The 56,958-nt window shown below is 70.7% G+C and carries 54 protein-coding genes and 1 pseudogene (1 of these 55 only partly in view); 27 read left to right on the top strand and 28 right to left on the bottom strand.

The window, feature by feature from the left end; translation table 11 throughout:
• Positions 1 to 2,464 carry the 3' portion of a DEAD/DEAH box helicase gene (locus D0D28_RS07770; RefSeq protein ID WP_430732354.1) on the top strand. The gene continues 284 nt to the left of window position 1, outside the view, so only the last 2,464 of its 2,748 coding nucleotides appear in the window; its start codon lies off the left edge, out of view; it ends in the stop codon at positions 2,462 to 2,464.
• Here D0D28_RS07770 and D0D28_RS07765 read toward each other — a convergent pair.
• The 8 genes from D0D28_RS07765 to ssd all read right to left on the bottom strand — a co-directional run bounded on the left by D0D28_RS07765 (position 2,446) and on the right by ssd (position 8,428).
• Positions 2,446 to 3,072 carry a bifunctional DNA primase/polymerase gene (locus D0D28_RS07765; RefSeq protein ID WP_094005598.1) on the bottom strand — a complete coding sequence of 209 codons (627 nt, stop codon included), beginning with the start codon at positions 3,070 to 3,072 and terminating at the stop codon, positions 2,446 to 2,448. The two genes, D0D28_RS07770 and D0D28_RS07765, sit on opposite strands and share 19 nt — an antisense overlap.
• Before the next feature lie 579 nt (positions 3,073 to 3,651).
• Positions 3,652 to 4,014 carry an Rv3654c family TadE-like protein gene (locus tag D0D28_RS07760; protein WP_240323122.1) on the bottom strand — a complete coding sequence of 121 codons (363 nt, stop codon included), beginning with the start codon at positions 4,012 to 4,014 and terminating at the stop codon, positions 3,652 to 3,654.
• 109 nt (positions 4,015 to 4,123) lie between these two features.
• Positions 4,124 to 4,495, bottom strand: a complete 372-nt coding sequence (locus tag D0D28_RS07755; RefSeq protein ID WP_116110198.1) for a TadE family type IV pilus minor pilin — start codon at positions 4,493 to 4,495, stop codon at positions 4,124 to 4,126.
• Positions 4,495 to 4,650: a DUF4244 domain-containing protein gene (locus D0D28_RS36615; RefSeq protein ID WP_255407901.1), complete on the bottom strand. Its 156-nt coding sequence runs from the start codon at positions 4,648 to 4,650 to the stop codon at positions 4,495 to 4,497. Before D0D28_RS36615 ends, D0D28_RS07755 begins: the two co-directional genes overlap by 1 nt.
• A 110-nt stretch (positions 4,651 to 4,760) precedes the next feature.
• Positions 4,761 to 5,342 carry a type II secretion system F family protein gene (locus tag D0D28_RS07745; RefSeq protein ID WP_116110197.1) on the bottom strand — a complete coding sequence of 194 codons (582 nt, stop codon included), beginning with the start codon at positions 5,340 to 5,342 and terminating at the stop codon, positions 4,761 to 4,763.
• A 61-nt stretch (positions 5,343 to 5,403) separates the two neighbouring features.
• On the bottom strand, positions 5,404 to 6,201 hold the full coding sequence (locus D0D28_RS07740; RefSeq protein ID WP_240323121.1) for a type II secretion system F family protein: 798 nt from the start codon (positions 6,199 to 6,201) through the stop codon (positions 5,404 to 5,406).
• Positions 6,195 to 7,358 carry a TadA family conjugal transfer-associated ATPase gene (locus tag D0D28_RS07735; protein ID WP_116110196.1) on the bottom strand — a complete coding sequence of 388 codons (1,164 nt, stop codon included), beginning with the start codon at positions 7,356 to 7,358 and terminating at the stop codon, positions 6,195 to 6,197. The genes D0D28_RS07740 and D0D28_RS07735 overlap by 7 nt, the downstream gene beginning before the upstream one ends.
• Complete coding sequence (ssd, locus tag D0D28_RS07730) at positions 7,355 to 8,428, bottom strand: septum site-determining protein Ssd (protein ID WP_116110195.1); 1,074 nt, start codon at positions 8,426 to 8,428, stop codon at positions 7,355 to 7,357. The genes D0D28_RS07735 and ssd overlap by 4 nt, the downstream gene beginning before the upstream one ends.
• A gap of 442 nt (positions 8,429 to 8,870) precedes the next feature.
• Here ssd and D0D28_RS07725 point away from each other — a divergent pair, with 442 nt between their 5' ends.
• From D0D28_RS07725 to D0D28_RS07700, 6 genes and pseudogenes are all read left to right on the top strand, one after another.
• Positions 8,871 to 9,713, top strand: a complete 843-nt coding sequence (locus D0D28_RS07725) for an HAD family hydrolase (RefSeq protein WP_116110194.1) — start codon at positions 8,871 to 8,873, stop codon at positions 9,711 to 9,713.
• Positions 9,714 to 10,217: 504 nt separating this feature from the next.
• Complete coding sequence (locus tag D0D28_RS07720; protein ID WP_167481533.1) at positions 10,218 to 12,002, top strand: glycoside hydrolase family 3 protein; 1,785 nt, start codon at positions 10,218 to 10,220, stop codon at positions 12,000 to 12,002.
• The gene (locus D0D28_RS07715) at positions 11,999 to 13,267 is read left to right on the top strand and encodes an exo-beta-N-acetylmuramidase NamZ family protein (RefSeq protein ID WP_116110239.1); all 1,269 of its coding nucleotides are present in this window, start codon (positions 11,999 to 12,001) and stop codon (positions 13,265 to 13,267) included. Before D0D28_RS07720 ends, D0D28_RS07715 begins: the two co-directional genes overlap by 4 nt.
• Positions 13,268 to 13,274: 7 nt before the next feature.
• Positions 13,275 to 14,561, top strand: a pseudogene (locus tag D0D28_RS07710) (serine hydrolase domain-containing protein); the annotation flags it as partial.
• 407 nt (positions 14,562 to 14,968) lie between these two features.
• Positions 14,969 to 15,961: a MurR/RpiR family transcriptional regulator gene (locus D0D28_RS07705; RefSeq protein ID WP_205413206.1), complete on the top strand. Its 993-nt coding sequence runs from the start codon at positions 14,969 to 14,971 to the stop codon at positions 15,959 to 15,961.
• Positions 15,962 to 15,984: 23 nt separating this feature from the next.
• Positions 15,985 to 16,908 carry an N-acetylmuramic acid 6-phosphate etherase gene (locus D0D28_RS07700; protein ID WP_094005589.1) on the top strand — a complete coding sequence of 308 codons (924 nt, stop codon included), beginning with the start codon at positions 15,985 to 15,987 and terminating at the stop codon, positions 16,906 to 16,908.
• Between the two features lie 493 nt (positions 16,909 to 17,401).
• On the opposite strand, the gene D0D28_RS07695 is transcribed toward D0D28_RS07700, so the two are convergent.
• Complete coding sequence (locus tag D0D28_RS07695; RefSeq protein WP_116110192.1) at positions 17,402 to 18,127, bottom strand: oxidoreductase; 726 nt, start codon at positions 18,125 to 18,127, stop codon at positions 17,402 to 17,404.
• A 97-nt stretch (positions 18,128 to 18,224) separates the two neighbouring features.
• Positions 18,225 to 18,719 (bottom strand): phosphoribosyltransferase, encoded by a 495-nt coding sequence (locus tag D0D28_RS07690; protein ID WP_116110191.1) that lies wholly within the window; start codon positions 18,717 to 18,719, stop codon positions 18,225 to 18,227.
• A 112-nt stretch (positions 18,720 to 18,831) separates the two neighbouring features.
• Here D0D28_RS07690 and D0D28_RS07685 point away from each other — a divergent pair, with 112 nt between their 5' ends.
• Positions 18,832 to 19,410 carry a GNAT family N-acetyltransferase gene (locus tag D0D28_RS07685; protein ID WP_116110190.1) on the top strand — a complete coding sequence of 193 codons (579 nt, stop codon included), beginning with the start codon at positions 18,832 to 18,834 and terminating at the stop codon, positions 19,408 to 19,410.
• Between the two features lie 110 nt (positions 19,411 to 19,520).
• On the top strand, positions 19,521 to 21,488 hold the full coding sequence (acs, locus tag D0D28_RS07680) for an acetate--CoA ligase (RefSeq protein WP_116110189.1): 1,968 nt from the start codon (positions 19,521 to 19,523) through the stop codon (positions 21,486 to 21,488).
• A 72-nt stretch (positions 21,489 to 21,560) separates the two neighbouring features.
• On the opposite strand, the gene D0D28_RS07675 is transcribed toward acs, so the two are convergent.
• Together D0D28_RS07675 and D0D28_RS07670 are read right to left on the bottom strand one after the other, a co-directional pair.
• Positions 21,561 to 22,340, bottom strand: coding sequence for a choice-of-anchor P family protein (locus D0D28_RS07675; RefSeq protein WP_233157273.1), 780 nt, complete (start codon positions 22,338 to 22,340; stop codon positions 21,561 to 21,563).
• Between the two features lie 99 nt (positions 22,341 to 22,439).
• The gene (locus D0D28_RS07670) at positions 22,440 to 23,270 is read right to left on the bottom strand and encodes a L,D-transpeptidase (RefSeq protein WP_094005583.1); all 831 of its coding nucleotides are present in this window, start codon (positions 23,268 to 23,270) and stop codon (positions 22,440 to 22,442) included.
• 446 nt (positions 23,271 to 23,716) lie between these two features.
• Here D0D28_RS07670 and D0D28_RS07665 point away from each other — a divergent pair, with 446 nt between their 5' ends.
• Positions 23,717 to 24,151, top strand: coding sequence for a DUF6319 family protein (locus D0D28_RS07665; RefSeq protein ID WP_094005582.1), 435 nt, complete (start codon positions 23,717 to 23,719; stop codon positions 24,149 to 24,151).
• 142 nt (positions 24,152 to 24,293) lie between these two features.
• Complete coding sequence (locus tag D0D28_RS07660) at positions 24,294 to 24,944, top strand: GntR family transcriptional regulator (protein ID WP_116110188.1); 651 nt, start codon at positions 24,294 to 24,296, stop codon at positions 24,942 to 24,944.
• Here the strand turns inward: D0D28_RS07660 and D0D28_RS07655 are convergent.
• Positions 24,926 to 26,227, bottom strand: coding sequence for an MFS transporter (locus tag D0D28_RS07655; RefSeq protein WP_094005580.1), 1,302 nt, complete (start codon positions 26,225 to 26,227; stop codon positions 24,926 to 24,928). The two genes, D0D28_RS07660 and D0D28_RS07655, sit on opposite strands and share 19 nt — an antisense overlap.
• 114 nt (positions 26,228 to 26,341) lie before the next feature.
• Between D0D28_RS07655 and D0D28_RS07650 the strand changes: the two genes are divergently transcribed.
• Positions 26,342 to 27,013, top strand: coding sequence for a DUF2848 domain-containing protein (locus D0D28_RS07650; protein WP_094005579.1), 672 nt, complete (start codon positions 26,342 to 26,344; stop codon positions 27,011 to 27,013).
• 899 nt (positions 27,014 to 27,912) lie between these two features.
• On the opposite strand, the gene D0D28_RS07645 is transcribed toward D0D28_RS07650, so the two are convergent.
• Positions 27,913 to 29,058 (bottom strand): RNA polymerase sigma factor, encoded by a 1,146-nt coding sequence (locus D0D28_RS07645; protein ID WP_116110187.1) that lies wholly within the window; start codon positions 29,056 to 29,058, stop codon positions 27,913 to 27,915.
• A gap of 8 nt (positions 29,059 to 29,066) precedes the next feature.
• Positions 29,067 to 29,474, bottom strand: coding sequence for a YciI family protein (locus D0D28_RS07640; RefSeq protein WP_116110186.1), 408 nt, complete (start codon positions 29,472 to 29,474; stop codon positions 29,067 to 29,069).
• A gap of 125 nt (positions 29,475 to 29,599) precedes the next feature.
• Here D0D28_RS07640 and D0D28_RS07635 point away from each other — a divergent pair, with 125 nt between their 5' ends.
• Together D0D28_RS07635 and D0D28_RS07630 are read left to right on the top strand one after the other, a co-directional pair.
• Positions 29,600 to 29,950, top strand: coding sequence for a nuclear transport factor 2 family protein (locus D0D28_RS07635; protein ID WP_116110185.1), 351 nt, complete (start codon positions 29,600 to 29,602; stop codon positions 29,948 to 29,950).
• A gap of 51 nt (positions 29,951 to 30,001) precedes the next feature.
• On the top strand, positions 30,002 to 30,730 hold the full coding sequence (locus D0D28_RS07630; RefSeq protein ID WP_094005575.1) for a VIT1/CCC1 transporter family protein: 729 nt from the start codon (positions 30,002 to 30,004) through the stop codon (positions 30,728 to 30,730).
• Here the strand turns inward: D0D28_RS07630 and D0D28_RS07625 are convergent.
• Positions 30,727 to 32,184 carry a peptide MFS transporter gene (locus tag D0D28_RS07625; RefSeq protein ID WP_094005574.1) on the bottom strand — a complete coding sequence of 486 codons (1,458 nt, stop codon included), beginning with the start codon at positions 32,182 to 32,184 and terminating at the stop codon, positions 30,727 to 30,729. The two genes, D0D28_RS07630 and D0D28_RS07625, sit on opposite strands and share 4 nt — an antisense overlap.
• A gap of 87 nt (positions 32,185 to 32,271) precedes the next feature.
• Between D0D28_RS07625 and nhaA the strand changes: the two genes are divergently transcribed.
• The 3 genes from nhaA to D0D28_RS07610 are packed head-to-tail and all read left to right on the top strand — an operon-like array spanning position 32,272 to position 35,002.
• Positions 32,272 to 33,525, top strand: coding sequence for a Na+/H+ antiporter NhaA (gene nhaA, locus D0D28_RS07620; RefSeq protein ID WP_430732349.1), 1,254 nt, complete (start codon positions 32,272 to 32,274; stop codon positions 33,523 to 33,525).
• Between the two features lie 38 nt (positions 33,526 to 33,563).
• Positions 33,564 to 34,046: a phage holin family protein gene (locus D0D28_RS07615; protein ID WP_094005572.1), complete on the top strand. Its 483-nt coding sequence runs from the start codon at positions 33,564 to 33,566 to the stop codon at positions 34,044 to 34,046.
• 17 nt (positions 34,047 to 34,063) lie between these two features.
• Complete coding sequence (locus D0D28_RS07610) at positions 34,064 to 35,002, top strand: alpha/beta fold hydrolase (RefSeq protein ID WP_116110183.1); 939 nt, start codon at positions 34,064 to 34,066, stop codon at positions 35,000 to 35,002.
• A 201-nt stretch (positions 35,003 to 35,203) separates the two neighbouring features.
• On the opposite strand, the gene D0D28_RS07605 is transcribed toward D0D28_RS07610, so the two are convergent.
• The 4 genes from D0D28_RS07605 to nth are packed head-to-tail and all read right to left on the bottom strand — an operon-like array spanning position 35,204 to position 38,372.
• Positions 35,204 to 36,400, bottom strand: coding sequence for a MarP family serine protease (locus D0D28_RS07605; RefSeq protein WP_094005570.1), 1,197 nt, complete (start codon positions 36,398 to 36,400; stop codon positions 35,204 to 35,206).
• Positions 36,401 to 36,409: 9 nt separating this feature from the next.
• Complete coding sequence (locus D0D28_RS07600) at positions 36,410 to 37,093, bottom strand: NUDIX hydrolase (protein ID WP_094005569.1); 684 nt, start codon at positions 37,091 to 37,093, stop codon at positions 36,410 to 36,412.
• Positions 37,090 to 37,692 carry a TlpA family protein disulfide reductase gene (locus tag D0D28_RS07595; RefSeq protein WP_116110182.1) on the bottom strand — a complete coding sequence of 201 codons (603 nt, stop codon included), beginning with the start codon at positions 37,690 to 37,692 and terminating at the stop codon, positions 37,090 to 37,092. Before D0D28_RS07595 ends, D0D28_RS07600 begins: the two co-directional genes overlap by 4 nt.
• On the bottom strand, positions 37,689 to 38,372 hold the full coding sequence (gene nth / locus D0D28_RS07590; RefSeq protein WP_094005567.1) for an endonuclease III: 684 nt from the start codon (positions 38,370 to 38,372) through the stop codon (positions 37,689 to 37,691). The genes D0D28_RS07595 and nth overlap by 4 nt, the downstream gene beginning before the upstream one ends.
• A gap of 152 nt (positions 38,373 to 38,524) precedes the next feature.
• On the opposite strand from nth, the gene D0D28_RS07585 reads away from it, so the two are divergent.
• The 4 genes from D0D28_RS07585 (at position 38,525) to D0D28_RS36610 (ending at position 41,619) form a co-directional block, all read left to right on the top strand.
• Positions 38,525 to 38,773, top strand: coding sequence for a hypothetical protein (locus D0D28_RS07585; RefSeq protein ID WP_094005566.1), 249 nt, complete (start codon positions 38,525 to 38,527; stop codon positions 38,771 to 38,773).
• Between the two features lie 298 nt (positions 38,774 to 39,071).
• Positions 39,072 to 39,746, top strand: coding sequence for a Crp/Fnr family transcriptional regulator (locus D0D28_RS07580; protein WP_017985500.1), 675 nt, complete (start codon positions 39,072 to 39,074; stop codon positions 39,744 to 39,746).
• A 328-nt stretch (positions 39,747 to 40,074) separates the two neighbouring features.
• The gene (locus D0D28_RS07575; RefSeq protein WP_116110181.1) at positions 40,075 to 41,292 is read left to right on the top strand and encodes an MFS transporter; all 1,218 of its coding nucleotides are present in this window, start codon (positions 40,075 to 40,077) and stop codon (positions 41,290 to 41,292) included.
• 174 nt (positions 41,293 to 41,466) lie between these two features.
• The gene (locus D0D28_RS36610; RefSeq protein WP_233157271.1) at positions 41,467 to 41,619 is read left to right on the top strand and encodes a LysR substrate-binding domain-containing protein; all 153 of its coding nucleotides are present in this window, start codon (positions 41,467 to 41,469) and stop codon (positions 41,617 to 41,619) included.
• Positions 41,620 to 41,835: 216 nt separating this feature from the next.
• Here D0D28_RS36610 and D0D28_RS07565 read toward each other — a convergent pair whose 3' ends face one another.
• From D0D28_RS07565 to D0D28_RS07540, 6 genes are read right to left on the bottom strand one after another with little or no spacing between them, the layout of a single operon-like run.
• Positions 41,836 to 42,606: an MBL fold metallo-hydrolase gene (locus D0D28_RS07565; RefSeq protein ID WP_116110180.1), complete on the bottom strand. Its 771-nt coding sequence runs from the start codon at positions 42,604 to 42,606 to the stop codon at positions 41,836 to 41,838.
• On the bottom strand, positions 42,603 to 43,367 hold the full coding sequence (locus D0D28_RS07560) for an NUDIX hydrolase (protein WP_116110179.1): 765 nt from the start codon (positions 43,365 to 43,367) through the stop codon (positions 42,603 to 42,605). Before D0D28_RS07560 ends, D0D28_RS07565 begins: the two co-directional genes overlap by 4 nt.
• Before the next feature lie 54 nt (positions 43,368 to 43,421).
• A complete protein-coding gene (locus D0D28_RS07555) occupies positions 43,422 to 44,591 on the bottom strand; it encodes a hypothetical protein (protein ID WP_094005562.1) in 1,170 nt (389 codons plus the stop codon).
• 33 nt (positions 44,592 to 44,624) lie between these two features.
• A complete protein-coding gene (locus D0D28_RS07550; RefSeq protein ID WP_094005561.1) occupies positions 44,625 to 45,245 on the bottom strand; it encodes a hypothetical protein in 621 nt (206 codons plus the stop codon).
• Complete coding sequence (locus tag D0D28_RS07545) at positions 45,245 to 45,700, bottom strand: RidA family protein (RefSeq protein ID WP_094005560.1); 456 nt, start codon at positions 45,698 to 45,700, stop codon at positions 45,245 to 45,247. Before D0D28_RS07545 ends, D0D28_RS07550 begins: the two co-directional genes overlap by 1 nt.
• Complete coding sequence (locus D0D28_RS07540; protein WP_017985509.1) at positions 45,697 to 45,858, bottom strand: DUF4177 domain-containing protein; 162 nt, start codon at positions 45,856 to 45,858, stop codon at positions 45,697 to 45,699. The genes D0D28_RS07545 and D0D28_RS07540 overlap by 4 nt, the downstream gene beginning before the upstream one ends.
• Positions 45,859 to 45,929: 71 nt before the next feature.
• On the opposite strand from D0D28_RS07540, the gene D0D28_RS07535 reads away from it, so the two are divergent.
• Positions 45,930 to 46,934, top strand: coding sequence for an ArsA-related P-loop ATPase (locus D0D28_RS07535; protein WP_116110178.1), 1,005 nt, complete (start codon positions 45,930 to 45,932; stop codon positions 46,932 to 46,934).
• On the top strand, positions 46,934 to 48,049 hold the full coding sequence (locus D0D28_RS07530) for an ArsA family ATPase (RefSeq protein WP_116110177.1): 1,116 nt from the start codon (positions 46,934 to 46,936) through the stop codon (positions 48,047 to 48,049). Before D0D28_RS07535 ends, D0D28_RS07530 begins: the two co-directional genes overlap by 1 nt.
• On the opposite strand, the gene D0D28_RS07525 is transcribed toward D0D28_RS07530, so the two are convergent.
• On the bottom strand, positions 48,046 to 48,336 hold the full coding sequence (locus D0D28_RS07525; RefSeq protein ID WP_094005557.1) for a WhiB family transcriptional regulator: 291 nt from the start codon (positions 48,334 to 48,336) through the stop codon (positions 48,046 to 48,048). The genes D0D28_RS07530 and D0D28_RS07525 overlap by 4 nt on opposite strands.
• Before the next feature lie 212 nt (positions 48,337 to 48,548).
• On the opposite strand from D0D28_RS07525, the gene D0D28_RS07520 reads away from it, so the two are divergent.
• The gene (locus D0D28_RS07520) at positions 48,549 to 50,714 is read left to right on the top strand and encodes a transglycosylase domain-containing protein (RefSeq protein WP_116110176.1); all 2,166 of its coding nucleotides are present in this window, start codon (positions 48,549 to 48,551) and stop codon (positions 50,712 to 50,714) included.
• Between the two features lie 41 nt (positions 50,715 to 50,755).
• Here D0D28_RS07520 and D0D28_RS35550 read toward each other — a convergent pair whose 3' ends face one another.
• A complete protein-coding gene (locus D0D28_RS35550) occupies positions 50,756 to 51,223 on the bottom strand; it encodes a hypothetical protein (protein WP_162831007.1) in 468 nt (155 codons plus the stop codon).
• A 311-nt stretch (positions 51,224 to 51,534) separates the two neighbouring features.
• Here D0D28_RS35550 and D0D28_RS07515 point away from each other — a divergent pair, with 311 nt between their 5' ends.
• The 3 genes from D0D28_RS07515 to D0D28_RS07505 form a co-directional block, all read left to right on the top strand.
• Positions 51,535 to 55,722: a hypothetical protein gene (locus D0D28_RS07515; protein ID WP_116110175.1), complete on the top strand. Its 4,188-nt coding sequence runs from the start codon at positions 51,535 to 51,537 to the stop codon at positions 55,720 to 55,722.
• A gap of 71 nt (positions 55,723 to 55,793) precedes the next feature.
• Entirely contained in the window at positions 55,794 to 56,102 is a 309-nt protein-coding gene (locus D0D28_RS07510) for a hypothetical protein (protein WP_116110174.1), read from the top strand.
• Positions 56,086 to 56,958, top strand: an 873-nt coding sequence (locus D0D28_RS07505; protein ID WP_162831006.1) for a metallophosphoesterase, incomplete at its 3' end; no start/stop codon positions are given. The genes D0D28_RS07510 and D0D28_RS07505, both read left to right, overlap by 17 nt.

Below are 56,958 nucleotides of genomic sequence, written 5' to 3'. Positions count from 1 at the left end.
GCTGTCGACGCTGGCGTCCGACGACAAGGCGTGCGCGCTGTACCTGTCGCCGACGAAGGCGCTGGGCGCCGACCAGCTGCGGTCGGTGTCCGCTTTGGACATCCCGGGGGTGCGGGCGGCGTCCTACGACGGGGACACGCCGATGGCCGAGCGCGACTGGGTGCGGGCGCACGCGCGGTGGGTGTTCACGAATCCGGACATGCTGCACCGCGGAATCCTGGCCGCGCACTCGCGGTGGGCACGGCTGTTCCGGAAGCTGTCCTACGTCGTGATCGACGAGTGCCACAGCTACCGGGGCGTGTTCGGGTCGCACGTCGCGTTGTTGCTGCGGCGGCTGCAGCGGGTGGCGCGGCACTACGGGTCGTCGCCGGTGTTCATCCTCGCGTCGGCGACGACGGCGGAGCCGGGCGAGTTCGCATGCCGTCTGGTGGGCGCGGACTGCGTGCCGGTGGTCGAGGACGCGTCGCCGCGCGGGGCGCGGACAGTGGCGCTGTGGGAGCCGCCGCTGATGGAGGACCACCGGGGTGAGAACGGGGCGCCGGTGCGCCGGTCGGCCGGGGCGGAGGCGAGCCGGATCCTGGCGGAGCTGGTCATCGAGGGCGCGCGGACGCTGGCGTTCGTGCGGTCGCGGCGGGGTGCGGAGCTGACGGCGCTGGGCGCCCGGCGGTTGTTGTCCGAAGTGGACGGTGAGTTGCCTCGTCAGGTGGCGGCGTACCGGGCCGGGTTCCTGCCGGAGGAGCGGCGGGCGCTGGAGCGGGCGTTGTTGTCGGGCGAGCTCAAGGGCGTGGCGACGACGAACGCGCTCGAGCTGGGTGTGGACATCGCGGGGCTGGACGCGGTGGTGCTGGCGGGGTATCCGGGCACGCTGGCGTCGTTCTGGCAGCAGGCGGGCCGGGCCGGCCGGTCGGGTGACGACGCGCTGGTGGTGTTCGTGGCCCGGGACGATCCGCTGGACACGTACCTGGTGCACCACCCGGAGGCGGTGCTGGAGCGGCCGGTGGAGACGGCGGTGCTGGACCCGTCGAACCCGTACGTGCTGGCGCCGCAGCTGGCGTGCGCGGCGGCGGAGTTGCCGTTGACCACTGGCGAGCTGGAGACGTTCGGCGGCGCGGCGACGCGGGAGGTGCTGGACCGCCTGGTGGCGGACAGGTTGCTGCGGCGCCGGCCCAGCGGCTGGTACTGGACGTCGCGGGACCGCCCCCACTACGAGGTGGACATTCGCGGTTCGGGCGGCGAGCAGATCGCGGTGGTCGAGGCGGACACGTCGAGGCTGCTGGGAACGGTCGACCCGGGCTCGGCCTGCACGACGGTGCACCCGGGGGCCGTGTACCTGCACCAGGGTTCGTCGTACGTGGTGGACGAGCTGGACCTGGAGGCGGGCATCGCGCTGGTGCACGCGGAGGACCCGGAGTGGACGACGTCCGCCCGGGAGGTCGCGGACATCGCCGTGCTGAACACCCAGGAGCGCCTGGACTACGGCGGCGTGACGGTGTGCCTGGGCGAGGTCGCGGTGACTTCCCAGGTGGTGGGCTACCTACGACGCCGCCCGTCGGGGGAGGTGCTGGACCAGGTGGCGCTGGACCTACCGGCACAAACGCTGGAGACGCGGGCCGTCTGGTACACGATCAGCCCAGAGCTACTGGAAGCCGCCGCGCCCTCGGAAATCGCCGAAGCGCAGGAGGACACCAGCGCCCCGGAAGCCAACGGGACGCGGGAAGGCCCCAACTCTCAAGAAGCCGCCTCCGAAATTGCCGACGCGCGGGAGGTCACCAGCGCCAGCGCGGCGCGGAAATTCTCCAACGCCCGCCTCGTCGCCGGTGCGCGGGAAGCCGCCGCGCCGCCCGTGGCTGCCGGAGCGCAGGAGGTCGCCGTGCCGGAGGAGGCCGCCGTGCCGGAGGAGGCCGCCGGGGTGAGAGAAGTCGCCATCACCCGCGTAGTCACCGGAGCGCAGGAGGCTGTGCCATCGAAGTTCACCGTGCCGCCGGAGCCCGCCGGGGCGCGGGAGGTCGGCGGGGCGCGGGAGGTCGGCGGGGCGCCGGGGGGCGCCGGTCTGGATCCGGCGCGCATCCCCGGCGCCCTGCACGCCGCCGAGCACGCGGCGATCGGCCTGCTACCGCTGTTCGCTACGTGCGACCGGTGGGACATCGGCGGCGTCTCAACCGCGTTGCACGCTGACACCGGGGAGGCGACGGTGTTCGTGCACGACGGCCATCCCGGAGGCGCGGGATTCGCCGATCGCGGTTTCGCTGCTGTTGTCCCCTGGCTGGCCGCTACGCGGGAGGCCATCATCTCCTGCGAGTGCCCGGCGGGATGCCCGTCCTGTGTGCAGTCACCGAAGTGCGGGAACGGTAACGACCCACTGGACAAGGCGGGGGCGGTGGCCGTGCTGGAAACCGTGCTCGGGGCGGTGAGTCGTCACAGTGCCCGGCACGACCACGGGGTGGCTCAGGCTGCGGCGAACTGACCGGCGCCGACGAGGGCGGTCCGGTCGGAACCCCGCTGGTCGAGAGCGCGGGCGAGCACGGAGTGCACGGCCTTGGCGGACGGCAGCCGCCAGCCCCACACGTCCGGCTTGACCCGCCAGTGCACGACACCGTGCTGGAACGGCGTGGGCGGGAGCGGAATCCAGCTGCCCTGGCCGTGCCAGCGGACCTCGCCGTCGGTGGCGAGCTCCTCCGGAATGCGGTCGGCGACCGTGGTCAGGAACAGCCAGCGACCGTCGGGCGTCGCGACGATCGGCGCGGGGTGGCCGGTGGCACGGAGCAGCCGGGCGGCGCGCTTGCCCAGTTCATCCGGGACCTCGACGGCGTCCAGCACGGTGCCGGTCGCGACGAGCAGGCTGTACGGCTGACCGGTCCACCAGCCGGCCACCTCGTTGGGGTGGGCGCCGAGCCGGTCGGCCCAGTCCTCGTGGACGGGCACCGGGCCGGTCCAGGAGCCCTCGGCGTCCGCCTGCGCCGGAAAGGTGCCGGGCAGCACCGGCCACCCGTGCCAGGCGAGACCGATGGCCTCCGCACGTAGCTCGATGCGGAAGGCGCCCCGCCAGCTGTCCGACCAATCCGTGTCCAACATTTCCGTCCACAACTCCTTGCTCGTTCCACCGCTCCGGGTGGCTGTCTGATGTCCAATAAACGGCAAGTTGCAAAGTGCCGGAACCCGCCGCGCGACAACCGGCCGCTCCGAGGCGACGAGCGTCGAGCACCTGCTCGGCCCGGCCGAACGCCGCTCGGCCGGTGCGGCCGGACGACGAGCGGCCGGCCGCACTGATCGTCAATCGTGATCTCCAGCACACGTTTCTCCTGCGTACCAACGGTTTCCGGCCCGGGGTCACCGCTCGCCCCGACCACGCCCCGTGACCGCTCGGCGCGCGAGGGCGACCGCCCAACCTCCGACGGTGCACCTACCGTTCGGCGCGGAACCGACCGTTCGTCGCAGCGACGCCCACCAAGCCCCCTGCGACGTCCGGCACGAACCGGCCCTTCCGGACCGGGCATGAAGTCACCACGCGGCCCCGCTGGGCCAGCCGGCGGAGGTGATCACGGGTCCGCCCGTCAATGCCGGCCCATGAGCCGCCGCCGTCCAGGCTTGCGCCGCCTGCCCGCCAGGGGCCGAGCACCGGCCCGGCCAGCCGTGTTCCGCAGGAGCCCGACCTCAGGGACCGGCACGGGCCCGCCCCACGGCCGAGCCGAGCCCGGTGTCGACAACCACCTCGACGAGGGCGTCCCACCCCTCGAAGCGGCAACTCACCACCCGAGCCCCCATCCGCTCGGCGACCCAGCGGGCCCGCCCACAGGCGAGGTCGGTCCCGTGCCCGACCTGCCCGGCGGCCGCGAGGGCAGCGAGGTCCGCCGCCCCACCAGCCCGATGCCGGGCAATCGCAGCCGAACCGAGCCCCCACAGCAACCCCGCGACGACCACCAGCGCGGCGATGGCGCAGGCGGCCCAGACGGTCGCCGCGCCCCGGTCGTTCCGTAGCCGGGGTGCGTGGGCCGCGTGTGCCTGCCCAGGCGGCACCCGTACCTCCCTCGGGCAGGGCCATCCGGAAGGCCGGTCCGGGGCAGCACCTCCGCCCCGACTGGTCGTTCTCGTTCGAGGGGTGACCATGCTCGCCGGGTGGATCAGGTCAGGGAGGCGCATCGGCGGCTCCCGGTTCGAGGACGGCGAACGCATTGGCTGTCAGGTGGAGGCCGGGGAGGGGCCCGCCCGCCGGTGCGGCCCGGACTTCCACCGTGATGCTGTCGCCCTCCGTCTTCACCGAGAGCGATGCGCCGGGTGGGGCGATCTGCTCGACCGCCTGCGCGGCCAGCTGCGGTTCGCCCCGGGCGAGGAGGCGTGCGGCCTCCCGGGCGGCATCGGTGCAGCGGAGCTGGTTTGCGATGGCCGTGAAGCCTGCGAGCACCAGTCCGACCACCACGGCCAGGGCGCACAGTGCGATCGCCGCTTCGACGGTCACCGCACCTCGGTCCCCCGGACCGGCTCGGGGACGGGTGGTCATCAGAACTCCGCCGTCAGCGCTTGCTCGACCAATCCCGTCAACGCCGCGACCACCGAGTCGCCGGTGACCACGGAATACAACAACGCACCGAAAGCCGCGGCCGCGATCGTGCCGATCGCGTACTCAGCGGTGCTCATACCGCCGTCATCGGTCACGATCGGGCGGAACCAGCGGCGCCACCACCGAGGGCGAGCCGGGGCGGCGTGGCGGCCGGTGGGCTTGGAGCGGAACAACACGAGAATTCTCCTTTGTCTGTCGTGGACGGTCAGAACACGTTGAGGCGTCCGGCCAGGCCGAGAACCACGGGGACGACCCCGAGGCACACGAAGGCCGGGAGAAAGCAGAGCCCCAGCGGGCCGGCGATCAGCACGCCCGCACGCTGCGCCCGCGCCTCGGCCCGGCCGCCGAGGGAGGCACGGATTCCCCGGGCGAGGCCGGTGGCTGCGTCGGCGAGGGTGGTTCCGCTGCGCGCGGTCCGCTTGGCCGCGCGAGCGAACTCAGCGGTGCCCGGGCAGTCGAGTGCGGGCGCCCACGCCTCGGTCGCGTCGGCGCCGAGTTCGAGCAGACCGGCTGTGGCACGGAGGGCATCTGCTTCCGGACCTGTCACGTCGTCGGTAACGGCGCGCAGTGCGGCAGGCACGGGTTGCCCGGACCGCAGGCACGCGGCGAGCAGGTCCCACGTCGCGGCGAGGTCGAGAGGATCACTCCTCGGCCGGCGCGTGCGGATCCGGGCAGGCGCGCGCGGCGACGGGAAGAGGTGGGCCAGCCGCAGACCGGGGACTGGCCTCCCCGGCAGGGTCAGCAAGGCCGCGCCGAGCAATGCGACCACGACGGCGGCCGTGCTCATCGCCGTGCTCCTCGGCTCGTGAACGGAGGCGGCAGTGCTGCGCCCACAGTGGTAGATGCGCTCATCGCGGTGCTCCTCGTTTTGTGAGGTGGGCGCTCCAGGCGCTGCCCGCGACGATCAGCGCGGCGCCGAGCAGGAGGAGTGCGTTGCCGCTGCTGGTGGCGAACAGGACGTGGACCGGGTGAGTGCCCATTCCCTCGCCGAGCAGCAGGCCGAAACCGGGTAGGGTGGCGAGGACCATCGCGCTCGCGCGGGGGCCGGACATCGCCGCCTCTGCCTGGCTGGTGAACCTCAGCTCCGCGGTGATGTCCTGGCGGGCCGCATCGAGCAGGTCGGCCAGTGGGAGTCCGTGCCGTTGGCTCAGCGACCACGCCCGCACCAGTCGCGCCCGGGCCGCGGACAACGGCTCGACCGTCGGGATCGTGGCCAGCGTTTCCGCGAGGTTCCCGCCGAAGCGCGCGGCACCGGCCACCGCTTCGAGGATCTCCGCGACCGGACGGGGTGCGTCGGCCGCGGCGGACTCGGCGGCCAGTGCGGGCGGGGCGCCGGCCCGGAGGTCCACCACCATCGCGTGCAGCGCCTCGGCCATCGCGCGCCGCATCGCCAGGCCGGACTTCGATCGCCGGCGCGCGTGCCAGTGGCGCCAGCCGGCCCAGCCGAGCAGAGCACCCGTCGCCCACACCATCGGCGGCATGACGAACAGCAGTGGCATCAGCCCGAGCGCGAAAGCTTTCCGCGGCTTCGGCAATCCGCGGCGTCTCACCGACGGTGCGAGCGCGCGCAGCCGGGCGACCGTGCCCCGCACCGGGGGCCAGCACAAGGCGGCCGCCGCCGCGCAGGCCAGAGAGTGCGTCAGCACGGCCCACCTCCGTGCGGCAGCAACGCGGAGAACAGCACCCGCCGCTTGGTCCACCCGCCGTCCTGCCACACCGGAAGCACGCGGACATCTCCGTTGTCGCTCCGGCTCAGCACACCGACCTCGCCCAGCTCCCGTTGTCCCGACGAGGACCGGCGCATGTGCAGCACGACCTGGACCGCGGCGGCGAGCTGGCTGTGCAGAGCCGAGCGGGACAGGCCACCGAGGGCGGCAAGCGCTTCCAGGCGGGCGGGCACCTCCGCCGTCGAGTTGGCGTGCAGCGTTCCGGCACTCCCGTCGTGACCGGTGTTCAACGCGCTGAGAAGTTCGCAGACCTCCTGGCCGCGCACCTCGCCGACCACGAGCCGGTCGGGCCGCATCCGCAGCGCCTGGCGCACCAGGTCCCGCAGGCTGACCTCGCCGGCGCCCTCGACGTTCGGCGGCCGCGCGGTCAACCGCACGAACTGCGGGTGCGCGGGCTGGAGTTCGGCCGCGTCCTCGACGCACACGATCCGTTCGGCCGGGGACACCGCCCCGAGCATCGCCGCGAGCAGGGTGCTCTTGCCCGCGCCGGTGCCACCGGTGACGAGGAAGGCGAGCCGGGCGGCGACCACCGACTCGACCAGTTCCGCGCCCTCGGCCCCGAACGTGCCCAGCTCGCGCAACGCGGCCAGGTCGTGCACAGCGGGACGAAGGATCCGCAGCGACACACACGTCCCGTCCGCCGCGATCGGTGGCAGCACGGCGTGCAGCCGCACCCGGCCGTGCGGTCCGAGGCCCGGGAGCCAGCCGTCGACGTAGGGCTGGGCGTCGTCGAGCCTTCGCCCGGCGGCCAGCGCCAGCCGCTGCGCAAGACGGCGCACTTGCTCCTCGCCGGAGAAGTGGACGTCAACGCTGCGCAAGCCGTCCGAGCCGTCCACCCACACCTCGTGCGGGCCGGTGACCAGCACATCGGTGACGCCGGGCAGGGCGAGCAGCGGTTCCAGTGGACCGGCACCGGCCAGCTCCTGCCGGATCAGCCGCAGGGCGTCGAGCAATTCCGTGTGCCCGACCGGACGTCCGGCCTCGGCGCGGACCGCCTCCGCCACCATCACCGGGTCCGTGCCGGCACCGGCGCCGGCCAGCCGGTGCCGCACCCGTTCGACCAGCTCGGTGTTCATGCCGCCAGCACCTGCTTCGTCTGGGCCTGCGCCAGGATCAGCCGCGCGGTCTCCAGCAGCGCACCACGTGGTCGCGGAGCGAAGTTGCCCCGCTCGATCTCCCGGTCCAGCTGGCGCTCGGCCGCCATGGACGTCAGCAGGGGTAGCCCGACAGCCCCGGCCGCGACGCCCGGCTCGAGGTCGCCCGGCGCCGGTCCGCGCACGACCAGCCGCACACGGCCGGCCGGATCACCCAGCTGCTTCACCACCCGCCGGGCCGCCAGGCAGGCTCGCATCTCCGCCGGGATCACCACGACCACCAGGTCGGCTCGTGCGATGACCGCCAGGCCCGGCCCGTCCAGGTGGCGCGGCAGATCGCACACCACCGTCCGCCCGGCCCGGCGCCCGGCCTCGACCACCGCCGCCGCGCCTTGCCCGGTCGGCCCGTCACCGTTGCGGTGGCAGGACAGGAACGGCAACCGCACACCGCGGTACCGGAACTCGGGCAGTGACTTCAGCAGCGCGGGCATCGACAGCCGCCCGGCTCCGGGCCGCAGCTCGGGCCAGCGGAGCCCCTCGGTGTTCTCGGCGCCGAGCAACGCGTCGATGCCGCCGGCCAGCGGATCGCAGTCCACCAGCAGCGCGCCGGGATCGGTGCGGCACGCGGCCAGCGCGGTGGCCGCCGCCAGGACGGACGCCCCGGCACCACCGCGACCGCCGAGCACGCCGATGATCCGCCCGCCCGGTAGCCCCGGCCCGTCGACGACATCGGCGAGCGCCGCGGCCAGCGTCGTCTCGTCCTCCGGCAGCGACACGACATCCTCGACACCGGCGCGGAAAGCGCGTTGCCAGGTGCGGGAATCCGGGGCGCCCTTGGTGACGAGCAGGACGCCCGGACGCCGAGGCAGCTCGACGTCACCGTCGACGGCTTGCTCGTCGACCAGCACCAGCGGCGCGTCCGGCCAGCGCGGCCGGGCGGCGAGCAGGTCGGGTGCGTGCTCGGTGTCGCAGCCCACGGCCGCGGCGACGCGCAGGATTTCGTCGAGCATGACCTCGTCGTGGGCGACGACGAGCGGTCGAGCGTGGTCCATGACGGCCCCCAGGAGTGATCGGTGATTGACCTGACTCCACGGTCGTGCTCGCGCCATGCCGCGACAAGAAGCTCCGGCGCCGCCTGTGGACAACTGGGGTCATGTGGACAACTCGCGCCCGGAACGGCTCGGGCGAGCGGGATCGTCGGTGCGCGGTGGCAGAATCCGCGCGCGCGCGAAGAAAAGGGGCGACCCCCGCCAGGGGGGAGGGGCGGGGGTCGCCGAGGGTTCAGCCCCGGGGGGTTGGACTGAACCGCCGGTGGGAACACCGGATGCGCTCCACTGTAACTCCGCGAACCGGCCCGGAACTCCTCCCGCAGCGCCCACAATTCGGTAACGGCACCGGCAATCGATTTCCCGGGGGGCAACGAATTTCCGACCGGGCGACACCATTGGTGGTCACCTCACCGCCTGCCGGCCGGTCTCCTCCTATCCTGAAGCCGTGGCAGAACCTCCCACCTCGCCGCCGAGCGAACAGCGCGCCGCGACCGGAACCGGTGTCGCGGCCTTCTTCGACCTGGACAAGACGATCATCGCCTCCTCCAGCGCGCTGGCCTTCAGCAAGCCGCTGCTGCGCGAGGGGCTGATCAGCAAACGAGCGGCGCTGAAGAGCGCGTACGCGCAGTTCGTCTTCTCGCTCTCCGGCGCGGACGAGGACCGGACCGAGCGGATGCGCGCCGAGATCTCCGCGTTGTGCGCGGGCTGGGACGTCGCCCAGGTGCGGGCGATCGTCAACGAGACGCTGCACGACATCGTCGACCCGCTCGTCTACGCCGAGGCCGCCGAGCTGATCGCGTGGCACCAGTCGGAGGGCCACGACGTGATCGTGCTGTCCGCCGCCGGCGACGAGGTGGTGACCCCGATCGCGACGATGCTCGGCGCGACCGGCAGCGTCGCGACGAGAATGGCCGTGGTGGACGGCCGCTATTCCGGCGAAATCGCGTTCTACTGCTACGGCGAACAAAAAGCGGTGGCCGCGAAACAATTGGCCGCGGAAAACGGGTACGACCTCGCCGCGTGTTACGCCTATTCCGATTCCAGCACGGACGTCCCGCTGCTGGAGACGGTCGGGAAGCCGCACGCGGTGAACCCGGACCGCCTGCTCCGCCGGACCGCGCTCGAGCGGGGCTGGGCGGTTCTGGAGTTCACCAAGCCGGTGTCGCTGCGGAGCCGCTTCCCCGCGCCGTCACCAGCGACTTTGGCGGTCGGCCTCGGCCTCGGTGCGGTCGCCGCCGCGGGCGTGACCTGGTACGGCCTGACGCGCAAACGCCGTGGGGGAGCATAGAAGTCTAGTCGCTCAGGGTGCCCGCATCACCGGATCGAGCGTCTGTACCGGTGCACCCGTCCAACCCCTTGAAGTGACGGCGGTCACTGGGTAGAAAGTGAAGTGCGGACGTCGTTCGGCCAAGGATGAGACGAAGAGAAGTCTCGTTCCTCCCCGAAGACCTCCGTGCGCGGACTCCGGGCACCCACGCGCAGCGCGCCGCGGGAGGCTTGTCGTCGAGGGACTGCGTACCGGGACGCCGGACGCCGAGTCCACGTAGGTACGACATGAGTTGCAGCTTGGTCACCCGAGCAGTCCGCGCGGGCGGGCGCCGCTAGCGATGTCGCTGCGGCGCCCGCGCATTTTTATGTCCAGGGGATTAGCCCGCCAGAGTGATAGCGGCTGAAAGACACTTTCGGGCTCCTCCGAAAGTAAGGCAGTCGTTGACCAGCTCCGGAGTGACTGAGTAGCTTCCCCCAATGCCGGCTCCATCCGCCGGTGATCATCTTCAGGGGAGGTTTCGCGATGCGCCGGAGGGTTCATGTGCTTGCCGCGATCGTCGTGGGTGTTCTCGGCGTGAGCGCGGTCAGCGCTGCCTCCGCCGCACCCGGCGGGCGGCAGGAGGGCTGGGCCGAGCAGACGCTGCGGCGGATGTCGCTCGAGGAGAAGGTGGGGCAGCTCTTCGTAGCCGACGTCTGGGGCAAGTCCGCGGACCAGGCCGCCGAGGGCAACCGCACGAAGTACGGCGTCGACACGGCCGCGGAGGTCGTCCAGCGCTTCCACCCGGGCGGCGTCATCTACTTCAACAACTCCGGCACCGACAACGTGGATGACCCGGCGCAGGTCGCGCGCTTCTCGAACGGGCTGCAGCGGGCCGCGCTCGCCTCGGGCGCGAAGGTTCCGCTGATCGTCTCGACGGACCAGGAGGGCGGCCGGGTCACGCGCATCGCCGCACCGGCCACGGAGTACCCGTCCAACATGGCCGTGGGTGCCGGACGCAGCGCCGAGGACGCGCGGACGCTGGCCACGGTGAACGGTCACGAGCTGCGGGCGATGGGCATCAACCAGGACTTCGCGCCGGACGCGGACGTCAACTCCAACCCGCTCAACCCGGTCATCGGCACCCGGTCGTTCTCCGCCGATCCGGCGCTGACCAGCGAGCTGGTGGCCGCCGAGGTCGACGGCTACCAGAACTCCGGGCCGGCGACGGAGACCGTCTCGGCGGCGGCCAAGCACTTCCCCGGCCACGGTGACGCGGCCACGGACAGCCACACCGGTCTGCCCGTCATCAACCGGACCGAGGACCAGTGGCGGCAGATCGACCTGCCGCCGTTCCGGGCGGCGATCGACGCGGGGACCGACGTGATCATGTCCGCGCACATCACCGTGCCCAGCCTCGACCCGTCCGGCGAGCCCGCGACGCTGTCCAAGCCGATCATCACCGGGATCCTCCGCGACGAGCTGCACTACGACGGGGTGGTCGCCACCGACTCGCTGCAGATGGCCGGGGTGCGGCAGCTGCACAGCGACGCGGAGATCCCGGTACTGGCCCTGGAGGCCGGGGTCGACCAGATGCTGATGCCGCCGGACCTCGGGCTGGCCGTCAACAGCGTGCTCGACGCGGTCAAGAACGGGCGGCTCACCGAGGAGCGGATCGACCAGAGCGTGCTGCGGATCCTCAAGCTCAAGGACAAGCGCGGCATCGTCGCCAGCCCGCTGGTCAACACACGGGCCGTGAAGCAGGTCGTCGGCAGCGCGGCCAACCGCGACAAGATCCAGGCCCTCACCGACCGCACGACCACGGTGCTCCGCAACGACGCCGGGCTGCTGCCCCTGCGCGATCCCGGTAAGGTCCTGGTCACCGGCTGGAACAACCCGAACTACCCCGGCTACCCGGCGGAACCGGTGCGGGCGCTGGCCGAGCGGCTCGGCGGCACGGCCGTCTCGACGGGCGCCAAGCCGACCGCGGCCAAGATCGCCGATGCGGTCGCGGCGGCCGGCGAAGCGGACACGGTCGTCGTCCTGACCAACGGCCTGCGCAGCGACACCGGCCAGGGTGACCTCGTGCGTGAACTGCTCGCGACCGGGAAACCGGTGGTCGCCGTGAGCATCCAGGAGCCGTACGACCCGGGCTACGCCGACGTACCGACCTGGGTGGCGACGTACGACTGGCGGGATGTGACGATGGCTTCGCTGGCCAAGGTGCTCAAGGGTGAGATCGCACCACAGGGCAAGCTGCCCGTCGACGTACCGGCGGGCGACGACGCCGGCCAGATCCGCTATCCCTTCGGCACAGGACTGACATGGTGAGGCTCAACCGGCGCGGGTTCCTGGTCACCGGCGCCCTCGCGACACCCCTGCTGACCGGCGGGTCCGCCCTCGCGGAACCGGTGCCCGCCATCCCGTCCGGGGCCCGTGGACCGGTGGTCACCGGCGCCGACGCCCTCGCCCGCCAGGGCTGGCGCTCGCTGGCCGGGCGCAAGGTCGGGGTGCTGTCGAACCCGACGGGTGTGCTGGAGAACGGCGATCACGTCGTCGACTCGATGATCGCCGCGGGGGTCCGGCCGGTCGCCGCGTTCGGGCCGGAACACGGGTTCCGCGGCAGCGCCCAAGCCGGCGGCTCGGAGGGCGACTACACCGATCCGCGCACCGGCATCCCGGTGTACGACGCGTACGGCGCGGACGCGGCGAAGCTGGCCGGGATGTTCACCAAGGCCGGCGTGGACACGGTGGTCTTCGACATCGCCGACGTCGGGGCCCGCTTCTACACCTACATCTGGTCCATGTACACGGCGATGGCCGCCGCCGGCCGGACCGGGGCCGCCTTCGTCGTCCTCGACCGGCCGAACCCGATCGGCGGCAAGGCCTACGGCCCGATGCTGCACCCGAAGTTCGCCTCCGGCGTCGGGCTCAAACCGATCGTGCAGCAGCACGGCATGACCGTCGGCGAGCTGGCGAAGTACTTCGCCGCCGAGTTGCTGCCCGCCGAGGGCGTGCGGCTGGCCGACCTGCAGGTGGTGCAGGCCGAGGGCTGGCGCCGGGACACGTTCTTCGCCGGCACCGGGCTGACCTGGACGCCGCCGAGTCCCAACATGCCGACCGCGGACACCGCGCTGGTCTACCCGGGCACGGGCATGTTCGAGGGCACGGTGTTCTCCGAGGGACGCGGCACGACCCGGCCCTTCGAGATCATCGGCGCGCCCGGTATCGACTGGCGGTGGCGGGACGAGCTGACGGCGCTCGGGCTCGCGGGTGTGCGGTTCCGGGAGACCTACTTCGTGCCGACGTTCAGCAAGTTCGTGAACCAGACCTGCGGCGGGGTGCAGCTGACGGTCACCGACCCGGCCGCGTTCGACGCCATCCGCACCGGGGTCGCCATGCTGGTGACGGCCAAGAAGCTGCACCCGGACATCTTCGCCTGGCGCGCGGACAACGGGATCGACAAGCTGACCGGCTCCGACCGGGTGCGGACGATGGTCGACCGCGGCGCCGGTGTGGACGAGATCGTCGGGTCGTGGCAGGCCGAGCTCGACGAGTTCACCGCCCGCCGCCGGCCCCATCTGCTCTACTGGTGAGGCCGGCATGCGAACGGGCAAACTACTGGTCGCGGCGGTGCTGACCGTTTCCGCCCTGACCGTTCCCGGAGCGAGTACCACCATCACCGAGCAGGCCTACACCGGGCGGATCGACCGCCCGCAGTACGAGTTCGCACCGCCCGACACGGTGCTGCGTCCGGGGCTGCCCGGCGACGTCGGGCTCGATTCCGGGCCCCTGCGGGCCGCCGAGCAGTTCCTGGCCGACTGGACCAAGCCGGACCCGGCCACCGGACACCCGCACTTCTCCGGCGCGGCCGGGATCCTCGGGCACAACGGGGTGGTCGTCGCCGAGACCGCGGCCGGCTGGGCGCTCCGGTACGCCGACGCCGCGGGCACGGAGCTGCCGCCCGAACAGCAGGTCCCGATGCGCGCCGACACGATCTTCGACATGGCCTCGATCACGAAGCTGTTCACCTCGCTCGCGGTGATGCAGCTCGTCGAGGACGGCAAGGTCGCGCTGGACCGGCCGGTCGCCGAGTACCTGCCCGAGTTCGCGGCGAACGGCAAAGAGTCCGTTACCGTGCGGCAGCTTCTCACCCACACCTCGGGCTTGGCGGCCGACCCGCGCCCGTCGCTGTGGCAGGGCTACCCGGACATCCCGTCCCGGCGGAAGGCCGTGCTCGACAGCCCGCTGAAGAACCAGCCAGGGTCGACGTACCTCTACTCGGACATCAACCTGATGACGCTCGGTTTCCTCGTCGAGCGGATCAGCGGGCAGCCGCTCGACGCCGTGGTGCGGGACCGGATCACACAGCCGCTCGGGATGACCGATACGACGTTCAACCCGCCCGCCGAGAAGCTCGACCGGATCGCGGCCACCGAGTTCCAGGCGGATCCGCCGCGGGGCGTGGTCCGTGGCCAGGTCCACGACGAGAACGCGTGGGCGCTCGGCGGAGTCTCCGGTCACGCCGGCATCTTCTCGACGGCGCCGGACATGGCGGTGCTCGCGCAGGCCATCCTCAACGGCGGCGCCTACCGCGGCGCCCGGATCCTGCGCCCGGAAACGGTGCGGGACATGCTGACCGACTACAACCAGGCGTTCCCCGGTCACGCTCACGGCCTCGGGTTCGAGCTGGACCAGCGGTTCTACATGGGTGCGCTGTCCTCGCCCACCACCGCGGGCCACACCGGCTTCACCGGCACGTCGCTGGTCATCGACCCGGTGTCGCGGTCGTTCGCCATCCTGCTGACCAACCGCGTTCACCCGACGCGGAACTGGGGTTCGATCAACCCGGCCCGAGAGAAGTGGGCGAGCGCGCTGGCCGAAGCGATGTAGCGCCGGCTGTAGGGAGATTTACCCGCGGCCGGACAGGTGATCTTCCGGCCGGCGACGCGCCACGCATAGCCGAGCGGTGGGCGAGTAACCAGCACGAACGAATTTCGGACACCAGCGTCCGTCACGCAGAGCTACCTATCGGCTGCTCCATTGGTAGTGAAAGTGGCCAGACTCGCGTCATACCATCGAGGCGGGCAAGTCCCTATCACTGAGACGCGAGCGGGAGCCACCGACGATCGCCGGCTGTTTCGGGAACCACAGGAAGTTGCCAAGTCGTTAACTTGATGACGTTAACAACCACGACGTAGTTGGCGACTTTCCGGGCAACTGAGTCACCGCAGCTCGGCCGTGCAGGGGCGGACGAGTTGCGATCATCCCTAAGGATGTGGGTAACCTTGTCTCAAATGCCTACGGTTAGTAACTTTCCCACGGATCTGGATACCGATTCCGTAACCGAGCGGGCACCGAACGAGATCGGTTCGGCCGCTCGCGAGTCCGAAACCAGTCCTCTGGTCCGGATCCGTTCGCTGCTGCCCGGCCTGGCCCGAGCTGAACAGCGCGTAGCCAAGGTCGTCCTCGATGACCCGTCCGCAGTAGCGCGCCGCTCGATCACCGAGGTCGCCCTGGCCGCAAGCACCAGCGAGACCACGGTGACCCGGTTCTGCAAGGCCGTGGGCGTAGGCGGATACCCGCAGCTGCGCATCGCGCTGGCCGCTGACACCGCCCGCTCCGAGGCGCGGTCCACCCGCAACCTGGGTGGCGAGATCGCCGTGGACGACGACCTGGCCGCGGTGGTGGGCAAGGTCAGCTTCGCCGACGCGCGCGCCGTCGAGGAAACCGCTGAGCAGCTCGACATCGCGACCCTGCAGCGCGTGATCGACCTGCTCGCCGACGCCGGCCGGACCGACGTCTACGGCGTGGGCGCGAGCGCTTTCGTCGCCGCCGACCTGCAGCAGAAGCTGCACCGCATCGGCCGCGTGTGCTTCGCCTGGTCGGACACCCACATCATGCTGACCTCGGCCGCGGTGCTGGGCGCCGGCGACGTCGCCATCGGCGTCTCGCACACCGGCGCGACCACCGACACCGTCGAGGCGCTGCGGGTGGCCCGCGAGCACGGCGCGACCACCGTGGCGCTGACCAACTTCCCGCGCTCGCCCATCACCGAGGTCGCCGACTACGTCCTGACCACCGCCGCCCGCGAGACGACCTTCCGCTCGGGCGCGACGGCGAGCCGGATCGCCCAGCTCACGGTCATCGACTGCCTGTTCATCGGGGTTGCCCAGCGCCACATGGACAGCGCGTCCGCCGCGCTGGAAGCCACTCGCGACGCCGTCGGCGGCCACCGCCTCGGCGTGCGACCGGACGGCCGGAGGCGTCCGCGAGAGACCGGAAAGTGAGCACGAAGGAAACGGTGAGACGCATGATGACGGTGCCCAGTCAGGTGGTCCACGTCGATTCCCCGACCGAGCAGCGCAACCCCCGCACCACCGAGATCGACCGGATGTCGACGCTCGGCATCCTGACCACGATCAACGACGAGGACCGCCGGGTCCCCGACGCGGTCGCCAAGGTCCTGCCCCAGCTGGCGGACGCGGTCGATCTCGCGGTGGAGGCGTTGCGCACCGGCCATCGTGTGCACTACGTCGGCGCGGGCACGTCCGGCCGGCTGGCGACGCTGGATGCCGCTGAGCTGGTGCCGACGTTCAACGTGCCTGCCGACTGGTTCGTCGCGCACCACGCGGGCGGCGACCGGGCGCTGCGCGAGGCGGTCGAAAACGCCGAGGACGACGCTGCGGCGGGCGCCGCGGAAATGGCGGCTTCGGTCCGGGCGGGCGACTTCGTGCTGGGCCTGACCGCGTCCGGTCGCACCCCGTTCGTGCTGGGCGCGCTGCAGGCGGCCGGGCGGCTCGGCGCGTCGACCGGGCTGGTGTCGGGCAACGCGCGTGCGGTGCGGCCGGCCGGGGTCGACGTGTTCATCGCGGTGGACACCGGGCCGGAGGTCATCGCGGGGTCGACGCGGATGAAGGCGGGCTCGGCGCAGAAGATCCTGCTGACCGCGTTCTCCACGGCCACGATGATCAAGCTCGGCCGGACGTACTCGAACCTGATGGTCAGCCTGCGGGCGACCAACGCGAAGCTGCGCGGCCGGACCCTGCGGATCCTGATGGAGGCGACGGGCGCGGACGAGCGGGAGGCCGCCGAAGCCCTCGCCGAGGCCGACGGTGACCTGAAGGTCGCGCTGGTGCACCTGCTGTGCGGTGTCGACGCGGCGACGGCGGCCGCGATGCTGGCCGCGAACGGCGGGCACGTGCGGGAGGCGCTGCTCGCCTGCGCGACGACCTGAGGTCGCGCGGTCCCGGGGAGGTGCGCTGGGAGCGTCGCACGTCCCCGGAATCACGCGACTGCGCCCGTGGGTGAGGCTGGCTGGGGCGTGGCCGGCAGCTGTTCGGCCACGCGTGCCGGCTCCGTGGATCGGCCAGTGCCGATGGCCTGCGGCATTGCGGGGGCCGGTGGGCCGCGGAACAGCAGCCTCCGCCGGTGGGCAGCCACCGGCACCGGCTCGCGCACGGCGCGGCAGAGACGTCGGCAGCCCGCGGCCAGGACACCCTGGACAGGCCGGCGGCCAACCGCGCGCACCGAGCAGGCCGGCGCCTCTACAGTCACAGCCAGATCAGCCGACATCTGGGGCAGGCCAACGGCCCCGGCCCGCGCACCGAACAGCCCACCACCCCGGAAACCACCGCCAGGCAAGCCACCAGCCGGGGCGGGCCGACGACCAGCCAACCGCCCCGGTCCCCGCGTCGAACAGCCCGCCGCCGCGGCAACCGCGGTCAGGGTCAGCCGGCGGCGTCGGCGATGCTCTTGGCCTCTCGGGCGCCTGCTTCGAGCGCTTCGCAGCTGAAGAGGAGCCACTCGCGGACTCCGGTGGGCCTTCCGGTCGCGAAGGCGGCCGCCGCCTCCTCGTACCGGGCCGCTCGGCGGAAGAACGCCACCTCGGGCACGCTCAGGCCCTTCGGGTCGACGCCGGTCGCCGTCATGGTCAGGCGGGCGGCGGCGCGGGCCAGCACGCCGTCCGCCGTGCCGAACGGGCGCAGGCTCAGCAACTCACCGTGCACGACGGCCGTCAGCACCGCGCCCGGCACCGATGTCACGCCCGTGACCAGCTGCGTCAGCAGGTCCAGGCGGGCCCCGGCAGCCGGACCGGGACGGCCCAGCGCGTTCTGGTCGCCCACCAGATCAGCGGCCGCCAGGACGTGCATCCGCGCCAGTGCCTGTCGCGGGGCGCGGCGCCACGTCGGCAGCAGCGACTCACTCGCCGAGGCGACCCGCAGCGCGCCCGCCAGGATCGGGTCCTTCACCTCGGCCTCCGCCGGGATCTCCGGGTCCGCGCCGTCCAGCGCGGCGGACGCGCGGGCGGCCCGGACGGACGCCTCGGCCGCCGTGGCGGAGCCGCCGCGCAGGTTCACCGGGAGCCGGTGCACCGCGAAGACCGCGTCCTGCGCCTTCTTCGCCGCTTCGGCCACGCCCTCCAGCTCGAGCAGGGGCGCCAGTGGGTCGCTCATGCCGCCGGCACCTCCCGCGCCACCTCGGCGGCACCATCCAGCCCCGGCACCACACGACCAGCATCCGCCGCCCCGGCGACACCATCCAACCGGCCACTCACGCGTCCAGCACCTGCCCCTCGCGGCGGATTACCGGTGGCTGTTTCGACCAGGCGAAGTTGATCCACCGGTCCGTGCGGCGCCACACGTACTCGCACTTCACCTCTGACCAGGGCTTTTCGTACACCACCGCGCAGCGCACGTCCGCGACGTGGTCGGCGCAGAAGTCGCGCACCAGCTTGAGCGTCGCGCCCGTGTCGGCGACGTCGTCGGCCACCAGGACCTTCGCGCCGGTCAGGTCCACGGCGTTGGGCACCGGCGGCAGCATCACCGGCAGCTCCAGCCGCTCGCCGACGCCGGTGTAGAACTCGACGTTCATGACGTGCAGGTTCTTCACGTCGAGCGCGTAGCCGAGCGCGCCGGCGACGAACAGCCCACCGCGGGCGATGGACAGGACCACGTCCGGCTCGTAACCGCTGTCCGCGACCTGCTGGGCGAGCTCCCGGCTGGCCGAACCGAACAACTCCCAGGTGAGCTCTTCCCGCTCAGCCACTCGGACCTCCTTCGACGCGTACCGGGAGCATATGAGGCGACCGAGTGGACCTTGAAAGCAAGCCAGCACTGGCACTAGCAGACGTCCAATCGGGAGACGTAGCGTCCCCGGCATGACCTGGCATGACCGGCCCGCCCTGCACGGCAAGCACGTCCACCTCGAACCGCTCGGCCCGGAACACGCCGAGGGCCTGCACGAAGCCGGTCGCGACCCCGAGGTCTGGCGCTGGCTCAGCCTCCGCCAACCCGTCACCCTCGACGCCACCAAGGCCATGATCGACGACATCCTCGCCGAGCCCGGCCGCCTCGCCTGGGCCCAGGTCGATGCCACGACCGGCCGCGTCGCCGGCACGACCTCCTACTACGAGATCGTCCCGCGCCACCGCGCCCTCGCCATCGGCTACACCTGGATCGGCAGGCCGTGGCAACGCACGGCGCTGAACACCGAAGCCAAACTCCTGCTGCTGGAACGCGCTTTCAACGTGCTCGGCGCGCAGCGGGTCACCTGGCACACCGACCACCGCAACGAGCAGTCACAGCGCGCCATCGAACGGCTCGGCGCCAGCCGGGAGGGCGTGTTGCGCGCGCACCGCATCCGCCCGGACGGCAGCCGCCGCGACACGGTCGTCTACTCACTGCTCGCGGAGGAGTGGCCCACGACACAGCGGAAACTGCTCGATCGCGTGCGGTGACGGCCACGAGACCTGCCGTGAGGTGCTGCGCTCTTTCGTCACGGGGGCTAACGTCGCTACCGTGCATCCGGCGTCAGCCAGAGATGAGTGACTTCAGGAGGCCGTGCACCATGACAGAGCAGTCCCCCGCGCTGGACAACCTGCTCACCGAGAACCGGACGTTCCCCCCGGGCGACGAGTTCGCGGCGCAGGCCAACGCGAAGGCCGATTGGTACGAGAAGGCGGACGCCGACCGCGAAGCGTTCTGGGCCGAGCAGGCGGAGCGGCTGCACTGGGACACCAAGTGGTCACAGGTACTGGACTGGTCGAACGCGCCCTTCGCGAAGTGGTTCGTCGGCGGCAAGCTCAACGTGGCCTACAACTGCGTCGACCGGCACGTCGAGTCCGGGCACGGTGAGCAGGTCGCCATCCACTGGGTCGGCGAGCCGGGCGACACCCGCGACATCACCTACGCCCAGCTGAAGGACGAGGTCTCGAAGGCCGCCAACGCGCTGGCCTCCCTCGGCGTCACCTCCGGCGACCGGGTCGCGATCCAGCTGCCGATGATCCCCGAGGCGATCGTCTCGATGCTGGCCTGCGCGCGGCTGGGCGCGATGCACTCCGTGGTCTTCGGCGGGTTCTCCCCGGCCGCGCTGCGCTCGCGCGTGGACGACGCCGAAGCCAAGGTCGTGATCACCTCCGACGGGCAGTACCGCCGCGGCAAGGCCGCCCCGATGAAGACCAACGTGGACGAGGCCCTCGACGGCGCCCAGTCGGTCAAGAAGGTCATCGTCGTGCGCCGCACCGGCGAAGACGTTCCCATGAGCGAGCGGGACGTGTGGTGGCACGACCTGGTCGACGGCCAGTCCGCCGAGCACACCCCGGAGGCCTTCGACTCCGAACACCCGCTGTTCATCCTCTACACCAGCGGTACCACCGGGAAGCCCAAGGGCATCCTGCACACCTCCGGCGGCTACCTGACCCAGGTCGCCTACACCCACCACGTCGTCTTCGACCACAAGCCGGGCGAGGACGTCTACTGGTGCACCGCCGACATCGGCTGGGTCACCGGCCACTCCTACATCGTCTACGGCCCGCTGGCCAACCGCGCGACCCAGGTGGTCTACGAGGGCACCCCGAACACCCCGCACGAGGGCAGGCACTGGGAGATCATCCAGAACCACAAGGTCTCCATCTACTACACCGCGCCCACGCTGATCCGCACGTTCATGAAGTGGGGCGAGGACATCCCGGCGAAGTACGACCTGTCCAGCCTCCGCGTGCTGGGCAGCGTCGGCGAGCCGATCAACCCCGAGGCGTGGATGTGGTACCGCGAGCACATCGGCGCGAGCAAGGCGCCCATCGTGGACACCTGGTGGCAGACCGAGACCGGCGCGATCATGATCTCCCCGCTGCCGGGCGTCACCTCGACCAAGCCCGGCTCGGCGCAGCGCCCGCTGCCCGGCATCTCGGCGAAGGTCGTGGACGACACCGCGACCGAGGTCGGCAAGGGCGGCGGCGGTTACCTGGTGCTGGACAAGCCGTGGCCGTCGATGCTGCGCGGCATCTGGGGCGACGACGAGCGTTTCCGCGACACCTACTGGTCGCGGTTCGCCGACCAGGGCTACTACTTCGCCGGTGACGGCGCCAAGTACGACAGCGACGGTGACATCTGGCTGCTCGGCCGGGTCGACGACGTCATGAACGTCTCCGGTCACCGCATCTCCACCACCGAGGTCGAGTCGGCGCTGGTCTCGCACCCGACCGTGGCCGAGGCGGCGGTGGTCGGCGCGTCCGACCCGACGACCGGGCAGGGCATCGTCGCGTTCGTGATCCTGCGCGGCTCGGCCGCCGAGGGCGGGGACGAGGCCGTGCAGGAGCTGCGCAACCACGTCGCCAAGGAGATCGGCCCGATCGCCAAGCCGCGGCAGATCATGGTCGTGCCCGAGCTGCCGAAGACCCGCTCCGGCAAGATCATGCGGCGCCTGCTGCGGGACGTGGCCGAGAACCGCCAGATCGGCGACGTCACCACGCTGGCCGACTCCAGCGTGATGGAGCTGATCTCCAGCGGCCTGCAGTCCGGCAAGTCGGAGGACTGACGCATAAACAAAGGGGCCTGCACCGGTTGCCGGTGCAGGCCCCTTGTCGTGGGAACCCGAGGAAGAGCCGGATCAGCCGGTGACGTCCAGGTGGGCCTTCACCGGGGTCGGCCGCGGGGCCTTGCCGTTGGCGTCGGGCTTGTCGCCCGCACCCGAGCCGGCGCCGCCACCGGAGCTGGTCTTCGTCGAGGTCGGGGTGCTGGTGCCCGGCTTCGAGGTGCTGGTCTTGGTCGGCGCGGTGGTCGGGGTCTCGCCGCCGTTGTCGTCGTCGCCCGGCGCGCAGGTGACCGACGCGATGTCCAGCGTCTGCAGGTTGTCGATCTTGATCGAGATCGCGGTGACGGTGATCGAGCCGTCGTCCTTCTTGGTCTGCTTGTTCAGCACGACCGAGAGCAGGCCCGGCACGGCGACCGTGGTGTTGGTCGGCGCGTTGACGTCGAGGGTGACGTCACCGAGCTTCGCCTTGGCGAGCGAGGAGTTGCCCTTGCCGGCCTCGCACTCCGCCTCGATGGCGGTCGCGGTCAGCAGCGGCTTGCCGACGCCGAGACCGACGTTGACGTCGGCGACGCTGGCGCGCGCCTGGCCGGCACCGGCCGACGCGTTGAGCAGCTTCACCTGCGCCAGGCCCGGCACGTTCAGCGTGGCGAGCGACTTCTGCTCGAAGCCCTTCTCGTCGGTGACGTACGGGCTGGGGTCGATGCCGAGGAGGCCCTTGGCGGCGATCGCGTAGGCGGAGTTGACGCCGTCCGCGGTGGTGGTGGTCGCCCCAGCGGCGGGCGCGAGCAGCACCGAGGTGGCGAGCGCGGTCGCGAGCACGCCGACGCCGCCGGCCACAGCCTTCTTTCTGGACAAGGAATTCCCTTTCGTGAAATGGAAATGCGGGATGAATTCGCCGGTGGCCCCCCGTGACGCATTCCGGCCACCGGCGAGGTGGCGAAGAAGCTCAGGCCGTCACGTGATGTTCACGATCGTGCCGAGCGGCAGTTTGACCAGTTCGTCGAGCGCCTCCGAGGGGACCCGGATGCAGCCGTCACTGTTCGCCTGGCCGGCGAAGCTGTTGTTGGGCCAGGTGTGCAGGCCCACCGTGCCCGGGCCGCCGCCGAAGGTCTCCAGCGAATCGGAGTGGTAGCTCAGCGGCAGGACGATCGGGCTGTAGGTGTTCTTCGTTTCCTCGATCGAGGCGATGATGTAAGCACGCCCCGCCGGGGTCGGGTGTTCGGGCTTGCCGATGCCGATCGTCCACTTGCCGATCGACTTGCCGCTCTCCAGGATCTCCAGGCTGAACGCCGCACGGTCCACGTTGACCACGTAGTCGTTCTGGGCGGATTCGGCGGCGCCGTCGCTGAGGTGGACCCAGCCGGACGCGGCGTTGGGCCGGGTGGGCAGCAGGATCTGCGCCCAGTCGCCCTGCTCCGCGATCACCGGTACCCAGGTCGGCGATCCCATTTGGATGGACGGCAGCTTCGCGATCGCTTTGCCGCCAACGGAGTCGTACACGACCATGTCGGCCTTGGGGTGGATTACGCGGCCCGCCGTCGCGCCGCCGGAGGGCTGCGGGTCGAGCGGGGCGTTCGCGACCGTGGCGAACGTGGTCGCCTCCGGCAGCTGGGTCAGATCTTCCTGGCTCACGGCGGCCGGCTTCACGCCGCCCTCGTCGCCACTGGAGCAAGCTCCGGTCAGCAGAGCCAGGGTCGAGACTCCGGCCACGGCGAGGAGCCGGACCGGGAGCCGGCCGCGGCGCGCAGATCCGTTCTGCACGCGCGAGCTGCACGTCATGGGCATTACCACAATCCTTGAGGACCTACATCGGACAAGAATTCACCAAGGCGGTCTCCCCCGAAGACATGCGGCACCGCAACTGCGCCTTGGGCCTTATTGCTATCAGGACCCCCCTAGGTGATCAAACCTCCGGGTGACGGGGGCGAACTAGGGAGAGCAGGGCAAATGTTGCGTTTGCCGAGGTCGCGCGAAAAACGAGATACACCCGATCGGGTAGAGATACGTAACGCCCACGTCAGCAAGCCCCTATCGAGCGACATCGCTTCCTCACCCTGCTGGGTGAGGATCGCAGAGTATCGACACCCGTTGCGGCGCGACGCCCCGGGGTACCCCGGCGCAGGCAGCGCGGGACAATCCAGGGGCACGACCCCAGCGAGCGGCTATCGAACGCCTGTTCTACAATTCGGGCCGACGTAGCCGGACCCCACGAGAGGGAGACCGCAGCACCGATGAGCTTGGACACCACGACCACCCCGCAGGAGCAGGAAACTCCCGTCGCGCCGGCTCCGGTCGCGGACGACTCCGCGGCCGCTCCCGCTCCCGCCTCCGCGTCCACCGAGACGGAGGAGGCCAAGCCCAAGCGCGGCCGCCCGAAGGGCACCGCGGCGAAGAAGACCCGCACCGTCGAGCTCACGCTCACCGTCACCGGCACCGCCGACGGCGAGTGGCAGGCCGAGCTCAAGCACGGCTCCAAGTGGGTCGCACAGGGACTGAAGATCCCGGCCTCGGCCGTGTCCCGCGCGGCCAAGGAACTGCACGAGGACCTGTCCATCCCGATCGACGAGGTGATCAACGCCGCCGTCGAGCAGCAGAAGGCCAAGGTCGCCGCGCTCGAGGCCGAGCTGGAGCAGGCCAAGCAGGCACTGGCCGAACTCGACGGCTGACCTCGGCCGTTCCCGCGGTCGCCCGCGGCGACCAGGACTCGCCGGGGCGGATGTCATCGATCAGGCATCCGCCCCGGCGTTCTTTTCGGTCCGGCCACTTTCCGCGTACCATCTGTATACAACGTGTATGGAGGGAGCCCGGATGCCGGCGACGAGCAAGCCCGCCCTGTCCGGGCGGGCCAAGGCCTACGACTACCTGAAGAGCACCGTGCTGGCCGACCCCGACGCCGAGGGCACGTTCATCAGCGAACAGGAGATCGCCGAGCACGTCGGCGTCTCACGCACGCCGGTGCGGGAGGCGCTGCTGCAGCTCGCGGCCGAGGAGATGGTGCAGCTCGTGCCCAACCGGGGCGCCTACATCGCCCCGCTGACCGGGCGCGACCTGCGGGACCTCGTCGAGCTGCGCGGGCTGCTCGAACGGTTCGCGGCCGAGCGGGTGATGGCGGCCGGGACCGTGCCGTGGCGGGCCATGCAGAAGGTCCTCGAGCAGCAGGAGCGCTGTGACGACCCGGCGTCGGCCAAGGAGTTCATCGAACTCGACACGCACTTCCACACCCTGCTCGTCGAGGCGGCCGGCAACGCGATGCTGAGCCGGACCTACACCGCGCTGCGAGCCCGGCAGGTCCGTGCCGGGCTCGTCGCGCTGCGGCGGTCGGGGACCCGGCACGCGGAGGTCTGCCGCGAGCACCAGGCCATCGTGACCGCACTGGCCAACCGCGAGGTCGAGGCGGCGCTGGCCGCCATCGACGACCACCACGCCCGGACCCTGAAGCATCAGCTGACGACCACCTGAGTCTCGTCGCGGGCCGCCCGCGCCAGCGCAAGACCGATGATGGTGACGACCGCGGTCACCACCACGTACAGCGCGAGCGCCAGCCAGCTGTCGAAACCGGCCAGCAGCGAGGTGAACAGCAGCGGCGCGACGGCCCCGCCGATCACCCCGGCGAGCGTGTAGGCCAGCGAGCTGCCGGTGTAGCGCAGGCGCTCGGAGAACTGCTCGGTGATCAGCGCGGCCTGCGGGCCGTACAGCGCGGCGTGGATGACGAGCGCGATCACGATCCCGACCAGCAGCAGGCCGAACGAGCGGCCGGAGACCAGCGGGAAGAACACGAACGGCCAGATCGCCGCGGCGATGGTCGCGAAGAGGTAGAGCTTGCGGCGGTTCACCCGGTCCGACAGCGCGCCGAAGGCCGGCATCAGGACGAGCTGGCCAGCGGAACCGATCATGACCGCGGTCAGGCCCTGGCTGCGGGACATGCCCAGCTCCTGGGTCATGTAGGTCAGGACGAAGACGGTGAACAACGCGTACAGCACGTCCGGGCAGACGCGGACGAAGATCGCGGCCACCAGGGCGCGGCGCTCGTGCTTGAAGACCTCGGAGATCGGCGCGCTGGGCCGCTCGCCGCTCTCCGCGATGCGTTTGAAGACCGGGGTCTCCTCCAGCTTGAGCCGGATCCACAGGCCGAACGCGACGAGCACGGCGGAGAGCAGGAACGCCACGCGCCAGCCCCACGAGTCGAACTGCGCCTCGGTCAGCAGCAGGGCGAGCAGGGCCAGGACACCGTTGGCGAGCAGGTTGCCCGCGGGTGGTCCGACCTGGGCCGCCGACGCCCAGAACCCGCGCTTCTTCGGATCGCCGAACTCGCTGGACAGCAGCACCGCGCCGCCCCATTCGCCGCCGATGCCGACACCCTGGGCGAAGCGCAGCAGCACCAGCAGGACCGCGGCGGTGCCACCGATCGAGGCGTGGGTGGGGAGGACACCGATGAGGAAGGTGGCGATGCCGGTGAGCAGCAGGGTGATCACCAGCACGCGCTTGCGGCCGAGCACGTCACCGAGGCGGCCGAAGACGAAGCCGCCGAGGGGGCGGGAGAGGTAGCCGACGGCGTAGGTGGAGAACGCGGCCATCGTGCTGACCAGCGGATCGCCTGCCGGGAAGAACTGGTGGCCGAACACGGTGGCGGCGGCGACCGAGTAGGCCGCGAAGTCGTACCACTCCAGCGAGGTGCCGGACAGGCTCGCCAGGAAGGCACGCCGCAGCGATGCCCTGTCCACGGTCGGCGTTACCGAGGTCATTGCTCACATCCCGATCTCTTGGGTGCCACGTTGCGGTAATACTCGTTGTATACAACCTGCATGCGCAAGCCCCCGCAGGTAAGAACTGGGTTACCCGACTTTACGGAGGACGACATGCCGACGCTGAGCTTCGACCTGCCCGACGGCACGACGGTGACCACGCCGGTCACGACGCTGCTCAACGCCGGGTACGCGGGCCGCGACCAGGCCGACGTCGCGGCGCACGTCGCGGAGCTGGCGGAGCTGGGCGTCCCGGCGCCGAAGGTCACGCCGGCGCTGTACCCGGTCGCCCCGTACCTGGCCGCCCAGACCGACGAGGTGCCCGTCCAGCACGACCGCACCTCGGGGGAGGCGGAGTGGGCGCTGGTGATCACCGCGGAGGGGGTGCTGCTCACGGTGGCCTGCGACCACACCGACCGGGAGCTGGAGGTGCACGGTGTGGCGTGGAGCAAGAACGCGGCGCCGGACGTGCTGGGCCGCAAGGCGTGGCGGCTGGACGACGTGGCGGACCGGCTGGACTCGCTGACGCTGCGCGGATGGGCCGACGGACAGCTGATCCAGGACGGCACGCTCGCGGAGCTGCTGACGCCGCAGCACTGGCTGGACGTGCTGCGGGAGCGCGGGCTGTACGAGCCGGGGGTCGTGCTGATCTCCGGGACCATCCCGATGGTGCCGGGGGTGAACCAGTTCGCCGCCGAATGGCGGGTGGAGCTGGGCGACCCGGCGACCGGAAACACCATCGAGGCCGGTTACCAGGTGCGCCGACTGCCCGAGGCGATCGGCTGAATCGAGTGGGGCTGTGGGCGCAGGGCCAGGGCTGGGGTACCGGCGCCCAGCGCGGGTGGAGGCACGGCAGTCGCCGAAGGCAACCACCCGGCAGGGGCTGCAGCGCTTGCACGGCCGGCATGGCCGGGGGGCCGGACGGGTCCCGGCGTGGGTAGAGGCGCGGATTACCGGAGGCCATCGCCCGGCAGGCCCTGCTGCGCCCGCGTAACGGGCATGCCCGGGGCGCAACTGGAGGCCTGACACCCGGCGCGGGTAGAAGCCGCAGGGTGCCGGAGGCCACGACCCGGCAGGGGCTGCTATGCCCGCGAACGGGCACGCCCGGGGCGCAACTGGAGGCCTGACACCCGGCGAAGGTAGAGGCCGCAGGGTTGCCGCAGGCCATGACCCGGCAGAGGCTGCTATGCCCGCGAAGTGGGCACGCCCGGGGCGCAACTGGAGGCCTGGCACCCGGCGCGGGTAGAGGCCGCAGGGTTGCCGCAGGCCATGACCCGGCAGAGGCTGCTATGCCCGCGAAGCGGGCACGCCCGGGGCGCAACTGGAGGCCTGACACCCGGCGCGGGTAGAGGCCGCAGGGTGCCGCAGGCCATGACCCGGCAGAGGCTGCTGCGCCCGCGAAGCGGGCACGCCCGGGGCGCAACTGGAGGCCTGACACCCGGCGCGGGTAGAAGCCGCAGGGTGCCGCAGGCCACGACCCGGCAGAGGCTGCTGCGCCCGCGAAGCGGGCACGCCCGGGGCGCAACTGGAGGCCTGACACCCGGCGCGGGTAGAAGCCGCAGGGTGCCGCAGGCCACGACCCGGCAGAGGCTGCTGCGCCCGCGAAGCGGGCACGCTCAGAGAGCATGGGCGAGCCAGGTCCCAGCGCGTCCCGGCGCGGGTAGGGGCGCGCCGGGGCGTCGGGGTCACCCTCGCAGCTGGGCGTTGATTCGTGCGGCTTGTCGTGTGAGGTGGTCCCGCTCGGCGAGGTTTGGTGCCTTCGCCGCGGCCTCGGCGTACAAGTGGGCCGCCGTCGCCAGGTCGCCGTTGCGTTCGTGCAGGTGGGCGGCCACCGCGGCGTACCTGGGCAGGCCCGAGTCGAGCGTCTCGAGTTCCGCCAGCCCCGCGCGGGGGCCGTCCGCCTCGCCCACTGCCACCGCTCGGTTCAGGCGTACCACCGGGCTGTCGGTCAGCCGCACGAGCTCGTCGTACCACTCGACGATCTGCGGCCAGTCCGTCTCCTCCGCGGTGCGCGCGTCGGCGTGCAGGGCGGCGATCGCGGCCTGCGCCTGGAACTCACCGAGCTGGTCGCGGGCCAGCGCCGCCTGCAGGATCTCGACCCCCTCCGCGATCGACCGCGTGTCCCACCGGCTCCGGTCCTGCTCGGCGAGCGGCACCAGGCTGCCGTCGGGCGCGGTCCGGCTCGCGCGGCGGGCGTGGTGGATCAGCATGAGCGCCAGCAGCCCCGCCACCTCGGAGTGGTCGATCGCCGCCGCGAGCCGGCGGGTCAGCCGGATCGCCTCGGCCGCCAGGTCGACGTCTCCGGAATACCCCTCGTTGAACACCAGGTACAGCACGCGCAACACGGTGCCGACGTCGCCGGGCCGGTCGAACCGCACACCGGACACCGTGCGCTTGGCACGGCTGATGCGCTGCGCCATCGTCGCCTCCGGCACCAGGTAGGCCTGGGCGATCTGCCGCGTGGTCAACCCGCCCACCGCCCGCAACGTGAGCGCCACCGCGGACGACGGCGTCAGCGACGGGTGCGCGCACAGGAAGTAGAGCTGAAGGGTGTCGTCCACCGCGGGCGCCGGCCCGGGCTCGGGTTCCTCGTCGACGAGCTCCTCCCGGCGGCGGCGGGCGGCGTCGGCGCGGGTGGCGTCGAGGAACTTGCGCCAGGCCACCGTGACCAGCCAGCCCTGCGGATCCCGCGGCGGGTCGGACGGCCACACCCGGACCGCCTCGACCAGTGCCTCCTGCACGGCGTCCTCGGCCGCCGCGAAACCGGCTCCGCGGCGGACGAGGATCCCGAGCACCTTCGGGGTGAGGCTCCGCAGCAGCGCCTCGTCCATCGGTGCGGTCACTCCGTCACAGTGGGCTGGTTCCCGAGGAACGGGCGCACCTCCAGCCACTCGTGGATCGGCTTCCCGCCCGCCCCCGGCGCCGCCGACAGCTCACCGGCCAGCTCGACCGCCCGCTCGTAGCTGTCCACGTCGACCACCATCCACCCGGCGATCAGGTCCTTCGTCTCGGGGAACGGACCATCGGTCACCGGCGGCCGCCCCTCCCCGTCGTACCGCACCCAGGTGCCGTCCGGGGCCAGCGCCTGGCTGTCGACGTACTCGCCGGTCTCCTCCAGCCGCTTGGCGAAATCGTTCATGTACCGCACGTGCGCCGAGATCTCCTCCGGCGTCCACTGCGCCATCGGCACGTCGTTCACCGAAGCCGGAGCGCCGCGGTAGTGCTTGAGAAAGAGGTACTTCGCCATCGTCCACTCCTCGCTGTGATGCGACCCATTCTGGCCGCGTTCGCACCGGGGACGGAGCCGTTCACCGGATCTCGACACCGGCGGCCGGACTTTTCCTCCGCGTGCGCACCTGCCAAGATCCACACGTGACCGATGTCCTGTCCGCGCTGGACGCGCACGTGCGGGCGTTCAACGAACGCGACCTCGCCGCCCTGCTCACCGGGTTCACCCACGACGCCACCTGGATCACCGGCACCACGACCGTCCGCGGCAGCGCGGAACTGGCCGACCTGTTCGAGGGCGCGATGCGCGGGCTCCTGCCGACGCTGACGATCGACAACGTCATCGCTTCGGGTGACCAGGCCGCGGCGCAGCTCACCGAGACGCTCACCGCCGACGGCACCGAGCACACCTTCGCGATCGCCGGTTTCTACCGTTTCCGCGACGGGCGGATCGCGGCCGCGAAGATTTACCGCGAGGGTTCCGCGGAGATTTAGGTAAGTCTCAGCTAATGCGGGAAATTCGCCGCGGGATGCTTCAATAATGACGTGACCGAGACGAAGGACGCCGCTGCGGCCCACGCGCACGAACCCCACCACGAGAGCCTGGGCAGCCGGCTGAACTGGCTGCGCGCCGGGGTTCTCGGGGCCAACGACGGGATCGTGTCCGTCGCCGGGCTCGTCGTCGGGGTCGCCGGGGCGACCACCGACCACGGCGCCATTCTGATGGCCGGAATAGCCGGACTGGTCGCCGGCGCGCTTTCCATGGCCGGCGGGGAATACGTTTCGGTGAGCACCCAGCGCGATACCGAACAGGCCGCGCTCAAGCTCGAGAAACAAGAACTGAAGACCATGCCGGAGGCCGAGGAACGAGAACTCGCCGACATCTACGAGGACAAGGGCCTGTCCCGCGAACTGGCCGAGCGGGTGGCCCGCGAACTGTCGGAGAAGGACGCCCTCGCGGCCCACGCCGAAGCCGAACTCGGCATCGACCCGGATGACCTGACCAGCCCGTGGCAGGCCGCGTGGGCGTCGTTCGTGTCGTTCTCCCTCGGCGCGCTCATCCCGCTGCTGGCGATCGCGCTGCCGCCGACCTCCTGGCGGGTGTGGACGTGCGCCATCGCCGTCGTCGTGGGCCTGGCGCTGACCGGGTACACCAGCGCCCGCCTCGGCAACGCCGGTGTGCGCCGCGCGGTGATCCGCAACGTGGGGGTCGGCGCGCTGACGATGCTGGTCACCTACTACGTCGGCGCACTGTTCGGCATCACCGCGGGCTAGCGCACGCCGGACATCAGCTTCCGCACGAAGGGGCTGATCAGCGCCAGCACCACACCGATCGCGATGGCCGCTCCGCCGACGACGCCGAAGTACGCGGCCTCGTGGTCGGTGCCGTAGTACTCGGCCAGCGAGCCGGACAGCGCGGTGCCCAGCGAGACCGACAGGAAGTTCAGCGCGACCATCTGCGTGCGGAACGCGTCCGGCGCCAGCTTCGTCGACAGGGACAGCCCCACCGGGGACAGCATCAGCTCCGCGACCGTGAACACCACCAGGATCCCGGCCAGCGCGAGCAGCGGCGTGCTGTTCCCGGTGCCGCCGGCGAAGAACAGGAACAGCAGGAACGCCGCCCCCATCACCGACGTGCCGAGCGCGAACTTGATCGGCGTCGACGGCTGGCGCTCGCCCAGCTTGATCCAGATCGCGGCCATCACCGGCGCGAGCAGCAGGATGAACACCGGGTTGATCGACTGCACCCAGCTCACCGGCATCTCCCAGCCGAACAGGTCACGGTCCAGCCGCTGGTCCGAGTACACCGCGACCACGGTGAACTGCTGCTGGTACAGCGACCAGAACGCGGCGCTCGCGATGAACATCGGGATGAACGCCAGCACCCGCCGCCGCTCGATGGCGGTGATCTTGCGGCTGGTCAGGATCACCGCGAAGTACCCCACCGACGCGATGCCGACGATCCACACGACCACGTCGGACAGGTTCGCCGCGGTGACGATCCCGGTCAGCACGGCCAGCACGATGACGCCGACCAGCACCACCAGCACGCCGCCGACCGCGGGCCGCCGCCGCGCCGGCAGCGGGTTCGGGACCTCGCGGGCGGTGTCGGGCAGGTTGCGCCGGAAGATCGTGTACTGGGTCAGGCCGATGGCCATGCCGATCGCGGCCAGGCCGAACCCGAGGTGGAACCCGACCTCGCTCTGCGCGAGCCCGGTGAGCAGCGGGCCGATGAACGCGCCCAGGTTGACGCCCATGTAGAAGATCGTGAAGCCGGAGTCGCGCCGCGGGTCCTGCTCGCCGTAGAGCGTGCCGACGACCGCGGTCGCGTTGCCCTTCAGCCCGCCGCTGCCGACCGCGACGCAGGCCAGGCCGACGCCGATCCCGAGGAAACCGGGCAGCAGCGCCAGGCTGATGTGGCCGATCATGATGAGCACCGCGCTGTAGAACAGCGTGCGCTCGGAGCTCAGCAGGCGGTCGGCGACCCACGCGCCCACGATCGTGGACAGGTACACCAGACCGCCGTAGGCCCCGACGATGCTGGTGGCGGTGGCCTCCGGCATCGCGAGGCCGCCCTCGGCGACCGAGTAGTAGAGGTAGATCGGCAGGATGCCGAGCATCCCGTAGTACGAGAAGCGTTCCCACATCTCGACGCCGAACAGGTTCGCGAGACCGATCGGGTGCCCGAAGAACCGCGCGTCGCGCTTCGCCTCGGTAGAGGTCGTCACTGCCGCCGCCCTTGAGGTCTAGACAACGTTGGCGAGTGACATGCTACGACGCTTTCCCGGGATGTTGTTACCGGCCCGTAAGGTATGATGTTGACGGTGCGCCGGGAAGTCTGGTCGGCAACAGCCCGATCGATCCCGGAGGAGTCATTCGTGGGCCAGCCGCGCCAAGCCGCCGCCGAGTTCGTGCGTTACCTGCGCACCGAGACCACCGGCGGCATGATCCTGCTCGCCGCCACCGCCATCGCCCTGCTCTGGGCCAACTCCCCGCTCGGCGAGTCCTACCGGGTGGTGCGGGACTTCCACATCGGACCGCACCTGCTGCACCTGGACCTGTCCGTCGGCGACTGGGCCAAGGACGGCCTGCTGGCCCTGTTCTTCTTCGTCGCCGGGCTGGAGCTCAAGCGGGAACTGGTGGTCGGCGAGCTGTCCCGGCCGAAGAAGGCGGTCCTGCCGATCGCCGCCGCGCTCGGCGGGATGGTCGTGCCCGCGGTCGTCGCCCTGATCGCCGGCGGCGGCGCGCCCGGCATGGATCGCGCGTGGGCGATCCCGACCGCGACCGACATCGCGTTCGCCCTCGGTGTCCTGGCGCTCACCGCGTCCAACCTGCCCAGCAGCGCACGGGTCTTCCTGTTGTCGCTGGCCGTGGTCGACGACCTGGGTGCGATCTTCCTCATCGCCGTGTTGTTCACCACGTCGTTCAACCTGGTGGCCGCGCTGGTCGCGGTGGTGTCGCTCGCGCTGTACGCGTTCCTGCAGTACAAGCGCGTGCGCACGGCGTGGATCTACGTGCCGCTCGCGATCGTCGTGTGGGTCGCAGTGCACTCGGCGGGCGTGCACGCCACCATCGCCGGGGTCGCGCTGGGCCTGCTCACGCGGGTGCGCCCGGACCAGGGTGAGGAGGAGGCGCCGGCGATCCGGCTGGAGCACCGGTTGCAGCCGTGGTCGGCGGCGGTGGCCGTGCCGGTGTTCGCGTTGTTCGCCGCCGTGGTCGCGGTCAGCGGCGAATCGCTCGGCCGCGTGTTCACCGAGGCCGTGCCGCTGGCGGTGTTCCTCGGGCTGGTGGTGGGCAAGGCGGTCGGCATCTTCGGGGCCTGCTTCGCGGCGGTGAAGCTGCGGCTCGCGGAGAAGCCGAGCGGGGTCGGCTGGCGGGACATCGCGGCGTTGTCGCTGCTCGGCGGCGTCGGGTTCACGGTGTCGCTGCTGATCGCCGACCTCGCGCTGGAGGGCGAGGCGAGCGAACTGGCCCGCACCGCGGTGCTGCTGGCCTCCGCGGTGTGCTCGCTGGCCGGGGCGGCGATGCTGGTGCGGCGGAACAAGGTACACGCCGCTGCGGAGGACTAACCGAGCCCCGGGTGGGGTCTTCTGGCACGATGACCCCCGTGAGCAGCCAGGAGCACGAACGCAACGGTCGGGATGCCCACGGGGCCGTGCCCTACATCCCGCTGAGCCCGGAGGCCGAGTCCTCCGCCGACGGCCAGTCGATCGGGAGCCTCGTCAGCCAGGCGACCCAGCACCTGTCCACCCTGGTCAGGGCCGAGGTCGAGCTGGCCAGGTCCGAGGTCGTGGGCGAGGTCAAGAAGGGCGTCAAGGGCAGCGTCTTCTTCATCGTCGCCGGGGTGATCGGGCTCTACAGCTCGTTCTTCTTCTTTTTCTTCCTCGGCGAGCTGCTGTCCGAGTGGCTCAAGCGCTGGGCCGCGTTCGGCATCGTGTTCCTGCTGATGCTGCTGGTCGCCGGCCTGTTCGGCCTGCTCGGCTGGCGCAAGGTCAAGAAGATCCGGGCGCCGGAGCGCACGATCACCAGCGTCAAGGACACCGCCGCGGCCCTCAAGCCGCGCCGGGACACCGTCCCCGAACACAGCTGAACCGCTCAGTCGCGACCGTGACGCCGCCCGACCCGTCCATCGTCCGGATCGACGGGCCCTGGGCGCACCGCGACGTGTCCGCGAACGGCATCCGGCTGCACGTCGCCGAGGCCGGGCACGGGCCGCTGGTGTTGTTCCTGCACGGCTTCGGGCAGTTCTGGTGGACCTGGCGGCACCAGCTCACCGCCCTGGCCGACGCGGGTTACCACGCGGTGGCGGCCGATCTGCGTGGTTACGGCGATTCGGACAAACCCCCGCGCGGCTACGACGCCTGGACGCTGGCCGGTGACGTCGCCGGCCTGGTCCGCGCGCTCGGCGAACGGCAGGCGCACCTGGTCGGGCACGCGTGGGGCGGGCTGCTGGCCTGGACCGCGGCCGCGCTGCACCCGCGGGTGGTCGCGTCGGTGACGGTGCTGGGTGGGGCCCACCCGCTGGCCCTGCGCAGCGCGCTCGCCCGCACCGCGTTCCGCCGCAAGCGGTCCAACCAGACGCGGGCGCTGGCGCACCTGTTCCGGTTCCAGGTGCCGATGGCGCCGGAGCGGTGGCTCACCGAGGACGACGGGGCCAACCTGGAGACCCTGCTGCGCGCCTGGTCCGGTCCGCGGTGGACGGCCACCGCCGACTTCGACACCAGCGCCGCGATGTTCCGCGAGGCGGTGCGGATCCCGGGCGTGGCGCACAGCGCGCTGGAGTACTACCGGTGGGCGTTCCGGGCCCAGTTCCGCGGCGAAGGACGCCGGTTCGCGGACGCGGTCGGCACCCGGGTGGCGGCGCCGGTGCTGCAGATCCACGGCGCCGCGGACCCGTGTGTGCTGCCGGAGACCGCCCGGGCGTCCGCGCCGTGGCGGGGGCCGCACTCGGCGCTGGAGGAGCTGGCGGACGTCGGCCACTTCCCGCAGCTCGAAGCACCCGCCGAGACGACCAAGACGCTGCTGGACTTCCTGGCGAAGGCCTGACGGCGGCAGACGGCGGGCGGAACTCACGCGGCTGAACGTGGAACTCGCGGCCGGGAACGTGGAACTCGCGGCCGGGAACGTGGGACTCGCGGGCGCGAGCGTGGGACTCGCCGCCCGGAGCGTGGAACTCGCGGCCGCGAACGCAGAACTCGCGCGCCTGAGCGTGGGACTCGCGGACGGGAGCGTGGGACTCGCGGGGGGTCAGGCGGCGCAGGCGCCGGTGGAGACCCGCGCGCTCAGGGACGGCGCCGATTCGATCACCGGGCGCACCTGGTTGCCGGTCAGCGTGAAGCCGGTGTCGGAGTCCTCCACCGAAGCCCCGAACACCACGCCGACGACCTGCCCCTGCGGATCCACCAGCGGGCCGCCCGAGTTGCCGCTGCGCACCTGCGCCCGCACGGTGTAGACGTCCCGCCGCACGGTGCGCGAATCGTAGATGTCCGGGCCCTGCAGCGTGATCTCGCTGCGGATGCGGGCGGGCGTGGCGCGGTAGGGGCCGTCCAGCGGGTAGCCGAGGACGATCGCGCTGTCACCCGCCTTCGCCGGCTCGGGCGCGAGGCTCAGCGGCGCCGCCTCCAGGCGGGGCACCGCGAGCACCGCGACGTCGACCTCCGGGTCGAAGTACACGACCCGCGCGGGCAGCCGGCCGGCCGAGGTCTCCACCGCCGTCGTCTCCGTGCCCGCCACTACGTGCGCGTTCGTCATCACCCGCTGCGGCGCGATCACGAACCCGCTGCCCTCCAGCGTGCGCGAGCACGACTCGGCGGTGCCGCGGATCTTCAGCACGCTCCCGCGCAGCTGCTGCACCACGGCGCTGTCCTGCAGCGTCGTGTCCGGCGGCGCGGTGTCGTTGATCTGCGTCTTCTGGAACGGGTCCACAATGGACGGGAATCCGGAGACGTCGAGCAGCTTCCGCAGTTCGCTGGGCAGACCCTCGGCGGCCGGCGGCATCGCCTTGTCGACCGTGCCCAGCACCGTCGAGTTGTTGATCGCGCGCGCCAGGCCGGGCAGCGCCGCGACCCCGGTCAGCGGCACCGCGATCAGCCACGCCACCACGAACACCACGACGGCCTGCACGATCGCGCCGAGCGTCTGGTCGATGCCGGTCAGCTTGTCGGTGTTGACCCGCCGCTTGACCGCGTACTTGAACCGCCGCCCCAGCCACACGCCGAGCGTCTCGCCGAGCGCGACCAGGAACACGACCGTCGCGACGGCGAAGGCGACCTTGGCGGCCGGGTTCTCGAACAGCTCGACGACCCACGGCGCGATGCGGATGCCGAGGATCGCACCGCCGATCACGCCCACCAGCGCGGGCAACGCGATCACGACGCCCTGACGCGCGCCGGAGACCGCCGCCACCAGCGCCAGCAGAATGACCAGGACGTCGACCCAGTTCACCGCGTCTCCTCAGTCGGTCGCGAGCAGATGATCGCGCAACGCTACGTCAAGATCCCGGACGTCGCCGCGATCCCACTCACGTGCCCAGCCGCCCAGTTCGAGCAGGACGGTCAGCAGTCCCGCGGTGAAGCCCCACACGAACAAACCGTTCACGGTGAACGCCGGCCCCTGGTACGTGGTGCCGGACCGGCGCACCTGGAACCGGTTGGCCGGATCGGCCAGGTCGGCGAGCGGCACCCGGGCCACCGCCGCGGTCTCCGCCGGGTCGACGGCGTGCACCGGCGAGGGCGCGTGCCAGTGGGCGAGCACCGGCGTCACGGCGAACCGGGACACCGGGATGAACAGCTCCGGCAGCACCGCGACCGGCCGCACCCCGGACGGGTCGACCCCGGTCTCCTCCTCGGCCTCGCGCAGCGCGGTGGCGACCGCGTCGGCGTCCTCGGGATCGGCGCCGCCGCCGGGGAAAGCCACCTGGCCGGCGTGCGAGCCGAGCGTGTCGGCGCGGCGCAGCAGCAGGACGTCCGGTCCGCGCTCGCCGTGGCCGAACAGGATCAGCACCGACGCGGCGCGGGTGAACTCGTCCTCGGGCGGGGTGAACCGGGTGAACGCGGTCGAGTCGAGGTCACCGCTGATCTCGACCAGCGGGCGCAGCCAGTCCGGCACCGACGCCGGCTCGACGAGCGGTCCGTTCACGACAGCCTCCGCACGACCTCACGCACCTGCTCAGGATCGGTGAAGGTGCGTGGGCTTTCGATGAGGCGGACCTGGCCGTCCGCGGTGACCAGGTAGGACGTGGGCAACGCGGGCGGCACCTTCAGCGCGCCGCGCACCGGGCCGGTCCCGCCGTCGCCGTCGCCGTCGCCGTCGAACACGGTCGGCAGGCGCACCCCGAGTTCGGCGAGCAGCGCCAGCCCGTCGTCCGGCTTGCTCTGGACCTGCACCGTGAGCACCCGCGCCGCGCCCGGCTCGTCCGCGTACCGCTGGAGCACGGGCAGCTCGGTCCGGCACGGCTCGCACCAGGTGGCCCAGACGTTGACCAGCGTCACCTGGCCGGCCAGCGCGCTGCCCAGGTCGACGGTGGACCCGTCGCCGAGGCACTCCGCGCGCACGCCCGCCAGCTGGGCCACCTCGCCGGTGCCGGACGGGCACGGCGCCAGCGCGGCGGCGGCCCGGGCGGCGGTCAGGTCCGGGCCCGCGGGCGTGTCGTCCGACCGCACCTGCGGCAGCACCGCGATGATCACCGCGAGCACCAGCACCCCCGCCGCGAGCGCCCACCTGGTCGCCGTCGTCACCGCTGGGTCACCATCGCGAGCAGGTGGTCCCGCTCCGGGCCCTTGACCAGCTTCGCGGCCTCCTCGAACTCGATCGGGCCGGTGCCGAAGGAGGGGCAGTCACGGGCCAGCGGGCACGCGCCGCAGGCCGGTTTGCGGGCGTGGCAGACGCGGCGGCCGTGGAAGATCACCCGGTGCGAGAGCATCGTCCACTCCTTGCGGGGGATCAGCTCGCCGATCGCGTGCTCGACCTTGACCGGGTCCTCCTCCGCGGTCCAGCCCCAGCGGCGCACCAGGCGGCCGAAGTGCGTGTCGACCGTGATCCCGGGCACGTCGAAGGCGTTGCCGAGCACGACGTTCGCGGTCTTGCGGCCGACGCCGGGCAACGTGACCAGGTCGTCCAGCTTGCGCGGCACCTCGCCGCCGAACCGCTCGACCAGCGCCGCGCCCAGCCCCATCAGCGAGTTGGCCTTGGCCCGGTAGAAGCCGGTGGGCCGGATCAGCTCCTCCAGCTCGGTGCGGTTCGCGCCGGCGTAATCGGCCGCGGTGCGGTAGCGGGCGAACAGGGCGGGAGTCACCTCGTTGACCCGCACGTCCGTGGTCTGCGCCGACAGCACGACCGCGATCAGCAGCTCCAGCGGCGTGGTGAAGTCCAGCTCACAGTGTGCGTCCGGATACGCCTCGGTCAGGCAACGGAGCATGCGGCGTGCGCGTCTCACGAGCGCGAGGCGGCTCTCTTCCCCCTTGGCGGGGCTAACACGAGACGCATTCGGCACGCCGCTAGCCTACGGAAGCCGACACGCCGGACCCCGGACACCACCCCCGAACCCGTGATGAGCGAGGATCAGAACCGATGACTGTCTGGTTCGTAGTAGCGGTGCCACTCGTGATGATGTTCTTCGCGCTGGCGATGGAGCGAGTTGAGCACCGGCTGCGCCACGTCGCGGTCCAGGAGGAAGAGGTCGAGGAGTTCCTGGAGCAGGCCCGGCCCAACGAGGTCAGGGCGCTCTACGGGCACGGCATCGGTCGCGCGCTGGAGCTGTTCCGGCTGCGCCGCCTGGGTGGTCGCGCGGCCAAGTTGCGCCCCCGGAAGACCCGCTGACCTCAACCGATTCAGCGACGATTACTCCCGCCCGTCGCCCACCACCACCCTCAGCGGACGCGCTTCGCGCGACAGTTAGTCCCACCCGTCGCCCACCACCACCCTCAGCGGACGCGCTTCGCGCGACAGTTAGGCTGTTCCCTCGGAGCGAGATCGCCCTCGCCCGGCCGGGCGGTGATCGGTCTGTCCTCGGCGTGCCCTGAGGCGATCTCGTCCGAACGGCCTAGACTGCACGCAAGTGATCGGCGACACGCCCCGGTTCGCGGGAACACGGTCGCCACCGACGAGGAGGCACGAGGTGGACGAGACCCTGGCCCGGGCGGGCATCTTCCAGGGGGTGGAGCCGGCCGCGGCTGAGGCGCTCGCCCAGACCCTGGAAACTGTGGAGTTCCCGCGGGGTCATGTGATCTTCTCCGAGGGCGAGCCCGGCGACAAGCTGTACATCATCCTGTCCGGCAAGGTGAAGATCGGCCGCAAGTCGGCCGACGGCCGGGAGAACCTGCTGTGGATTGCCGGTCCCTCGGACATGTTCGGCGAGCTGTCCATCTTCGACCCCGGCCCGCGCACCTCGACCGCGACGACGGTCACCGAGGTGCGGGCGGTGTCGATGGACCGGCCGTCGCTGCGCAAGTGGATCGCGAACCGGCCGGAGATCGCCGAGCAGCTGCTGCGGGTCATCGCCCGCAGGCTGCGCCGGACGAACAACATGGTCGCCGAGCTGATCTTCACCGACGTCCCGGGCCGCGTGGCGCGGGCGCTGCTGCAGCTGGCGCAGCGGTTCGGCAGCCAGGAGGCCGGCATCCTGCGGGTCACGCACGACCTGACGCAGGAGGAGATCGCCCAGTACGTCGGCGCCTCGCGGGAGACCGTGAACAAGGCGCTGGCGGACTTCGCGCACCGCGGCTGGCTGCGGCTCGAGGGCAAGTCAGTGCTGATCCTGGACCCGGAGCGGCTGGCCCGCCGCGCCCGCTGACCCAGCGCCACACCAGCAAAAACAAAGGAACCGGGCGCCACCCCCGACGTGGCGCACCGGTTCCTTTGCATTTCGCGCGGGCCATCCCCCGACAGACCGCGCTCCCCGCCCTCCGGTTCTGGCCCCGACCCTTCGCCGGAGGGAGCTATATCTATTTGTCAACCTTGCCACGGCCAGTACCCCGAAGTTCAAGGCCGTTCACCCTCACAGACGCGCCCGTTGCGGGTTCGTTGCGTCGGTCCGGCGAAAAAGTCCCGCCGTTACCGAACCGAGACCTGAGCGGTAATCAACTGGTACCGGCGTACCAGTCTGAGGCATACTGGTACGCGTGTCCCAGACTTCCCTCGCCGACTACCGTGCTGCCCTGACCACGCCGGGCGCGACCCGTCCGGTGATCGCGTCCATCCTCGCGCGCCTGCCGATCGCGATGATCGGCCTGTCCGCGCTGCTCTACGTGCAGCAGGAGATGGGGTCGTTCGCCGTCGCCGGGCTGGTGTCGGCCAGCTCGCTCGTCGGCGTCGCGGTGGGGTCGGTCGTGCAGGGCAGGCTCATCGACCGCTTCGGCCCGACGCGCCCGCTGCTGTCCACCGCGGCGATGTTCGCGGTGATCCTGGTGACACTCTCGCTCGCGATCGAGGCCCACGCGGCGACCCCGGTGCTCGTCGCGCTCGCGTTCGGGATCGGCATCACGGAGCCGATGGTCGGTTCGGCCTCGCGGGCGCTGTGGGGACGGCTGGTGCCCGCCGAGGCGACGCGCAACGCGGCCTACGCCTACGAGGCGATCAGCATGGAGGTGTTCTTCATCCTCGGCCCCGGCCTGGCCGGTCTGCTGGTCGCCGCGCCGTGGCCGGGCACCGGGATGGTGGCCGGCGGCGCGTGCATGGTGGTCGGCGCGACCCTGTTCGCGCTGAGCCCGGCCGTGCGGGCGTGGGGACCGGCCGGCCGGACGCACCGGTCGCTGCTGGGCGCGCTGAGCAGCCCGGGCATGCGCACCCTCGCCCTGGCCGCACTCGGGTTCGGTGTGGTGATCGGGTTCGTCGAGGTCGCCGTGCCCGCCGCGGCCACCGAGGCCGGGGAACCGGCGCTCGGCGGGGTGCTGCTGTCGGTGTGGTCGGTCAGCTCGGTCGCGTTCGGCGTGGCCTACAGCCTGCGGCCGTGGCCGCGGGAGATGTCGCTGCGCCTGCCGGTGCTGCTGGCCGGGTTCGGGGTGCTCGTGGCGCTGCTGGCCTGGCCGTCGACGCTGTGGGGCCTCGCGATCGCGATGCTCGCCGCCGGTGCGCTGATCACCCCGCAGTCGGCCACGCACTCGGCCGCGATCGAACTGGTCGCGCCGAAGGGCACCGCGGCCGAGGCCTTCGGCTGGGTGCTGACCGCGGTGACGCTGGGGCTGGCGTTCGGGCAGTCGGTCAGCGGCTACCTGGTCGAGCACTCGGGCCCGTCGACGGCATTCCTCGCCGCGACGGCCGCGGCGCTGGTGATCGCCGCGGTGGTGTACCTGCTGCGCGGCACGGTGAAGGCACCGCGCGAGCAGGTCCTGGTGCCCTAGACGGCCGTCGAGCGGCTGACGCCTTCCGCGAGCGCGACCCAGACGTCCGGCCGCGCACCGAGGACACCTCGGTCTCCTCCCTCGTCGCGGGGCTGCGCGACGGCCGCTACGACGCCGCGTTCAGCCGCCCGTCGCTGGTCGACGGGCTCGCCGCGCGCGCTGGCGGTCGAGCAGGTGTGCGCCGTCCTGCCGGAAGGGCACCCGCTCGCCAGTCTGGACGAGCTGACGCTGGCCGACCTCGCGGACGAACCCTGGGTGCTGGCCGAGCGCGGCTCGTGGCCGCCGTGGCACCGCGAGTACGACGAGGACTTCCGGCGGGCCGACTGAAGATCGTCCAGCGTGCCGAGCCTGCTCGGGCTGGTGGCCGCCGGGGTCGGGATCTTCCAGCTGGCCCGTTCGACGCACAGCCTGCGCCGCTCGGGCGTGGTGTTCGTGCCGCTGGCCGGCGAGCCGGCGCGCACGGCGGGTCCTGTGGCTGCCGGACGCGGACACACCGGCCCTGCACAACCTGCGCTACGACCGCGCCGCCCGCGCGGAGCGGCCTCACCCAGGCCGGTGGGACCGCAGGTACGCCAGCTGCGCGTTGACGCTGTGTTCGGCGGGCGCCCACAGCGCCCGGTCCACGTCCGCGTACACCAGCTCCACCACCTGGCGCGCGGTGGCGTCCGCGCCCAGCTTCTCCAGCGCCGCCCGCACCTGGGCCAGCCGCTGCTCGCGGTGGTCCAGGTACTCCTGCGCGACCGCCCGCAGGTCGGCCATCTCCGGGCCGTGCCCGGGCAGCGCCAGCAGCCCGGACGGCAGCTCGATCAGCCGCCGCAGGGAGTCCAGGTACGCGCCGAGGTCGGTGAGCACCGTGGTGCCGCGGCCGAGGATCGTGTCACCGGTCAGCACCTGGTCGCCGACGCGCAGGCACACCGAGTCGCCGGTGTGGCCGGGCGTGTGCAGGACCTCGATGTCCAAACCCCCGGCGGAGATCACGTCACCGTCGGCGAACGGGCCCGCGTCCCGGCACAGCGCCGCGTCGAAGGCCCGCACCGGCGCCTGCACCCGCTCGGCCAGCCACGGCGCGCCCTCGACGTGGTCGGGGTGGTGGTGGGTGAGCAGGATCACCGCCACCGGCCCCTGCTCGGCGAGCAGCGACAGGTGATCGAGGTCCTGGTAGCCGGGGTCGACGATGACGCACTCGGCCGAGCCGGGCGCCCGCAGCACCCACGTGTTCGTGCCCTCCAGCGTCATCGTGGACGGGTTGTTCTCCAGCACGACCGCGGCGGAAGGCGAGACCTCGCGGCGCACGCCGTACGCGGGGTGGCTCATTCCGCGACCACCCGGATCACGTCGCCCTCGCGGATCAGCTTCGGGATGATCGCCTCGACCGTGCGCTCGCTGGCCAGCGCCTCCGCGGCCGTGCCGAACTCCGCCAGCTCGCTCAGGGTGTACCAGGTCGGCGGCATCAGCGTGCTGCGGCCCGCCTCCGCGTCGGCCAGCGCGTCGGCCGGGCGCCACCAGCCGGACGACTCGGCCTCGGTGGTCTTGCCGTCGGCCTCCTGGCCGGCGGGCAGGATCGCGGCGAAGAACCGGGTGTCGTAGCGGCGCTTCTCCTGCGCCGGCGTGATCCAGTGCGCCCACGGGCGCAGCAGGTCGGAACGCAGCGTCAGCCCTTCGCGCGCCAGGAAGTCGGCCAGCGACAGTTCCCGCGACACCAGCGCCTCCCGCGCCCCGGCGTACTCCGCGGTGTCGGTGACCACCGCGTCGGCCGTGCCGGCGAGCAGCACCCCGGACTCCTCGAACGTCTCCCGCACCGCCGCGCACACCAGGGCCCGCGCGACCTGCTCGGTCCCGTTGAACCAGCTCGCCCAGTCGGTGGCGGGCGGCCCGGCCCACGCGATCGTCGCGTCGGCGTCGCGCTGGTCCACCCCGCCGCCGGGGAAGACCGTCATGCCGGCGGCGAACGCCATCGCGTTCACCCGCCGCTGGAGGAAGACTTCGAGACCGTCGTCGCCGTCCCGCAGCAACAGCACCGTCGCCGCGTCGCGGGGCACGGCCGGTTCGGCCGGCACCGCGTCGGAGAAGTTCATGCTCCCCGGGATCCGGAAATCAAGTTGCACCACACGAGGCAACTTACGGGGTAATCAGGAACCGGAGAAGCCGTCGACCCAGCGCGGGTCGTCCTCGGGCCGCCCGGAACCGTTGGCCCGCACCTTGGCGGCCTCGGCGCGTTCCCGCTCGGCGAGCTCGGCGTGCAGCTCACGCAGGAGCTGGCGGTCGCGCTCGGACAGCTGCGGGTCGTTGAGGTCGAGTTCCGGGATTTCGATCACTTCACCCGGGCCGATCGTCGCCGAAGCCACGGCTCTGGGCTTCTCGCCGTCCTCCGCCGCCAGCTGCGCCCGCAGCTGCGCGACCTCCTCGGACGTCATGTCCATGGTGTTCTCCACGCGGCTGGGCTCGGGGCCCTCCTCGCGCGGCTTGAACATGTGGCCCGGCCCGCCCGGGGACCGGACGACCTCGGTCGTCTCGGTCTCGGCGGCCACTTCGGTGGTGGTGGTCTCCGGCGCGGCCGGAGGTTCGGGCTCCTCGGGCTCGTCCCCGGCGGCGACCGTGGCGTGCGCCACATGCCGGCCGGAGCCCTGGCGCTGCGCCGGCGCCGTGGGAGCGGACGACGGGACGGCCCCGCCGGAGAGCCAGACGGCGGTGGCCGCGGTGAGCGCCTGCTCGTGGTAGCGGGAGCGCTCGGTGGACGGCCCGGTGACCTCGACGACCGACCGGATCCCGGCGCGCCGCAGGGCGGCGTCGATGCGGTACGCGGCGGCCGGCGGGTTGCCCTCCGGGCCGATCTCGACGAGCACCACGCGCTGCGGCAGCGGGCCCGGCACGCTGCCGGCCGGGGTGTTGCGCCACACCGCGTGCACCGACCGCAGGTCCGGCAGCACCTGGAGGGTGCGGTCGAGCGCGTCGGCGATGCCCTGCTCGGGCTGGTCGTCGCCGGTGAAGCGGTGCACGACGCCGGTCTCGGCCTCCGGGTCGTTCACCACCAGCTGGTCGGCGAGCGTCGCGTCCGACCGCGTCAGCTCCAGGACCAGCGCCAGCTCGTGCCGCTCCGCCTCGCGGACCGGCAGGCGGCCCGCGATCAGCGCGCCCGTGGTCAGCTCGGCGGCCTCGTCGAGGCGCGCTCGCGCGACCAGCTCACGCGCCTCCGACAGCAGGCTGTCGTCCAGGCGGCCTGCCAGCCCCAGCAACAGGTTGTGCAGCCGCAACGGCACCGCGAACCCGTCGCCCGCGATCCCGTCGTGGACGTCCACCATCTAGCTTCTCCCTCCAGCTCGGCAGGAGTGCCGTTACGCGGCGACGAGCCGGTTCCCGGTGTCCACCGCACCGACGCAGACGAGCTCGGAGCTCGCCAGTGCGGCCTGGTGGTACTCCGGCAGCTCGAACCGCGGCGGCATCACCTCGACGCTGGGTTCCTCGTCCCCCAGCACCCGCAGGACCCGCTGCAGCTCCCCGGTCAGCCTCGGCAGTCCCGACAGGGCCGTGATCAGCAGCACGCGCTTGGATTCCTCCCCCGTGCGCTGACGCCAGCTCTGCCGCACCTCGCCGACGTCCGGCCGGCCCCGCAGGGTGGCGTGGACGAGCGCGGACACCGAGTCAACCGAGTTCACCTGATCGGGTGCACTCGGGGTGAATGTGTACCGGTTCTCGCCGACCTCGTCCACCCCCAGGGTCGAACTCACCTGGTGCCAGTCCGCGCCGTGCGGCACGAGACCCGCCACGAGCAGGCGGTATTCCGGCTGGTCGAGATCGATGTTGTGCTTGAGCAGCGTGCGCGGCAAGGTTCGAGCCAAGGTCGACATCGCGCCCTCGCCCAGCCAGTCCCGGTAACGCCAGAGCAGGCGGTCGGGCATGCGGCCGGCCAGCCGCAGCAACAGCTCATGACACGAGGCTTCGATATCCGGGTCCATCAGCTCACCTCGACAATCAGTTCGACCTCGACCGGTGCCCCCAGCGGCAGCTCGGCCACACCCACCGCCGAGCGGGCGTGCGCGCCCGCGTCGCCGAAGATCTCGCCGAAGAGCTCGGACGCGCCGTTGATCACAGCCGGCTGGCCGGTGAACCCCTCCGCGGACGCGACGAACCCGACGATCTTCACGATCCGGACGATCGATTCGAGACCGACGAGCGCGTCCACCGCCGCGAGCGCGTTCAGCGCCGCCGTCCGCGCGTAGCGCTTGGCCTCCTCCGGGCTCACCTCGGCCCCGACCTTGCCGGTCGCCTGCAGCTTGCCCTCGACGAACGGCACCTGACCCGAGGTGTAGACCTGCGACCCGCTGCGGACAGCCGGCACGTAGGCAGCCACCGGCGCGGGGACGCTCGGCAGCTCGATCCCCAGTTCGGCCAGACGCTCGCCCCAGCTCATGCCTTGGCCCGCTTCAGGTAGGCGACGTGCTGCTCCCCGCTCGGGTTCGGCAGCACCGTGACCAGCTCCCAGCCGTCCTCACCCCACTGGTCGAGGATCTGCTTGGTCGCGTGGATCAGCAACGGAACCGTGGCGTACTCCCACTTCGTGGCGCTCATGGGGTCAATCTAGTGGTGGTGTGAAGCTCTCCTCGCGGCGGCGGCGTGATCGCTGGCTTACGCTGGATCGTGTGAGCACACCCCTGGCCGGATGGACCGACGAGCTCGCCCGCGCCCGGTTGCACTTCGTCACCGGCAAGGGCGGCACCGGCAAGACGACCATGGCCGCGGCACTCGGGATCGCGCTGTCCAGCCACGGGCGGCGCGTGCTGCTGGTCGAGGTCGAGGGCAGGCAGGGGTTCGCCCAGCTCTTCGACACCGAGCCGCTGCCGTACGCCGAGCAGCGGATCGCGGCGGTGCCCGGCGGCGGTGAGCTGCGGGCCCTGCACATCGACGTGGAAGCGGCGCTGCTCGAGTACTTCGAGATGTTCTACAACCTGGGCTTCGCGGGCCGGACGCTGCGGCGGATGGGCGCGATCGAGTTCGCCACCACGCTCGCGCCGGGCCTGCGGGACGTGCTGCTCACCGGCAAGATCAAGGAGTGCGTCGGGCGGACCGGCCCGGACGGCAGGCACGTCTACGACGCCGTCGTGGTCGACGCGCCGCCGACCGGCCGCGTGGTCAAGTTCCTCGACGTCACCAAGGCCCTGACCGACCTGGCGAAGGCCGGCCCGATCCGCGGCCAGGCCGAGGGCGTGGTGCGGCTGCTGCACTCCGAGGAGACGGTCGTGCACCTGGTGACCCTCCTGGAGGAGATGCCGGTGCGCGAGACCGTGGAGGCGGTGGCCGAGCTGGACGGAGCCGACCTCCGGCCGGGCGCGGTGCTGGTCAACCGGGTGCGGCCGCCGCGGCTGCCCGCCCGGTCGGTGACCCCGGCCGCGGACGGGCGGGTGGACGCCTCCCGGGTGCGCAGCGGGCTGGCCTCGGCCGGGCTCGACCTGCCGGACGCCACGATGGACGCCCTGGTCGCGGAGACCGTCGAGCACGCCATCCGGGTCGCCGCCGAGCAGCGGGCGCGGGAGCAGCTCGCCGAGGCGGACCTGCCGACGCTGGAGGTGCCGGAGGAGTCCGGCGGCATCGACCTCGCCGCGCTCTACGACCTCGCCGAGTCGTTGACCGACCAGGGGGTGCGCTGATGACCGAGCGGCTCGACGTCGACGCCCTGATCGACGACCCGAAGACGCGGATCGTCGTGTGCTGCGGCTCGGGCGGGGTGGGCAAGACCACCACCGCCGCCGCGCTCGCGCTGCGCGCCGCCGAACGCGGACGCCAGACGGTGGTGCTCACCATCGACCCGGCGCGGCGGCTCGCGCAGGCGCTCGGGCTGCGGGAGCTGGGCAACCACCCGCGGCAGGTGTCGGTCGCCGGGTTCGAGCCCAAGGGCGAGCTGTGGGCGATGATGCTCGACATGCGGCGCACCTTCGACGACATGGTGCGCACCCACGCCGGGCCGGAACGCGCCGAGGCGCTGCTCGCGAACCCCTTCTACCAGACCATTTCCACGTCGTTCTCCGGCACGCAGGAGTACATGGCGATGGAGAAGCTGAGCCAGCTCGCGGCCACCGACGAGTGGGACCTGATCGTCGTCGACACCCCGCCGAGCCGGTCCGCGCTGGACTTCCTGGACGCGCCGAACCGGCTGTCCAGCGCCCTCGACGGGCGCATGATCCGGCTGCTCACCGGCCCGGCGAAGGCCGGCGGCTGGGGTATCCGCAAGGTGGTCAGCACCGGGTTCTCGATCTTCGCCAAGGCCGTGTCGACGATCATCGGCGGGCAGCTGCTGGCCGACGCGTCCGCGTTCATGCAGGCCTTCGACAGCATGTTCGGCGGGTTCCGGGAACGCGCCCGCAAGACCGCCGAGCTGCTGCGCTCGGAGGGCACGTCGTTCCTGGTGGTGGCCGCGCCGGAGCCGGACGCCCTGCGCGAGGCGAGCTACTTCGTGGAACGGCTGGGCGGTGAGAACATGCCGCTGGCCGGGCTGGTCGCGAACCGCACCCACCCGGTGCTGGCGGACCTGTCGGCCACGGCGGCGCTGTCCGCGGCCGAGAAACTGGAGTCGACCGCCCCGCTGGCCACCGCGGTGCTGCAGCTGCACGCCGACCGGGTGGCCCTGGCCGACCGCGAGAAGCGGCTGCTGGCGCGCTTCACGCGCGCGCATCCCGGAGTCCCCCTGGTCGAGGTGCCCGCGCTCCCCAGCGACGTGCACGACCTCGGCGGACTCCGGGAGATCGGCGACCGCTTGGCGTCCTAGGACGCCGCTTCGGCGAAGTCCTTCCGAGCCGAATCCAGCAGCTCCGACCACGATTCGACCTCGGGACGGCGGCGCAGCAGCGCGCGCCGCTCCCGTTCGGTCATCCCGCCCCAGATGCCGAAGCTGATGCGGTTGTCCAGCGCCTCGGCCAGGCATTCCGTGCGCACCGGGCACCCCATGCAGACCAGTTTGGCCCGGTTCTGGTCCGCTCCCCGCACGAACAGCTCATCCGGATCCGCGTCCCGGCAGAGGGCGCGGACGCGCCAGCTCTGTGGTGTGGATTCCATCCCCCAAGCTCCCCTCGTGATGTGCCTGCTCACCCGGAGCCTCCCCGGCTCCGCACTACGTGAGACGTTGACGGACTGTAGAGGCCGACGGTTCCCGCCGCCAAGAGCCCGATGGAAATTCGTTACCGGAATACGTCGCGGACCCGGCGTTCCCGTGGTATTCAGCGGACGCGGCCCGGCGGGGGAACGCCGGTTCCCACTACGCTGGTGATGTGCGCAAGACGGATGGTCTGTTCAAACTGCTCGGCCTGTGCCTGCTCGCGGGAATCCTCGTCGCCGGGGTGCTGTTCCCCGTGGTCGGCGCCGCCGGGGTCGCGTCGAACAGGGCGAGCGAGACGGTCGACAGCATGTCCGCCGAACTCGCGAACGTGCCGCCGCCGCTGGTCACCACCATCACGGATTCGGCAGGCAACCAAATCGCCACGCTGTACGACCAGTACCGCATCCCGACGGCCGGTGATCAGATCAACGAGGCCATGAAATGGGCGCTGGTCTCCACCGAGGACCGGCGTTTCTACGAGCACCACGGCGTGGACTGGAAGGGCACGCTGCGCGCCGCGCTGAGCAACAGCGCCGGTGGCGACACCCAGGGCGCGTCGACGCTCACCCAGCAGTACGTCAAGAACTACCTCATCAACGTCATCTACCGGGACGACGAGGTGGGCCAGCAGAAGGCCCAGGAGCAGTCGATCGCCCGCAAGCTGAAGGAAGCGCGGATCGCGATCCAGCTCGAGAACCAGATGAGCAAGGACCAGATCCTCACCAGCTACCTCAACGTCGTCGAGTTCTCGCGCAAGATCTACGGCGTCGGGGCGGCCGCGCAGGCCTACTTCAACACCACCGCGGACAAGCTGTCGGTCACCCAGGCCGCGCTGCTCGCCGGCATGGTCAACAACCCGCCGTTCTACGACCCGTGGAGCCACCCGGACCGCGCCACCGAGCGCCGCAACCTGGTGCTGGACCGCATGGTCGACAACCTGAAGCTGTCGAAGGCCGACGCCGAGCGGATGAAGACCGAGCCGCTGGGCGTAGTGCCGGGCGGGCCGTCCAAGCCGGCCGCCAACTGCGTCGGCGCCGGGCCGGAGAACGGGTTCTTCTGCCAGTACGTCGAGGACTACCTGCTCTCGCACGGCATGGACAAGGACGACCTCTACACCGGCGGCTACACCATCCGCACGACGATGGACCAGCGCGCCAACCACGAGGCGAAGATGTCCGCGCAGACCCAGGTCAGCAAGACGCAGAAGAACGTCGCGAACGTGCTGTCGCTGGTGCGGCCCGGCAAGAACCGGCACGAGGTGGTGGCGCTGGCCGCGAACCGCGACTACGGCACGGACGCCAGCGCCGGGCAGACGACCTACGCGTTGCCGTCGGGCGTCTACAACACCGGCGGTGCCGGGTCGAGCTACAAGATCTTCACCTCGGCGGCGGCGATCCAGAACCGGGTGATGGGCATCTACGACACCATCGAGGTGCCGAACTTCTACGTGTCCAACGTGTTCACCGGTGGCGCCCGGGGGCGGTGCCCGCTCGTGGCGCAAGGGACTTATGCGTACTGCCTGGGCAACGCCACCGACTACGAGGGCGGCACCCGGACCATGACGCTGCAGCAGGCGCTGCAGACCTCGCCCAACACCGCGTTCGTCATCCTCGAGGAGCGCACCGGGATGGCCCCGATCGTCGACATGGCGAGCAAGCTCGGCCTGCGCGAGACGATGACCCGCAACATCGGTGGCGGCGAGGTGAAGCCGGAGTCGAAGAACCAGGGTGAGAACAAGACCCAGACCGCGTACTTCGGGCCCACCGACAAATCGCCCGGGCAGGGTTCGTTCACGCTCGGGGTGTCGGCAACCAGCAACCTGGAGATGGCCAACGTCGCGGCGACCATCCTCAGCGGCGGCGTGTGGTGCCCGCCCACACCGATCGCCCAGGTGCAGGACCGCGACGGCAAGCCGATCCCGATCAACGAGCAGCCGTGCGAGCAGGTGATGGACGAGGCCGCCGCCAACAGCCTCGCGCAGGGCATGAGCAAGGACGACCTGCCCGGCGGAACCGCGGCCGCGGCGGCCGGCCAGGTCGGCTGGAACCGGCCGATGATCGGCAAGACCGGTACCACGCAGAGCAACGGCTCGGCGGCTTTCGTCGGCGGCACGCCGCAGCTCGCGGGCGCCGCGATGGTCTTCCGGCCGGAGGGCGGCAGCGGCGGCCTGTGCGATGGCGGCCCCGGCAACGTCTACACCTGTTCCGAAGGCAACATGTTCGGTGGCAAGACGCCCGCGCGGACCTGGTTCGGCGCGGTGAGCAAGATCCTCGGGCCCAACGACCCGATCCTGCCGCTCCCACCGTCCGACCCACGCTACGAGCGCACCGGACGGTGACATGCGTGGGGTGCCTCACGACCGAGGCACCCCACGTGTGGTCAGCAGTGAACAAGACCCCCGATAGGATCATGCCCTGTGTCGAGGTAGTAGCCCGCGATGTAACCGCGCGGCGCCGGCAGGTCTGCCACCTCCAAATCGGTCATGTACCAGATGTTGTCACCGTTGATGTTCTGACCTTCAGTCCAGCACTCCAAAGCGACGCCGAACCCGGCTGGCACGGTCGTGACGATCGCCGAACTGGTGTTCGGTTGTGCGCGCTGGTTGACGTTGGCCAAAGTCACCGTGCACGTATAACCACGCCACACGTTGCACGGGAACAAGGAACTCGCGGCTGAGTTGGTAGATGCTGATGCGACACCAGATCCGAACACCCCACCGATCAAAGCTGCAGCACCGGCTGCCACCGCCGCGATTCTAGCAGCAAATCTTTTCGACAATTTTCCTCCATTAGAAGAGCACCGAAATTTTTCCGACGGCAACAAAAACAACCGGCGGAAGATCAGCAACGAGCCAGCATTAGCTCAGCAAAGTTAAAAATGAGCACGATAGCGTCGGATCACGAAACCTCCCCAGGTCGCTCGCTGATCCAGAACTAGCCCATCACCTGCAGTGAACCGTGTAAATAGTCCAACAGGGTGGACGTAACAACTGAAACGATCACCCTCACGGACTATTGCCTGACGAGCCTCGATGAAGCTCTGATTGATCGACCGCACTGTCGGTCGGCCATCACGGCCGAGTTCTGAGGTTCGAGGGGACAGGCATGCCTTCACGAAGACGCCTTGCCGTTATCACTGTTCTGACAACTATATTCTCAATGTCCGCATTGCCCGCTTATGCGGCTTCTGCGCCAGATCCTGATATAGACATCCCTGCAATACCGCCGAAAGCACCAATCGCCGTCGAGGTGCCCCCCGGGGAGCGTGATACCACGCTAGGCGCCGGCTGGCAGAACTCTAATGACCGGGCCTGGACCACCTCCGGCGACGCCGATGGATTCCACGTGCTCGTCGCGTCCGCCAGCGAAGGCTACCGCTGGCGCACCGCCGCGACCCTGTCCGAGCCGGGCTTCGATACGGACCAATGGATCGGCAACGCGTGCGTCACGGGTTCAGGGGAACGAGCAGTCGTCAGTTACGCACCCCGAACCTTCACGAACAAGGAAGCACTGGCCGAGCGAGGCGCATTCACGGCCATCGTCGATCTTAAGAACGGCGCAGTGAAGAAGCTGCCGGTGCGATCAAGCCTGGCCTACTTTAGCCCCGGTTGCGGCAGCGGCGAAATAGCCGTACTAACGCAGGAAGGCACTGAGTCACTGGCACGCACTCGCCTTATCAAAGTCGAGGCGGATACCGGCTCGACACAGACGCCAATCGAGGTCGCCGGACAGCTCACCTCATCAATCCCAGTGGGTCCGGACATTCTAGCCGCCGACTCCGGTGCACTCGTCCGCGTTTCGAATTCAGGAGAACGAGACGTGCTCAGTTCCACGGTAGGCGTACCTTTCCGCTTGGCAGCGGATGCCGATCATGGAATCGTTTATCTGGAGCACAACGAGGACAACCAGAATCGCGCCACCGTCAAATACTTCCTCAACGGTCGAACCACCACCGTCGCAACGGGCGATCTCACCTCGCTCGACGTTACAAGCAGCCGAGGTGGACAAGTCTTCGTAACAGGAGTGGTCGATCCAAATCCGAGAATAGTCTCGGACGTCAAGGTCCTCGATGCCCCAAAAGGAGCACGAGTGTCAACTGATGGCCAGCTGGCCGTGGAGGAAGTTCAGAAGACTCAGCACGCTGACCCTCGTGAAGGCGTCGATGAAAGGCTATCTGCGCAGCCCCTGGCCGTCACCGCCAGAGTGATCAAGACCGGAAAGCGCATTGAGCACGTCGCCACACTCGATGTCAATACGCTGCTGTCTCCCGAAAAGGCCGCCGAAGGGCGAATGACAAGCCCTTCCCTCGCCAGCAGTGGAGACGTACACGTGCAGTCCGGAGATCCGAACAATCCGGCAGATTTCGCCGAACGGTACTGCTCGGTGCCACGGAACGATCCACACAACCAGGCAATGCAACCCAAGCCACGTCAGGTGGAATGGGCCGTGGACCAAGCTGTTCGAGACTCGCTCGACGTGCTCCGCCCAGCGAACTGGAAAAACCTCGGCATGCCCGCTTACACCCCGCAGGGACTGTTCCCGTCGATTGGCTTGGCCGGCGGTGGCCAAGTTCCAGCGCAGATCATGCTCGGCATCGCCGCCCAAGAATCGAACATGTGGCAGGCGGCGCGATCCGCAGTGCCCGGAGTTACCGCAAACCCGCTGATCGGCAACTACTACGGTATCGACTACTACAACGACTCCGAGTCCGACGACTGGTCGATCAACTGGTCGGACGCTGACTGCGGCTACGGCATCACTCAGGTCACCGATGGGATGCGACTGCAAGGCCGCGAGAAGCCCGGAGAAACGGCACTCCCCTACGACAAGCAACGCGCGGTTGCGCTCGACTTCGCCGCCAACATCGCCGCCGGCCTTCGGATCTTGCAGACCAAATGGAATGAGACACATCAGGCAGGACTCGTGGTCAACAACGGCGACCCATCAAAGATCGAGAACTGGTTCTTCGCAGTGTGGGCGTACAACTCGGGATTCTACCCGAACAACGGCAGCGGAGCCTGGGGCGTCGGCTGGCTCAACAATCCGGTGAACCCGCGTTACCCAGCGAACCGAGACCCATTTCTCGAATTCAGCTACAGCGATGCCGCACACCCTCAGGATTGGCCTTACCCGGAGAAGGTGCTCGGCTGGGCTGGTCACCCCATAGAGTCGATTGAGACTCCGGGAAACGTGGTTGCTGGTTACCGTCCAGCGTGGTGGAATGGCGATGCGACGACAGGGCCTCTCAACCGTCAGGCAGTCAAACCTCCGGTCAACCAATTCTGCGACTCGAGCAACCAGTGTGAACCCGGTGCGCAGCACCTGCCCACCGATCCGGATGTCGTCGGCGAACCCGCAGGGCCGTGCGCTCATCAGAACAGCGCAGGACAGTACGACCTGAAATGCTGGTATCACCAAGCCAGCACGTGGAAGCCCGATTGTAGTTACTCGTGCGGGAACGAGCTGCTCAGGTTCGATCCCGGGTACGCCTACCAGGAGGACGCAACCAGCTACGCGCCCAACTGCACGCTCGCCGGCCTACCCAACGGAGCCCTTGTCATCGACGATGTCGCTGACGACGTGCCCTCCGTGCGTCCTAACTGTGGGCACCCATGGGCCAATGCCGGAACCTTTACGCTGAGCTATAAGTCGGACGCAAGCGGCTACTACCCAGGCAAGGTCGACACGCATCAGATCGGTGGGGGATTTGGGGGTCACTTCTGGTTCACCCACACCCGCAAGCAGTTTGATGAGCTCGGAAAGCTCGAGGTGAACGCCACCTGGCGCCTCAGTCAGGCTCACACAGGCCCGATGCAGGTCCTGGTCGCCCTGCCGGATCACGGTGCGCATACCAATCTGGCCACGTACACCGTGCGGACATCACGTGGCGATCGCCAACGGGTCGTACGTCAACCTGGAGACACAAACCGTTGGGTGTCACTTGGTACCTTCCTGTTTGACGGCGTTCCCGAGGTCAGTGTCACTTCGGTCACGCCGGATGGCAACGGTGAGCAGGACATCGCCTTCGATGCCCTGGCGTTCGTCCCGATCACCGGGACCTTTCACGAAGAGAGCGTCGAGGCCGTCGCCGTCTTCGACGAGGATCAGAACATTGACACCGCAGCCCCGGGCTCCTGGCTCGGAGGTCCTCTGTCGAATCGCCAGGCTCTGTACGACTGGGCGCTGTCTCGAGCCAACGCTGTGCTCGGTATGCCTGACTGCGACTCGACGGTCGGGGACTGTCTCCTCCCAGCGACCAAGCAAGCGGTGCAAGCGTGGCGTGAGCAGGTGCTCGCTGCCGGCACAGATACGGTTACCCATCCCGACGGCAACAGCATCGCCCGATGGATCGGGTTTGCGAACTCGTATCTCGACCGGCCGATGTCAGACCAACGACCGGCAAGCTTCGACGACGATGGCCGGTACAAGATTCGGACCAAAGCAACTGTGTCATTCGTGACCGACAACGTCGGCAAGATCGTTCCAGGCAGCGAATGGACCGTCTACGAGAATCGAACTGGCGACACGCATCTTCCCCAGTTCGTCCTGGACCTCTTACGCGCCCTCGCCGACGACTATCGAGTGTGGGGCGTGACGGAGCCGGATCTGTCGTATCAAATGCCGAACCTCAACGCGCACGATGGCGCCTGGACCAGCGTCGACCCCATGGTCAACGGCGTCCTACCCGGCAGGGCGTACTCCTATTCGGGTAAAGCCCCGGCCTTGACCACGTACGCAGGTGACACGAGCGATGTAGCAGCGGACTGCGTCGCTGCGCTCACCGTCGCTGGTGGCTCGATCGGCTACCGTCCCATGCTGAGCCAGTCGGGACCGGTCGACGCGATGCAGGCCTTCAGCGACAAGCTATACGGCGACTCCCGGATCGCTAGGCCTGTCGCTGATCTGGTCGAAGACATCCGCGAACTGTTCTTCGACAACGGCCCGGCGATCGGCGCCGAATCCAGCTTGTTCAACGCGGCGCCACCGATCTGGCAAGAGCTGAACTTCCGAGCTTGTGCCGACGGTTCGATAAGGCCGGTTTCCGACATACCGATTCTGCGCGCGAGCTGGATGCCAGATCAGTACCTTTACCACAACAGCAAGGCCATGGACGCGGCCGGCAACTACTCGGGTAGCAGCGCGCCTGTTCTGAAGGGCGACTTCAACAATTTCAGCAAGATCCCGCTACCCGGTGACTCGCCCTATAACCAGTGCGGCCCGGCCTCCGGCCGGTACGGGAACCCGTGGAACATAGCCTTGCTCGACCCTCCAGGAGTGGACCCGAGCCCAGCGAGGTTCTGTCTCGACCCGAACCTGGCTTCGGATCCGTCACACAGCAGTCCCTGACTATTCTGAACACCGTTCTGGCCGGACCGCGACGCCGCGGTCCGGCTAGCGTGTTCAACAGAGGTGACCTCGTGTTCCTGAGCCTGCTTCTCTGCATCTTCCTGCCGACCATGGCCGTGTCAATCGGGCTCACGTTCATACCGTGGCGGCCGCTGTGGTTGCGCGCTGGCATCAACGGCGCACAGTTCGTGGTCTCCGTCTACGCGATTGCAGCACTCCCGGTTCGGTCGAACATCGGCTGGGAGTTCTGGGCCTTCTTCCTCGGCCCCGGGACGATCCTCGCGCTGCTGCAAGCGCTCGCGGCGGCCTTCAACGCTCGCGACGCCCGGCGCGAGCGTCGTACCGACCCGTATCCTGGCGATCGTGAGCACGGTCCGTGACAGCCACCAGCTGACAGCCAAACGCCTCGCCGCCGGGACGGTCGCTCTCGGGGCCGCCGCCGTCGGGTACGCCTCCGGCATCGAGCGGCGGCACTACGTGCTCCGCACCGCCGAACTGCCCGTCCTCGCGCCCGGCGCGCGACCCATGCGCGTCCTGCACGTCTCCGACCTGCACATGCTGCCCGGGCAACAGGCCAAGCAACGCTGGGTCGCCGCGCTCGACCGGCTCGAACCCGACCTCGTCGTCAACACCGGCGACAACCTCGCCCACCCCAAGGCCGTCCCCGCCGTCCTGCGCGCCCTCGGCCCCCTCCTGGAGCGGCCCGGCCTGTTCGTCTTCGGCAGCAACGACTACTACGCGCCCAAACCCAAGAACCCCGCCCGCTACCTCATGCCCCGCGGCAAGAAGAAGCGCATCCACGGCAAGAAACTCCCGTGGCGCGACCTCCGCGCGGCCTTCATCGAACACGGCTGGCACGACCTCACCCACGTCCGGCGCACCCTCACCGTCGCCGGGCAGACGGTGTTCGCCGCCGGCCTCGACGACCCCCACCTGCGCCGCGACCGCTACGGCGAGATCGCCGGCCCCGCCGAAGCCGCCACCCTGCGCCTCGGCGTCACCCACTCGCCCGAACCACGCATCCTGGACCCCTTCGCCGCCGACGGCTACGACCTCGTCCTCGCCGGCCACACCCACGGCGGCCAGCTCCGCATCCCCGGCATCGGCGCCCTCGTCACCAACTGTGAGCTGGACCGCAGCCGCGCCCGCGGAGCCTCCCGCTGGGGCGCCCACATGTGGCTCCACGTGTCGGCCGGGCTGGGCACCTCCCCCTACGCCCCCGCCCGCTTCGCCTGC

The sequence above is a fragment of the Amycolatopsis ruanii genome, assembly GCF_003385175.1.
Lineage (GTDB): Bacteria > Actinomycetota > Actinomycetes > Mycobacteriales > Pseudonocardiaceae > Amycolatopsis_E > Amycolatopsis_E thermalba.
Note: the sequence above shows the minus strand (reverse complement) of the source record. Positions and strands in the feature narration are given on the sequence as shown.

Coding starts and splice junctions, on each gene's coding strand:
- D0D28_RS07765 (WP_094005598.1), bottom strand. CDS start 3,072: ATGTTGGACACGGATTGGTCGGACAGCTGGCGGGGCGCCTTCCGCATC.
- D0D28_RS07755 (WP_116110198.1), bottom strand. CDS start 4,495: ATGACCACCCGTCCCCGAGCCGGTCCGGGGGACCGAGGTGCGGTGACC.
- D0D28_RS07745 (WP_116110197.1), bottom strand. CDS start 5,342: ATGAGCACGGCCGCCGTCGTGGTCGCATTGCTCGGCGCGGCCTTGCTG.
- D0D28_RS07735 (WP_116110196.1), bottom strand. CDS start 7,358: ATGAACACCGAGCTGGTCGAACGGGTGCGGCACCGGCTGGCCGGCGCC.
- ssd (WP_116110195.1), bottom strand. CDS start 8,428: ATGGACCACGCTCGACCGCTCGTCGTCGCCCACGACGAGGTCATGCTC.
- D0D28_RS07720 (WP_167481533.1), top strand. CDS start 10,218: ATGCGCCGGAGGGTTCATGTGCTTGCCGCGATCGTCGTGGGTGTTCTC.
- D0D28_RS07705 (WP_205413206.1), top strand. CDS start 14,969: ATGCCTACGGTTAGTAACTTTCCCACGGATCTGGATACCGATTCCGTA.
- D0D28_RS07700 (WP_094005589.1), top strand. CDS start 15,985: ATGATGACGGTGCCCAGTCAGGTGGTCCACGTCGATTCCCCGACCGAG.
- D0D28_RS07695 (WP_116110192.1), bottom strand. CDS start 18,127: ATGAGCGACCCACTGGCGCCCCTGCTCGAGCTGGAGGGCGTGGCCGAA.
- D0D28_RS07685 (WP_116110190.1), top strand. CDS start 18,832: ATGACCTGGCATGACCGGCCCGCCCTGCACGGCAAGCACGTCCACCTC.
- acs (WP_116110189.1), top strand. CDS start 19,521: ATGACAGAGCAGTCCCCCGCGCTGGACAACCTGCTCACCGAGAACCGG.
- D0D28_RS07670 (WP_094005583.1), bottom strand. CDS start 23,270: ATGCCCATGACGTGCAGCTCGCGCGTGCAGAACGGATCTGCGCGCCGC.
- D0D28_RS07665 (WP_094005582.1), top strand. CDS start 23,717: ATGAGCTTGGACACCACGACCACCCCGCAGGAGCAGGAAACTCCCGTC.
- D0D28_RS07660 (WP_116110188.1), top strand. CDS start 24,294: ATGCCGGCGACGAGCAAGCCCGCCCTGTCCGGGCGGGCCAAGGCCTAC.
- D0D28_RS07655 (WP_094005580.1), bottom strand. CDS start 26,227: ATGACCTCGGTAACGCCGACCGTGGACAGGGCATCGCTGCGGCGTGCC.
- D0D28_RS07650 (WP_094005579.1), top strand. CDS start 26,342: ATGCCGACGCTGAGCTTCGACCTGCCCGACGGCACGACGGTGACCACG.
- D0D28_RS07645 (WP_116110187.1), bottom strand. CDS start 29,058: ATGGACGAGGCGCTGCTGCGGAGCCTCACCCCGAAGGTGCTCGGGATC.
- D0D28_RS07640 (WP_116110186.1), bottom strand. CDS start 29,474: ATGGCGAAGTACCTCTTTCTCAAGCACTACCGCGGCGCTCCGGCTTCG.
- nhaA (WP_430732349.1), top strand. CDS start 32,272: ATGTTGACGGTGCGCCGGGAAGTCTGGTCGGCAACAGCCCGATCGATC.
- nth (WP_094005567.1), bottom strand. CDS start 38,372: ATGCTCCGTTGCCTGACCGAGGCGTATCCGGACGCACACTGTGAGCTG.
- D0D28_RS07585 (WP_094005566.1), top strand. CDS start 38,525: ATGACTGTCTGGTTCGTAGTAGCGGTGCCACTCGTGATGATGTTCTTC.
- D0D28_RS07565 (WP_116110180.1), bottom strand. CDS start 42,606: ATGAGCCACCCCGCGTACGGCGTGCGCCGCGAGGTCTCGCCTTCCGCC.
- D0D28_RS07560 (WP_116110179.1), bottom strand. CDS start 43,367: ATGAACTTCTCCGACGCGGTGCCGGCCGAACCGGCCGTGCCCCGCGAC.
- D0D28_RS07555 (WP_094005562.1), bottom strand. CDS start 44,591: ATGGTGGACGTCCACGACGGGATCGCGGGCGACGGGTTCGCGGTGCCG.
- D0D28_RS07550 (WP_094005561.1), bottom strand. CDS start 45,245: ATGGACCCGGATATCGAAGCCTCGTGTCATGAGCTGTTGCTGCGGCTG.
- D0D28_RS07545 (WP_094005560.1), bottom strand. CDS start 45,700: ATGAGCTGGGGCGAGCGTCTGGCCGAACTGGGGATCGAGCTGCCGAGC.
- D0D28_RS07540 (WP_017985509.1), bottom strand. CDS start 45,858: ATGAGCGCCACGAAGTGGGAGTACGCCACGGTTCCGTTGCTGATCCAC.
- D0D28_RS07530 (WP_116110177.1), top strand. CDS start 46,934: ATGACCGAGCGGCTCGACGTCGACGCCCTGATCGACGACCCGAAGACG.
- D0D28_RS07525 (WP_094005557.1), bottom strand. CDS start 48,336: ATGGAATCCACACCACAGAGCTGGCGCGTCCGCGCCCTCTGCCGGGAC.
- D0D28_RS07515 (WP_116110175.1), top strand. CDS start 51,535: ATGTCCGCATTGCCCGCTTATGCGGCTTCTGCGCCAGATCCTGATATA.